Origin of the sequence: Paraeggerthella sp. (genome assembly GCF_048427265.1) — a bacterium.
GTDB lineage: Bacteria > Actinomycetota > Coriobacteriia > Coriobacteriales > Eggerthellaceae > Paraeggerthella > Paraeggerthella hominis.
The window spans coordinates 1-48,179 of the sequence record NZ_DBFOSR010000105.1 but is presented as its reverse complement, the minus strand read 5'-3'; the positions used below and the strand labels follow the sequence as shown (position 1 = coordinate 48,179).

Genomic DNA, 48,179 nt, shown 5'->3' with positions numbered 1-48,179 from the left:
TGAAGAACAACGATGTTGAAACGCAGGACGAAAGAGGTCGCTATGACCAAGAAAAAACCTTTGAACAGCGCCGAGGACGCGGTTGCTGCTGCGGAAGCCGAGTTGAAGGCGGCCCAGGAAAAACTCGACGCGGCAAAAGCGCGGCTGGCTGCCGAAGGGAACGACGAGAAGAAGGCGGATGGGCTCGATGCCGCCGAGGCGTCTGTTGAAGAGCCTGTTGAACAGGAAGCCGAAGTTGACAAAGTCGTGGACGTGGTTGCAGTGGAGGCTTCGGCCTGCGTCCCAGATGATGCCTCGACCGCTTCGGCCGACGACGAATCCGCGGTCTTAGTTGAGGAAGTCGAGACGATCCAGGAAGCCGAGCCGGTCGAGCCGATGGGGACGGCCGAGCAGGAGAGCGCCCCGTCTGCTCCGGAGCCTCCCGCGTCCCCGGCGTCCGAGAATCCCCAGTGGGTTCCGTATTCGAGTGCGCAGGTCCCCCCGTACGGGGTCCCCGCACAGCAGCCTTCTTACGGCGCGCCGCAAACCGCACCGCAGGTGCCTGCGAGCGGTTCTTATGGCGGGTCCTCATCTCAGCAGCCTGGTTACGCTGCGCCCCAGACGCCGCATGCCGGTCCTGGCGCCGTGCCGCCGCAGCAGCCCTATTACGGGTATCAGCAGCCGTACTACCAGCAGCCGTACGCGCAGCCTGTTGTGGCTACGAAGGATCATGTGGCTGCCGGTTTGCTGGCCATCTTCTTGGGATGGTTGGGCATTCACAAGTTCTACTTGGGGTACAACACTTCCGGTTTCGTCATGCTGGGAGTTTCTATCTTGGGCGGAATCCTTACGCTGTCGCTTGCGTGCTGGGTGATCTGGGTCATCGCTATCATCGAGGGCATCATTTACTTGACGAAGTCGCAATCTCAGTTCGAGCAGATCTACGTCCTCAATAAGAAGGAATGGTTTTAGCGCATCGACGGTCCGCCGTTTGCCCGCGGTTGCATTGCTTCGCCGCTCGTCCAAATGTTCAGGGGTTTTTCCATGAATAGGGGCGGGCGGCTTTTCTTTTTCGCTAGAATGGCGGTATCGATAAGGCCTAAGCGCAGGAATTCGCGCACCGCCTTCCCGAATAAGGATCCTATAAGGAGGAAATCATGCCCAAAATCACTCGTGACCAGGTGAGAGTTCCGGCTGACGTCATGCCGGAATCCCGTGACGAGTACATTGAGAACTACATGAAGGCTACCCGTGGCACGGGTCGTCTCATGCTGTTCGCGTGCGATCAGAAGGTCGAGCATCTGAATGCCGACTTCTACGGCGAGGGCATCGACATCGCCGACGCTCAGCCGGAGCACCTCTTCGAGATCGGTCGTCAGGGCGTGTGCGGCGTGCTGGCTGGCCAGCGCGGCCTGATCGCGCAGTATGCTGCCGATTATCCGGAGATCAACTACCTGGTGAAGATGAACTCCAAGACCAACCTCGTTGGCGTGAAGCAGGACGATCCCTATTCGCCGCAGCTGCATGATCTGGATGCTGTGCTGGCTATGCGCGAAGCTGGCGTGAACATCGTGGGTCTGGGTTACACGCTGTACCTGGGCAGCGAGTACGAGTCCACCATGATGGCCGAGGCTGGCGAGCTGATCGCCCAGGCTCACGCAAACGGCATGTTGGTAGTGCTGTGGATCTATCCGCGCGGCAAGGCCGTCGCGGCAGAGAAGGACCCGGATCTGATCGCCGGTGCTGCTGGCGTGGCGCTGTGCCTGGGTGCCGATTTCGTCAAGGTGAACCCGCCGAAGCCCGAAGACGGCCGCACTCCGGCCGAGGCTCTGAAGGTTGCCGCCATGGCTGCCGGCCGCACGGGCCTTGTGTGCGCGGGCGGTTCGACGGTTGACGCCGAGACGTTCCTGACCCAGCTGCACGACCAGATTCACATCGGCGGTGCCTGCGGCAACGCGACCGGCCGCAACATCCACCAGCGCTCGCTGGCGGAGGCCGTGCGTTTGACGAAGGCTATCAGCGCCATTACGCTGGCCGACTACTCCGTGGAGGACGCGCTCGACGTCTTCAACGGCGACGAGGATTTCTCGCTGTAAGTTTCGCCGCATAGAACATGCCGACGGGCCCCTTTCGAGGGGCCCGTTTTGCGTGCGCCGGGAATAGCGCTCTTGGCGTGCGGGGCGCGCGGGGGATGCGCGGGGCGTGTGGGGGGTGCGCGAGTTGCGTGCAGGTCGCGGGATGCACGGGGCGCGCGGGGCGCGGGGTTCGCGCAGGTTGCGGATCGTGCGTGGGGTTCGCGGCGGCGTCGCCCTCCCGCGTGGATCGCGCACCCCGTGGTGAGCCCCCCAAAAAAAATCTGGGCGCGAATCGGGACCTGTGACAATTTTAGACGTGGAAAAGCCGCGTTTTAACAGCGGACATACGCTTTTTGGCAGAGATTGGGGGGTTTGCGGCTCCTGAACGCGAGAAATTCCATCTATAGCGAACAAGTAATCGCATAATGCCTGGTCGCAGATTTTATCTTCCCTTTTTGTGCGCGCCGTCGCGCACGAAAAGCCACAAACCTCGGAATCTCTGCCATTTTCGAGCCTTCCGCGGGCAGGTTGCGGCAGCGTCTCGATTTTTTGGGCGCGAATCGGGACCCGTGACAGAGAACAGGTTGCCGAATGCAGGTTTCAGCAGCGCCTTGTCGGCAAAAGGCATGGTCGCGTTTTGGGATGCGGCCGATCGGCGGCTTCGCGCGCTCGCGAAAGTGTCGCAGGCCCCGATTCGCGCCCAAAAAAACCCTCGCTCGGCCTCTTTCGACGCTCTCCGAGATTCCTCGAGATTCCCGAGATTCCACGAGATTCCTCGTCGCTGCGAGTTTATGAAGTTTTCCCTCTTGGGGCGGGCGGGCCGAGTGCTTGCGGTAGACTGATCAGCATTATGTCTATATCGCTGCCTTACCTTATATGTTCCATCTTGAGCTTCGTGCCCGCCATCGTTTGCCACGAGGCGTGCCACGGTTTTGCCGCCTACAAGTTGGGCGATCCTACCGCCAAGCGAGCCGGACGGCTTTCGTTCAACCCGCTCAAGCACGTGGATCCTTTCGGCACGGTCATCATGCCGCTCATGCTCATGGCCATGAACATGCCGGTGTTCGGCTACGCGAAGCCGGTGCCGTACAACCCGGCGTACTTCAAAGATCCTCGCAAGGGCGACCTCATCGTGGGCTTGGCTGGCCCTGCGGCAAACTTGGCGCTGGCTGTTCTGGGTGCGGCGGTGTACGCGGTTATCCTGTTCGTCCTGCCGGTTGCCCAGTTGGCTCAAAGCATGGTGTTCTACTACTTCTTCACCTTGTTCTTGCCCATGTTCTCGCTGATCAATCTGTATCTTATGTTCTTCAACTTGCTGCCCATTCCGCCGCTGGACGGATCGTCCATCTTCGCGTTCCTGCTTCCGGCCAAGTATTTGCCGCGGTACTACAAGGTGCAGCAGTACGCGTTCCCCATCTTCATGATCGCCGTTATCCTGGTGCCGTACATTCTGCATTTCAATCCCATCGGCATCTATCTGGACGCGACGGCTGGAAACGTGTTCAACCTGCTGTATCCGTTCAGGTAGGCGGGGCCGCGCATGGCGTACAAGGTTCGCATAGACAGCTTCGAGGGGCCGTTCGACTTGCTGCTGCATTTGGTCAGCCGCCAGAAAGTGGACATCGGAGCCATCTCCATCACCCAGATCGCCGACCAGTATCTGGCCGAAGTGTCCCGGATGGACAACCTTGACCTGGACGTTGCGAGCGACTTTCTGCTGGTGGCGTCTACGCTTTTGGAAATCAAAGCCGAAAGCCTGCTGCCGCGCGAGCGCGATGCGGTGCAAGAGGAGCTGGAGGAGCTTGCGCCCAGCGAGGCTCGCGACATTCTGGTCGAGCGGCTTCTGGCGTACAAGCAGTACAAGAACGCCGCGAGCGCGCTGCACATGCGGTTCGTGGCGGAAGGCCGCATGCATGCGCGTCCCTTAGGTCCCGACGCGTGCTTCTTGAACCTCATGCCCGACTACCTGAAGGACGTCACGCTCGACGGGCTGGCGCTTTTGGCGGCGCGCGCGCTTGCTCGGCGCGACGTGTTTCTGCTGGAATCGGAGCATATCGCAGCAAAGCCCATTCCCGTCGAGGTGCACGTGCGCGCCATTCATCAGCGCATCCGCAACAAGAAGGAGATCCGCTTTTCGGAGCTGGTCAACGCGCAAACGCCCACGCCCGTGGTGGTGGTCACGTTCTTGGCGGTGCTCGAGCTGTACAAGCGCGCCATGGTGAAGATCGAGCAGGCCGAGCTGTTCGGCGACATCGACATCCGCTACATCGAAGGGTCCGGCGATCTTTCGCTGGAAGGCGAGGACGTCCTTACGTCGGTCGAGGAAGGTTGACATGTTCCAAGGTTTGCAGGAAGGCCAGATCAAAGGCGCTATCGAAGCCATGCTCTTCGTAACCGACGAGCCGGTGGGCACGCTTGCCCTGGCCGACATGCTGGAGGTTGCACCGGGCGAGGTCGAGCGTGCGCTCGTGGAGCTGCGCGATCAGCTGGAGCGGGAGGACCGCGGCATCCAGCTGCGCGAGGTCGCCGGCGGATGGCGTTTGTACACGCACCCCGCGTACCACGAGCTGATCGAGAGGTACGTGCTGTCGTGGGATACCCGCAAGCTTTCCCAGGCTGCCATGGAAACGCTTTCCATCGTGGCGTACCTGCAGCCGGTAACGCGCAGCGGGGTTGCCAGCGTGCGCGGCGTCAACTCGGACAGCTCCATCAACTCGCTGGTGGAGAAGGGCTTGGTGCGCGAGGCGGGCGTGGCCGACGCGCCCGGGAACCCCACGCTGTACGCGACCACGCGCGCCTTCCTGGAGAAGTTCGGGCTGCGCTCGGTAGCCGACCTGCCCGATCTGGACCAGTTCGCGCCCGACGACGATACGCGCGCGTTCATTCGCGAGCGATTGTCCGCTACGCGCGACGACGTGCGCATCGCGCAAGCTGCGGAAGCGGCCGCGGGGGAGGGGCCGGACGAAGTCGACCCCTTGGCGGGCGTGCAGTTCGACCTCGACGACGAAGACGGCGTCATCGTGGCCGAGAGCCCGCGCGAGGAGGCTGCGTCGGACGCCGCCCAGCGCATGCTGGCCGAGGCTATGGCTTCCGGCTTCGGCCTGGTGGAGAAAATAGACTTTGACGAGCTGACGTTTGAAACCGATGACGAGTAAGCGGGTCCGCCGTTCTGTCGAACGGCGGAAGCCCTCGTCGACCCTGGAGGATCTGTGACCGAAGAAACCAACGAAGCACCCCGCGTCGTCCCCATGCGCTTGCAGAAGTTCCTTGCGCGAGCGGGGGCTGCAAGCCGCCGTGGATCTGAGAACCTTATGACGGCCGGTCGTGTGACGGTGAACGGCCAGGTGGTGACCGAGTTGGGCAGCAAGGTGGATCCGCTTGTGGACCAGGTTGCCGTGGACGGGGTGGCGGTTCGGCTGGCCGACGGCCCCGTGACCGTCATGTTGCACAAGCCGGCGGGATTCGTGACGACCATGTCCGATCCGCAGGGGCGTCCCACCGTGGCGCAGCTCGTCCCCGTCGATCGGTATCCGGGGCTGTTCCCCATCGGGCGGCTCGACGCCGACACCACGGGCTTGCTACTGTTCTCGACCGACGGCGACCTGGGCAACGGCCTGTTGCATCCCAAGCATCATGTGGCGAAGCGCTACCTGGCATGCGTCGAGGGCCGGCCCGCCGAACGCGACCTTGCGCGCTTGCGCCGCGGGGTGGAACTTGACGACGGGCTTACGGCCCCTGCCGACGCCCGCCTTGTGGAAGGTCCGGCGGCTCGCCGCGCCGAGCGCGTTCTCGAAGCGCCTCCGGCCGTGCCCGCCCGGGCGTCGCGCGAGTACGCCGTCGAGTGCAAGCAGCGCGCGGCGTGCCGCTCCATCGTTCGCGTGGTTCTTCGCGAGGGAAGAAAGCGCCAGGTGAAGCGTATGCTGGCTGCAATCGGCCATCCGGTGCTGGCGCTTCATCGCGATTCGTTCGGCCCGCTTGAGCTGGGCGACCTCGAACGCGGCTCGTGGCGGATTCTTTCGCCCGAAGAGGTTGCGGCTTTGAAGCGAGCCGTGGAGGACGGTTCGTAGCGACGCGCGGCGCGGGCGGCCGATCCTTCGGCCGATAATGCTAGAATACGCACGTCGGCATTGTCTGTCGGCGCACGTCAATATGTTTGCAACAGGGAGAGTGTTTCCGTTTCATGTCACATCAACAAGTTGACCATATCGCGGAGCCGGGATTCGATCGCGTTGCGGTCGTGGGCTTCGGCCTGGTGGGCGCGTCCTTCGCCGCGGCGTTTCGCTCCGCGCACCCCGATGCGCGGGTGCTCGCGGTCGACGTCGACCAGTGCACGCTTGCGCAGGCCCTCGAGCGCGGCTGGGCGACCGAGGGCGCGCTTCCGGCCGATCCTGCGTTTCGGCGGTTCGTGGACGAAGGTTGCGACCTGGTGGTTCTGGCTACGCCGGTAGGAGCGGTCGAAGCCTACCTGAAAGACCTGGCTGCATGGGATTTTCAAGGCATCGTCACCGACACCGCGTCCACGAAGAGCCGTATCGTGGAGCTTGCCTGCGCGCATCTTGCCCATCCTGAAAACTACGTTCCCGGCCATCCTATGGCGGGTTCGGAGAAAAACGGCATCGAAGGAGCGCGGGCGGACCTGTTCAAGGGCGCTCACTGGATTCTGTGCCCCGATGCGAACACGCCCGCCGAGCACTTTCCGCGTCTGCACGAGCTGATCACCTCGCTGGGCGCGCGCGTTATCGTGCTGCCGCGCGAAGATCATGACGAGGCGGTTGCAGTGGTGAGCCATGTTCCGCATATCGTCGCCTCGTCGCTCATGCAGCTGGCGAGTCGTCATGCGGACGACCAGCAGGCCCTTATGCGGCTGGCCGCGGGCGGGTTCAAGGACTCGACGCGCATCGCTGCCGGCTCGCCGGAGCTGTGGTGCGGCATCGCGTTCGACAACAAGGACGCGCTCGTCGACGGGCTGTCGGAGATGCAGGAGATCATCGCGTCGTTTTCCGGCGCGCTCGAATCGGGGAATCGCGCGCAGCTGACGGATCTTCTTGCCTCCGCAGCGGAAGCTCGCCGGGCCCTGCCCGTTGCCTGGGTGCCTTCGACCGAGCGTTTGCTCGAGGTTCGCATTCCCATGGAGAACCGCACGGGCGTGGTGGCCGAGGTGACCACCGTCACCAGCTCGGTCGGTTGCAACATCCAGTCCATCGAGATAGACCACGTCACCGAGGACAGCGCCGTGCTCAGCTTGGTGCTGACCGACGAAGGCGACGTCGGCCAGCTGTCCGCGCAGCTTATCAACGCGGGTTTTTCGGTTTCGTTCAGTCCTCTGGCGGCAAAGGAGCATATACATGTCGATTGAATCAGCGGCGACCATCATCGAGCCTCTGCGCGCGCCGTTGCGGGGCAAGGCCACCGTGCCGGGCGACAAGTCCATCTCGCATCGAGCGGTGCTGTTCGCGGCTATGGCCGAGGGCGTCTCGAAGCTGACCGGCGTTCTTGATTCCGAGGACGTGCGCTCGTCCATGGCGGCGGTGCGCCAGCTGGGCGCGCGGGTAGAGCTTGAGCTGCAGCCCGACAAAAGCCTGGCTGGCGTGGTGGAGGGCTGGGGAGCGAAGGGGCCGTCCCAACCCGAGGGTCCCATCGATTGCGGGAACTCCGGCACCACGGCGCGCCTGCTCATGGGCGTGCTCGCCCCGTGGGACGTGCGCGTGGAGCTGACCGGCGACGAGTCCCTGGTGAAGCGCCCCATGCGCCGCATCACCGCGCCGCTCATGAAGATGGGGGTTCGCTTTCAGCCCGAAGGCCGCGAAACGCTGCCGCTCGTCGTGTGCGGAACGCGCGGCCTGCATCCTCTTGTCTACGATGCCCCTATGGCGTCGGCCCAGCTGAAGACCGCAGTGCTGCTTGCCGGCGTGTACGCGCGCGGCACCACCACCGTGAACGAGCCCGCTCCTTCGCGCAACCACACCGAGCTCATGCTCCCGGAGTTCGGCGTGGACACCACGGCTGCGGATCGAACGGCCAGCGTCACGGGCCCCGCCGCGCTCAAGGCTTGCGAAGTGCAGGTTCCGGGCGATCCTTCGTCCGCTGCGTTCCTCGCGTGCGCCGCGGCGCTCAAGCCCGGCAGCTCCGTGCAGATCGAGAACGTCAGCCTGAACCCGGCGCGCATCGGCTTCACCCGCACGCTCGAGCGCATGGGCGCGTGCGTGAACCTGCGTCGCACGGGATCTGCGGGCAAGGAGCCCTACGGGACCGTTTCCGTCGACTACACGCCGAACCTGCGAGGCTGCGAGGTTCCCGCCGACAAGATCGCGTCCATCGTCGACGAGATTCCCGTGTTGTCGCTCGTGGCGGCGCATGCGCGCGGCGTCACGGTGTTTCGCGAAGTGGGGGAGCTGCGCGTGAAGGAGACCGATCGCCTGGAGGCCGTGGTGGAAGGCCTGTCCTCTTTGGGCGTGGACACGTGGGTCGAAGGCAACGACCTGTTCATCGAGGGGCAGCCGGATCTGGTCGTGCCGGATGCGGCGTCCTTCGACTCGAAGGGCGACCATCGTCTGGCTATGACGTGGGCGCTCGTCGGCCTGACAGGCGGCTCGTCCGTGAGCGTGGCGAACTTCGATTCCGTGAAGATCAGCTATCCTCAATTTCTGTCCGATATCGAAAGGTTGGCACGATGATCATCGCCATTGACGGCCCGAGCGGGGCCGGTAAATCTACTGTTGCGAAAGCTGTTGCGCGCGAACTGGGCTTTTCCTGCCTGGACACCGGTGCGATGTACCGAGCCGTTGCATGGCGCGCCCTGCAAGACGGCGTGGCGCTCGACGACTGCGACGCGCTGGGAAGCCTTGCGCGCACCTACGACATCGCGTTTGCGCACGAGGCGGGCGAGCCGGTTCCGCGCCGCGTCTCCATCGGCGGCGTCGACGTGACCGACGCCATCCGAACCGCCGAGATCGACCGTGCCGTGAGCCCCGTCTCCGCTGCGCCGACCGTCCGTGCGGCTTTGGTGGAGCAGCAGCAGCGCATCGGCCGTGCGGGCGACTACGTGGTGGAGGGGCGCGACATAGGCACCACGGTGTTCCCGGAGGCCCCGGTCAAGGTGTTCCTGACCGCTTCGGCTGAAGAGCGGGCCCATCGTCGGGTTCGTCAAAACGTCGACCGTGCCGTAGGTTCCATCGACTTCGACGAGGTGCTTGCCGACATTCGCCGACGCGACGAGCTGGACTCCTCGCGCGCCACGTCGCCGTTGCGGCCTGCAGACGATGCCGTGCATTTGGATTCGACCGGGCACTACATCGAAGACGTGATCGACGAGATCTGCGCGCTTGCCCGTCAGAGGGGCGCGAACGGCGGCGAAGGCGAGCGCGCATGAGCCTGATTCTGCCTTACGAGAAGATCTGGGATATGCCCTACGGCGGCGCTTCCGACGAGAAGCAGGCTCCGCGCCTGGTCGGCAACGTCATCTACGGGTTCTTGGCCTTCGTGTTCAAGATCTGCTTCCGCTACCGCGTGGACAACCGGCAAAGCCTGCGGGGCTTCGACGGCGAAAGCGGCGTGGTGGTGGTGGCGAACCATACGTCGTTTCTGGACGTGGTGTTCATGTACCTGTCTTCGCGCCCTTCCCAGTGGATACGCTTCTTGGGGCGCGAGAACCTGTTCGGCAACGCGCACGGCCTGGCGGGCCATATCCTGTCGCGCGTGGGCGCGTTTCCCATCAAGCGCGATTCTGCCGATAGAACGGCTATCAAGCGCGCGACCCGCATGCTGAAAAACGACGAGATCGTGGGCATTCTTCCCGAGGGAACGCGCCGGGGCAAAAGCGATCGCACGCCCGAGATCCATTCGGGGGCGGCGTTCATCGCGAAGATGGGTCATGCGCCCATCCTGCCCATGACCGTGCGCAACGCCGAGCATATCAAGGAGAAGGGGAAGTTCTTCCGCTTCCCCAAGGTGACCATCGAGTACGGGGACCCCTTGCTGGTGAGCGATTTCGACTTTCTTCCGAAAGAAGACCGCTTGGACGGCTGCACCTGGTACGCGATGCGCGAGTGCTTCGCGCTGTCGCTGAACGTGCCGGCCGATCAGGTGGACATGCCGGCGCTGTTCCCGGAGGGCCGTGATTTCACGGCGGCGTTCGCCGAGCATCGCGTGGCGCGACACACGACCGAGGAGCTGGTGGCCGCCATCAGGGAGAAGAAGGCCGCCAAGGAACGCCGCGCTTCCAAGGAAGCACCTGCGGAAGGAGCATGCGCATGAGGGTGGTGAAGGCCAAGCACGCGGGCGCCTGCTACGGCGTGCAGCGGGCGCTCGACATGGCGCTCGAGGCGGCCGAGCGCACCGAGGGCGCCTCTACGCTCGGGCCGCTCATCCACAATCCGCAGGTGGTGGGCGAACTGGCCGAGCGCGGCATACGCGCGGTCGAGAGCGCTGACGCGGTGGATCACGGGTCGGTCATCATCCGCAGCCACGGCGTGACGCCGGGCGTGCGCCGCAGCGTGGAGGAGCGCGGGCTGCCCATCATCGACGCTACGTGCCCGCATGTGGCGCGCGCTCAAAAGGCGGCTGCGGAGCTTGCGCGGCAGTGCGGGCGCGTGGTGGTGGTGGGCGAGGCGGGGCATCCCGAGGTGGAAGGGCTGGTTGCCTGCGCGCGCGAGGCAGGCGGCCAGGTGGCCGTGGTCACCGAGCCCGCCGATCTGCCGGATGGTCTTCCGGCTCCCGTCGGCATCGTCGTGCAGACCACGCAGACGCGCGAGTCGCTTGACGCCGTGGTGGACGCGCTTGTTGCGCGCGGCATCGAGCCGCAGGTCAAGAACACTATCTGCTTCGCCACGCGTCAGCGGCAGGAAGCAGCCGCAGCGCTTGCGGACGAGGTGGACGCCATCGTGGTGATCGGCGGGCGCAACTCGTCGAACACGACGCGCCTGGCCGAGATCTGCGCGGCCGCGTGCCCGCGCACGCATCACGTGGAAGCGCCCGACGAGCTGGATCCCGCCTGGTTCGAGGGCTGCGAGAGCGTGGGCGTCACCGCGGGGGCGAGCACGCCCGAGGCCCAGATAGCCGCCGTCGTCGAGCGCCTGGAGGCTTGGTAGGCCAACGGCTGGATGGGGTTTTGGCGACGGGCCCGCGCATGGTCTTCTGCGAGGGTCTGCTTCTATATGCGGTATACTGAGTCGCAGGGTGGAATGCGGAGATTTATTCTATGCGACGGAGGCTTGTTATGGGCAATGCTTCGGGGGGCGTCGGACGTGGAGGATTTAGATGCACGGAGGTGCGGATCAACCCATTTTGCTCTGATGTATCCACAGGAACGCGGGAGATGCTTTGCTCGTCGGCGAGGCATGTTTCTATAACGAAGGGCTCAACCGTTTCTGCGGTTTCCTTTTCAAAGGAAGTGCTCGTGGTGAAGTCGGGGGTGCTTGCTGTTGCCCTATCGACTGAGAAAGGCGGTAGCCAGGGGCTCTTCGTTGCGGATTCCGGATGTCTGATAAACGCGATGAAGATCGCTGGAGCGACGAGACATTTCGATGAAGGGTTCAACGATAGTCACCTTGGGTATGCGCTAACCGATCTTCGAGGATGTGCGATCCCCTTGTCTCTCATGAGGCGGGCGTTTGAAGATGATCCGGCGTTTGCGCGTGTCGTTCTATCCGAGATTACGGATCGGTATCGAGGTGCGCTTCAGAATATGGCTTTGATGGCCGAATCGTCAGGGGTCGATCGTATTGTCTGGCTACTTGACGAGTTGGAACGCACGGGGGTTGGAATAAACGGCATAACCCATGATCTTATCGGGCGTCTTTTATGCATGAATCGAGTTAGCGTGACGCGCTTGATGAGCAAAGCGCTTGAAAGGTACGGAAGTGCAGCAAGGTGAGATCCAGGTATGGCTGAAAAGTGCGAGTCAAGGCTTGCGAGCCAGCAAGTTGTGCTTGCGAATGACCATGGAGCGCTCTACTGATCGTTCGAGCGAAACTGCATGGCGGCCATACGAAGAAAGGCCGGGCAAGGACACCGGCCTTTCTTCGTAATTACGTCGGAAAACCGAACGTTGCTTTCGACGCTAGACGAATCAGTTTAAAGCTGCATTTCACAGACGCCCATGATGGTCTCCAGCTTGGCTGCGTCTCCCTTGACGGTGATATCTCCGGCTTTGAGGCATTCGTCGAACGATTTCACACCGAGGACAATGTCGAGCATGACGGTGTAAGCGAGCACTATTTCAACACTGGGGTTTTCGATAGCACCCTGCTTGACTTGTCCAATGCAGTTGCGAACGATCATCGAAGTCGATGCGTTCTCGTCGGAGTAGGTGACTACCAGCGACTCATTCATTCCTTCGGCTTTTTCGGGAACGATGCTCACGCGCAGCATGTCGAGCACGAGCGTGCGAGGCGCGGCCATGAGCTTATCTTTAGTGATCACGGCTGGAACCATGCTCTTGTCGAGGTTTCCTTCCAGTTTCCAAGCTTCGGTGTGGTACCAGTGGCGCGTGTTGGAGGCCTGCGAAACCTGTCCCATCTTTCGGTACGCTTGAGCCTTGACGGTTTTTGCGGAGTTGTGTTCGGGGCTTGCGTTCAAGACGTGCGTGGCAAGCGTTGCTGCCCATGCGTACTGATTGTCGTCAAGTGCTTTTTGCGCTTCCGCAGTGAGCGCATCGGCGCCTCCTGCAAGTTGCACGAAGTATGCGGATTCGTATTCTTTGGATACCGGATGCAGTTCCAGAGGGTCGCCGCTAAACCAGCCGATGAGTCCGCTGTATACGCCGCGTACGTAGTGCTCGAACTCGCCGTAAAGCGGCTTGGTGATGTCGCCGCTTGCCATGAATTCGGGAATTCTAACGGCTGCAACAATTTGATCAGGCGTATATCCCTTGTTCAGGTAACGGATGGTTTGATCGTAGACGAACTGAATGGCATCGCGTTGCAAGGTGAGCTCTTCAGCGACTTTGTCAGAACCAAGGAGCGGCAGCGCGTGCACTGGCACCATGTTGTCGGCTTTGAGATCGCGCAGTACGTCTAATGCGGCAAGCATGGTCACGGGGTTGCGGTACTTCTCGCCCCGCAGCGTGTACATATTGTACATAACGCCCCATGCTTGGTTCGTGACGATGGTGTTTTCTTCTTCGATGAAAATGTTGATGTTGTCGGCGCTGTCGGAGGTCGTGGGATAGAAGTGGAAAGTAAGCCCGTCGATTTTCTCCACGACTTCCTTTTCGGCGGCCGGAATGAGTTTGTTGGGGGGAATGAAGCCCGGGGTGAAGGATTTGACGTAAGGATTGCTGTAGAAGGGTCCGATTCCGCAGCTCGTGCGTCCATCTTCCCCCTCGATGGGCAGGTAATCGCCGAACATCGTATGCGCTCGGTCGACATAGCTGGTTGCGGTCTCGGTGAACGGAGAAAGAAGCGCTTCCATGAATCTTTCTTGCGCGATGATGGGCACGTTGTCGGGGTTGTTTGCCGGCAGGTAGGCGGTGGTGCCTCCTGTGTAGTGGCAGTGCGTGTAGATGACGGCGACAACCGGCTTGTCGGTGACGGTGCGGAACATTTCGTAGTCGAGTTCAGCGGTCTCCCTGCACTCGCCCGTGTCTATGACGATGATTCCTGTGTCGCCGATTACCATGGTGGAGTTGGAGAGTGCGTTTCCGATGGCGCTGTACACGCGATCAGTGACCTTCACCATATGTGCGGGCGAATAATGGGCTTGTTGGTCGAGCAGGGCTTGGTTGGCGGCTTCGCCGTTTTCGCCGGTGCCGATCTTTATTTCCTGGCCGCAGAAGTTCGTCTTGCCTCCCATGTAGGATGGGTCAGGCGTTACTGCCGCGCGCTCTTCTTCAGTGAGTCCTGTTTTGATCGAGACGTTGGCTGCGCTGGCCCCCTGCGAAGAGCAACCGGTCATGATTCCAAGCGGAAGCGCTGCGGCGGCGGTGGCGGCGAGTGCTCCTCTGAGGAACGTACGACGTTCCAAGGTGATCTGATCTGGCATAAGTACCCCTCCTTTGCTTGTCCGCGCATTGGCGCGCGGCGTTGACGCGTGGAAGTATAGGCATCCGTGCAAGCAGGAATCGGTAACCCGAGTTACAAATACCTCCTCGCTGTAGCCCAGGTTACAGCGAGGAGGTATTTGTAACCTAGGCTACAGCGAGGGGAGTTCCCTGCATCCTATAGTGACGGCAGTGCTGTTCAGGACGAGTTGAAAAGGAAAGGGGGATCTTATGTCCGAGGAGAGTTTTGTCTATACCGCGTGCCCTGGGTGGGGTGACCATGAGTACTGCGCGTTGAAGACTATTGTCAAGGACGGGAAGATCATCCGTACGGAACCGGCCGAGTACACCGGCGCCGAAGTGGGAGAGGCCCATATATGCCAAAAGGGCGTCATGGCATGTCGACAGCCTTACAACAAGGATCGTCTGACAACGCCTCTTAAGCGTGCCGGCGAGCGCGGCGAAGGCAAATGGGAGGAAATCAGTTGGGACCAGGCGCTCGATGAGATTGCCGAAAAGCTAGCCGAACAGCGTGACAAGTACGGTCCGCAGTCGCTCGCCCTGTGGTATCTAACTGCAAGCTATCCGCCCTCGATGGGTCTTGCCGGTGTGCTGCACACGCGCTTTGGCGGTCTGTACGGCGCAACGTTCCCCATGGAGGCATACGGCCTCGACAACGGCCCTCTGTTTGCGGCGTACTATGACTTGGGTAACACGTATCGTTACTACAATACCGATCCTCGCAACATCGATCACTCCGATTACGTTATCGTATGGGGCGCGAACCCTGTTGAAAACCAGCACCGTTTCGCAAAGCATGTCGTTGAGGCTAAGAGCAACGGTGCCAAGATCGTCGACATCGGTCTGCTCTTCGACGGCACTGCTGGTTATGCGGACGAATTCGTTCCGGTAAAACCCGGCTCTGATGCTGCTCTTTCGCTGGCTATGGCAAACCACATTGTGAAGAACGATCTTTATAAAGTGGACTTCCTGCTTGATCATACGGTGGCACCGTTCCTGGTTCGTAGCGATACGGGCGAATTCATGCGCGACGGCGACGGCAACTGCATGGTAATCGACAAGACGCATGGCGTTATCGCCGTGGAGCCTGGCGTGAAGGAGATTGCGGGCGCTACGGAGCTCGAGCTCAAGGCGGAGCTCGACGTGTTCGGCGTTCCTTGCAAAACCGTGTTCTGCGTTCTCGAAGACCATCTTGCCAAGTACACGCCTGAGTACCAGGAGTCCATCACGGGCGTGCCTGCAGCTGACGCTGTGCGCATTGCCGAGGAATATGCAGCTGCTCCCGACGCTTACATCTTGGGCGCTTTGGGTATTCGCTACCAAAACCAGGGTGATATTTATCGCTCGTTCTATCTGCTCGGTTCGCTGACCGGTAATCTGGGTCGCCCCGGTGCCGGTGTCACTTCCGAGCTCCTAGGCGGTGCATGGCCCGTGCTCTTTAACGACGCCCCCATTGTCGCCCCTAACGGTATCGAGGGCTTCAAGGGCGTGCCTGCTCGTCAAGCCGACTTCTTCGAAGCTATCGAGAATTCCGAAAGCGTGGAAGAATGTCCCTACAAGGCGCTTATGGTCATCTCGGGCAATCCGGTGCATAACTGCCCGAACCGTTCCCGTTGGATTGAGCGCGTGTTCCCGAAGCTCGAGCTTATCGTTGACTTCGACATTTGGATTACCGACACGGGCGAGTATGCCGACTACATCCTGCCGGACTGCATGCCGTTCGAGCGCTATGACATCATCAATATGGCCGCTTACAACCATATCGTGTTGCAGGAGCCTGCAATCGAGCCGCCGGCGGAGGTTCATGATCCTACCGATCTGTTTACGGGTCTTGCCCAGCGCTTGGGACTGGGCGAGTACTTTGATAAGACTGCTGAAGAGTGGTGCGGCGTGCGCATCGACTCTGACTATCCGTTCATCGCGGGTATCGAGGGCGGTGTGAGCATGGAGCGGCTCAAGAAGGAGAAGATGGTTCGCTTGGCAACGCCGCCGTTCCATTGGGACCCGTTCTTGGGTTTGGATTTCAGCACGCCTTCCGGTCGCCTCGAATTTTATTGCGAGCGCCTGCTTCCTACGGGTCATCAGATTGCCATGTATACCGAGCCTATGGAGGTTCCCACCGAGGCGAGCAAGGCCGAAGGTAAGAACGAAGAGTATCCTTACCAGTTCTTCAGCGGCCGACAGCGCTTCTTCATGCAGTCGTTGTACACCGACGATCCCGTCATGGTGAAGCTTTCCGGCGGCAAGCCGAGCGCTCGCATCAACCCGGTTGATGCCGCGCGCGAGGGTATCAAGGATGGCGATAAGGTGGAAGTCTACAACCAGCGCGGTCACGTAATTGCTCCGTGCCGTCTTGATGAAGTGATTCCTCCGGGAACCATTCAGGTGTGGTTCGGTTGGCGCAAGCGCCAATTCGAGGAGGGCACCTATTCCGAGTTGCTGGTGCCGCTGGGTAGTCGCGAGACGCTCGACGATCTGTCTGAGCACTGGTGGAACGAGATGCTGGGCAAAAATCAGGTTAAGTGCGGCTTCTTTACTGGCTCCGAAGGCTGCATCGCCGGTGCTTGGGATACCATTTGGGACTGCGCTTGCAACATTCGCAAGATCGCTGACGCAGCCGATCTCGACGAAGACGGAAAGGAAGTGAAGTAGCCATGGCTCAAGACACTCGGATCCTGGTGAATTTGCAGCGCTGCACCGGCTGCTGGACCTGCTCGCTTGCCTGCAAAGTGGTCAACGAGCTTCCCGACGACGAGTACTGGGCAACCGTGCGTACGCTTGGCTCGGGCGAGGGCATCGATCGTCCGGCCGGCACGTGGCCGAACCTGAGCATGTCGTGGATGCCCGTGTGGTCCAAGAAGTGCATCAAGTGCGCGCCACGCTTGGCCGAGGGGCAGGAGCCCTTCTGCGTGAAGTGCTGCCCCAACAGCGCGCTGACCACCGGCGAAGCCGTCGATGCTGAGGTCGAGGCCCTGCGCGAGAAGGGATTCCGCATCTTCTCGCTGCCTGCATGGGAAAGCACTCGCGAAGGCATCGTTTACGCTTCTAAGGAATAACGATCCCCGACCCTTTTCCGGCTGGCCCTCGGACGTGCTGCAACGTTTGAGGGCCAGCGTTCCGATCTGAATTCGAAAGGAATGACCATGTGCTTCCGTCCCTCATCTGCTGTAATCGGCGGAGATATCGAGTGTCCTAAGTGTGGCACCAAGAACCCCGCTAGCGCTGATGTCTGCTCCGGTTGCGGTGCCACTGCTGCCGATTTTGCATCTGCGGCCCCGAAGGCCCCTGCGGCCCCCAAGCCTCCTGCAGCCCCGAAGCCCCCTGCGGCTCCGAAGCCTCCGGTGGCGTAAAGCGCAAAGATACTATGAACGGAAACGTAAGGGAAGCGCCGGATTATTGATTGATGGGGTGTGGGATGGCTATGGGATCGTTGATCACTTATCTTGAGACCGAACAGCGTTTGTTCTCGGAGTTCCCCTTCAATGAGGTTGACAGTCTCGTGCTGTCGACGCTGTGCTACTTCAGGTTCGAGAAGGCTGGTGTTGTGGTGCCCTGTGGCTCTGAACGCGTGTTGCTCCACGATGCGGTGGCCTTGAGCGATTGGTGCGACTTGTTTGCGGGATGTTGGCTTGAGGATCAAGGAGGGAGTTCTGATTTCGCGCATGCGATCATGGCGTCTCGAAGGTATCGATATGTGGAGATCGGCTTCTTCGTGGACGAATTCTCGTCGGCTGTTGAAAAGCAGTTTAGTGCGATCACCTTCTTTCTGGATTCTGGAGCATGCTACCTTGCCTTTCGCGGAACCGACGGAACGATAGTCGGATGGAAAGAGGATTTCAACATGAGTTTTCTTCCGGTGATTCCTTCCCAGCGTTCTGCGGCCTCGTATGTTTCGGGAGTTGCGTCCGGTACAACAGGCCCCCTGTTTCTCGGCGGCCACTCGAAGGGCGGGCACTTGGCTGAGTTTGCCGCGCTCGATGCCGACCAGCCAGTGTACGAACGCATCTTCTCCGTATACAACCATGATGGCCCTTCATTCGCCGAAGACCCTTCTCCTCGCATGCGAACCGATGAATACGCCTGCAAATTGCATAAAACCGTTCCGGTTGATTCTCTGTTTGGAATGGTATACGAGGATCGAGAGTCGTTTTGCGTCGTGGATGCAGAATCGTTTTCTGTGTTTCAGCACAATCCCTTTAGTTGGATCGTGGAAGAGGGGAGGTTCAAGCATCTCGAAGATCTCAGCACGGGCGCGATGTTGATTGATGATGTGTTCTCGAATTGGATTCGAACAAAGGACAAGGAGGAGTGCGAGCGGTTTGTGGAGGCGGCGTTCGTCATGCTTTGCGCGACCGAGGCTAGTACCTGGGCTGAGTTCCAATCGCAGCTTGTCGCGAATATCGCCACTATGGTGGGGGAGAGCGGCCGTCTCGATTCCGACACGAAGCGTTTCTTGCTGGGGACGCTTGCTTCCCTTGGGGATGCTGCGGGGCGAGAGTTGGCTGGCAGGTTGCAGTTTGCTCGAGAATTTTTGACGACGTCGCATCCGAAGAAGTCATGAATTGCTCGAAGCCGGGGTTCATGGGCAAGGAGTGCGGCTGCTGTTGAAAGTCGGAACGAGAACCATTGAATATATGTTGCGTAGTAGCTCGGATACGGTGGGGCTCCTTCCAGGACGTCGAGCGACGCCGCCGTCGAGAACGGCGCTCTGATCCCGATCCCTCTCGTTGCGATAACTCCCCGAGACTGGTGCCTGTTGCAAGTTCCTGGTCGTCTGCTTGGGGTCTGTTTAGCGGTCTCGCCCTCTCCTGTTGATTGCGATACGGATACCTAACGGGTAGAATGCTCAAGACGATAAGGGACGATATGTCGACCCTGGATTTTTCGAGATCCAAACAAAGGCCCATTCTGACAGAGAAGGCGGCAGGTGAGCACGTACCCATCGAAGGACATCGCGCGCGAGGCGGAAAGCTCCGCTTCGTCCGCTGCGCGCGGGTTCAGCGCTGCGGCGTCGCACGGGTGTCGCCGGAAGGGCGATCCTCCGCGCGCCCTGGTGGCGGCCGTCGCGCCCGAAAGCCCGGCCGACGACGCGGGGTTCGAGCCGGGCTGCTACGTGACCTCTGTGAACGGCGCTCCTGTGCGCGACGTGATCGACTGGCGCTGGCTCACGTCCGACGACGTCATCGAGCTGGGCTACGTCGACCTCGACGGCGAGGCGGGCGAGGTGGAACTCGAACGCGAACCGGGGGAGGACTGGGGCTTCGAGTTCGACGGCGTGGTGTTCGACGGCGTCAAGCAATGCCGCAACGCCTGCACGTTCTGCTTCATGCGCCAGCTTCCCGACGACATGCGCTCGTCGCTCACGCTGCGCGACGACGACTTCCGCCTGAGCTTCCTGGCGGGCACGTTCGTCACCTTCACGAACCTTTCGCCCGAAGACGAGGCGCGCATCGTGGAGCAGCATATCTCGCCGCTGCGCCTGTCCTTGCACGTGGCCGATCCGCAGGTGCGCCGCCGCATGATCGGCAAGCATGCGCAGCATGGCATCGACGTGCTCGAGCGTCTGCTCGCGGCCGGTATCGAGTTCCATGCGCAGATCGTGCTCGTGCCCGATCAGAACGACGGGGCCGTGCTGAAGGACACGCTTTCCTGGGCGTACGAGCGCCCGGGCATCCTGGACGTCTGCATCGTGCCGCTCGGGTTCACCAAGCATCAGACGTGCTTCGACCGCAGCTTCAACGACCCGGTGTCGTCGCGCGCGGTCATGGACCTGGTCGTGCCGTTCCAGGCGCGCGCGCTCGCCGAACGCGGAACCATGTGGGCGTTCGCCGCCGACGAGTTCTACCACAATGCGTACGGCTCCGAGCTGCTGCAGAACCTTCCTCCGTCGCAGCACTATGGCGATTTCGGCATGTTCGAGGACGGCGTGGGCATCATCCGGTCGTTCGTGGACGACTGGGAGCAGGCCGAGCGCGACGGGACGGTGGCTCGTGCTGCGGACGCGCTCGGGCGGGCCGGCCTGCGCGTGCGCTACGTCGCCGGTTTCGCAACCCGCCAGTTCCTCGGGCCGCTGGCTGCGCGCAGCGCCGTCGCGCCCTGGTTCGAGCCCCTGTTCGTGAAGAACGACTTCTTCGGGGGCAACGTGGACGTCACGGGCCTGCTGTGCGGGTGCGACATCGCTTCTGCGATCCAGGCGTGCGACGACGGCGATCTGTTCGTGGTTCCGAGCGTCGTGTTCAACGACGACGGGGTGACCCTCGATGACATGACTTTGGAGGATATGGGAAAGCGCGCGGGCGCGCCGCTTGCCGTGGTATCCTGTAACGCGTCGGGTTTTCTTTCCGAGATCATCGACCTTGTCGGGCAGAACGCGCCGACTTCAAGCTAACGAATCAATCTGAAAGGTTGCACCATGCCTTTGCCAATCGTGGCGGTGGTGGGACGGCCGAACGTCGGCAAGTCCACCTTCGTCAACCGCATAGCCCAGGCCAACGAGGCCATCGTACATGAAATGCGCGGCGTCACGCGCGACCGATCCTATCACGAAGCCGACTGGAACGGGTGCGACTTCAAGCTGATCGACACCGGCGGCATCGAGATGGGCGACGACGACGCCTTCCAGGGGTCCATTCGCTCCCAGGCCTTCGCCGGCGCGAACGAAGCCGACGTCATCGTGTTCTTGGTCGACGGCAAGACCGGCATCAACGCCGACGACGAAGAGGTGGCTCGCGTTCTGCGCAGAACCTCCAAGCCGGTGTTTCTGGCCGTGAACAAGATGGACACGCCCGGCAGCGAAGACGAGCTGTGGGAGTTCTACCAGCTGGGAGTGGGAGACCCGTGGCCCGTTTCGGCCACGCACGGCCACGGTACCGGCGATTTGCTGGACGCCATCGTGGAAGAGCTGCGCAAGGTCGAGGTGCCGGACGTCGAGGATGATCCGGGCATCAACGTGGCCATCATCGGGCGCCCCAACGCGGGCAAGAGCTCGCTGACGAACCGGATGACCAAGGGGGACCGATCCATCGTCTCCGACGTGGCGGGAACCACGCGCGACGCCATCGACACGCTGGTCGAGCACGAGGGCAAGCACTACACCATCGTGGACACGGCGGGCTTGCGCCGCAAGAGCCAGATCGACGAGGACGTGGAGTACTACGGGTTCGTGCGCGCCATGCGCGCTATCGATCGCGCCCAGGTGGCGCTTCTGGTCATCGACTCCACGCTGGGCTTGACTGACCAGGACCAGCGCGTCGCCGGATTCGCGGCGGATCGCGGTTGCGCCATGATCATCGTCCTGAACAAGTGGGACCTCGTCGAGGGCCCCGAGGCCAAGGCCGAGATCCGCGAGCGCATAGCCGACCGCCTGGGATTCGTGGGCTACGCTCCCGTCATCGCCATTTCCGCGCTTACGGGCAAGAAGGTCGACCGCATCTGGGACGCCATCGATTCCGCGTTCGAGAACTACAGCCAGACCATCCCCACGAACAAGCTCAACACCTGGCTTACGGGCATTCGCGAAACGGGCCATACGGTGAGCAACGGCAAGGCGGTGCTGCGCATGAAGTACGTGACGCAGACGTCTACCTGCCCGCCGCGCTTCACGTTCTTCGCGAACCGTCCGGATCTCGTGAACGACAACTACGAGCGGTTCCTCGAGAACCGCTTGCGCGAAAGCTTCGACCTGACGGGCACGCCGGTCGGTTTCAAATTCAAGAAGAAGGATTAAGCATACGATGCAGGATTTGCTGGTTGCAGGAGCGCTGTTCGTTGCGGCGTTTCTTCTGGGTTCCATTCCCTTCGGGCTGATCATCTCGAAGGTGTTCTACCATACCGACATCCGCGAGCACGGCAGCGGCAACATCGGGACCACGAACGCCATCCGCACGATGGGCAAGGTGGGCGGCTATTCGGTGTTCGTGCTGGATTTCGGCAAGGGCCTTTTGTCGGGTGTGCTGGCCTGGGCGTTCTCGTGGTACCTGCTGCCGGGCGGCGGCTTGGAGCCTGGTTCGCTCGTGTCGTACGACACCATGCTGACCGTGGCGTTCCTGGGTTGCGTGTGGGGGCATATCTTCAGCCCCTGGCTCAAGTTCAAGGGCGGCAAGGGCATCGCGGTGGCCGTGGGCTGCCTGTTCGTCGTGTTCGGCTGGGTGGGCGCATGGCTCGAGCTTGCCATCTTCATCGTGCTGGTGGTTGCCACGAAGTACGTGTCGGTCGGCTCGATCGCGGCGGCGGTGGCCTGCCCGTTCTTCTCCCTGTACTACTTCTGGGGCGATTGGGCCGCGGTCGCTTTGTGCACGATAGCCGGATTGACCGTGGTGTGGGCGCATCGCGAGAACATCGTGCGTCTGCGCGCGGGGACGGAAAGCCGCATCGGCGACAAGAAGAAGGCGTAAGGCTCCGCTGTTCCGTCGAGCAGCGGAACATGCCGACGCCTCTTGCTGGCTTTACGAACGACAGGAAAGCTCGAAGGGAGTCCTACGTGAAAATCGCGGTTATCGGGGCGGGGTCGTGGGGGACGGCGCTGGCGCAGGTTCTTGCCGAAAACGGCCACAACGTGGGCTTGTGGGCAAGAAAGCCCGAAGTGGTGCAGGCGATCAACGCCGAGCACCGCAATCCTCGCTACTTGAGCGACGTGGAGTTGTCCGAGAACATCGTGGCCACTGTGTCGTACCAAGACGCGCTTCTGCGCGCGAAAGCCGCGGTCATCGTAACGCCGTCGAACCTCATGCGCGGCGTGGCGCGTGCGCTCGCCGACGTGGTCGATGCCGACTTCCCCGTTATCATCTGCTCGAAAGGCGTGGAGGAGGGAAGCGGCCTGCTTCCCGTCGAGGTGTTCGAAGCCGAGATGGGAAACGCCGGTCGCCTGGCCGTTCTTTCGGGTCCGAACCATGCCGAAGAGGTTATCAAGGGCATTCCCTCCGGCACGGTCATCGCCAGCTCCGACGAGCATACCGCCTCGTTTTTCCAGGAGCTGTTCGCGGCGGAGAGTTTCCGCACGTACGTGAGCGACGACGTGTGCGGCGTGGAGCTGTGCGCTGCGTTCAAGAACGTCATCGCCATCGCGGTGGGCGTGTCCTACGGGCTGGGTTACGGCGACAACACCGCCGCCATGCTCATGACGCGCGGCCTGGCGGAGATGAGCCGCTTGACCGTGCGCTGCGGCGGGCAGGCCATCACGTGCATGGGGCTGGCGGGCACGGGCGACCTGATCGCCACGTGCACGTCCGAGCATTCGCGCAACCGCCGTTTCGGTAAGCTGCTGGCCGAAGGGTCCACGCTCGACGACTTCACCGCGCAGACGCACATGGTGGCCGAGGGCGCTCTGGCGTGCAAGACCCTCAAGACGCTCGGCGACGCGTACCGGGTGGAGCTGCCCATCACCGACGTGGTGCGCAGCATCGTGTGGGAAGGGGCCGACCCCCACGACGTGGCCCATACGCTTACGAACCGGCCTTTGACCACGGAATTCTACGGGTTGTAGCGCGCTGTAGTTTCGGTCGCATGATCAAAACTACAGTTGATTAACGAAGCGATGACCAAGGGTTCACCGAACGTCCAAGTTCGTTGCGCCCTTCTGGCATCGAGGGTAGTCTTTGCTGTGCGCCTTCGCGCAAGGCTTTGACAACCGATTCGAGACCCGCCGCTTCGTCACTCGCGTGAACCTCATCTCTCTCAACTTCGCGACGGGTCGCAGGACATGCGCACCTTCCCCTTCTCCTTGGTGCGCATTGCGCAGCCCCTCTTCGATTCCCCCGGTTGAAGAGGGGCTTTTTCATGCGCGCCGGGCTTTGGGAGGGCTTTCGGTATAATGGTCGAACGCTACATGCGAATCGAGCAGGGAAGGACGTGGCTGGTATGAGTGCATCGAGGCAGGGGCGGGGACGGCTTGCCGTCGCGTTGACGCTTGCGGCGGCGCTGCTTGCGTGCGTGCTGCTTACGGCATGTTCGCAGCCCGACGCGCAGGTTGAGAAGGGCCTGCCGTCATGGGCGACCGAGGAGGGCGTGACCGTCTGGGTCCATGAAGTGGTCGACGAGTTCAATGCGCGCGACTACGAGGCGCTTGCCGCGCGCTATCAGGACGCGGGCGTGACGGCCGAGCAGCTCTCCCAGAACCTGAGCGCCGCGCAAGACGAGTACGGCGCGTTCGTCGAGTACGGCGACAAGACGTTTCTGCATGGCGAGAGCAAGGGTCGCTCGTACGCAACCGTTATCGAGCAGGCGTCCTACGAGAACGGCTCCGCCGAGTTCCGCATCAGCTTCTTCGAGGACGGATCGCTGGCCGGTTTCTACTTCCTGAAAGCTAAAGAGTAGGGGGCGCAGGTTTCGGCTCTGCATCAAGGAGCCGAAGCTTCTCCAGGTAAGGACGCGTGTCCACAAGCTTCGCAAGGGCGACGATGCCGGTCCATCGCCGGGCTCCGGGCGCGATGAGTCCTGGCTTGTAAGCCAACATGGTCACGGTCATGTCGGCGGCGAAGCAGGGGGCGGCCGCGGCTCCCGTTTGGGCCGATAGGCCGCTTGGGGCGTCGATCGACACGGCGAAGGGCGCTCCTTTGGCCTTCGCGGGAAGGCTGTAGGGCAGCCGGGCGTGGTCGCCCTGCTCGTAGACGCGCTTACGATGCCGTCCGCGACCCCGTTCGCGCGGTCCCTCGAAGCGCTTGCGGTTGGCCGCCTTGATCCACGTCGCGTACGGCTCGCGCACTTCGGCTCCCGCGAACCCGGTTCCCAGAAGCGCGTCCACGACGACGTCCGCCCGCTCGATCGCATCGGTCAGGATGTCGGCATCGGGCGCGATGAGCACGTTAAGGGGAAGGCCCTGCTTGGCAGCCTGCGAGAACACGCTCATGGCAACCGTTCGCGTAGGTTCGGCATGCAGACGCTCTGCCAGGTCGGGCGCTATCAGCGTCACGGGGTACCCGGCTTCCGCAAGCGCTTGCGCCGCAACCCATCCGTCGCCGCCGTTGTTGCCCGATCCCGCCAAGACCGCAACGGGAACCGGATCGGGCGCCCAATCGCGCACCGCTTCCGCCACGGCGATCCCCGCTTGCTCCATGAGCGCGGAAAGGGGCGTGCCGTCTTCGGCTATCATCTGCTCGAGCCGCGCCACGTCGGCCACGTTCAGCGCGCGCCGCCGCTCGCGCTCGATCTCAACGCCCTGCTCGGTCATGACGCGCGTGTTGCTCATCAATCCGTTGAGCATGACGAAGGGGGTGCCTGCGCGCACGGCGTGCCTTGCCCTCATGACAAGCGAGATCGCCCATGCCAGCATGAGCGCGGCCCAGGCGCCCGTGAAGTACCCGCGCTGTGCGGCAACGAATCTGCCGACAGCTCCAGCCTCTCCGCCTTGCGACGCGCCCGCACCGATGACCAGCAGCAACGCGAACAGCGGGAGCGCTGCGAACAGGAACAGCAGGCCGTAGCGCGCTGCGTACTGGTACCAGCGGGCAGGGGAGGCGTCGGGCCGCACAACGCGCAGCCGCAGGAGCTTTTGGGCTGGCGTCTGGCCGTGGGCGAGCACGGGAATCGCGCCGAACACCACCAGGCAGGCGCACGTCAGGATGGCCGCCGCAACGCCGTCGTCTGCGCCGGGCGCGGCGACGGCGGCAAGGACGCCCGTGCTGCGCAGCGCGAACATGCAAGCCGAGGTCGATGCGAGTGCCAGCGCGAAGTCCATCGCGAACGAAAGCGCGCGCCGCAGGGCTCCGGCGTGCAACCCGGCTTGGCGCGCCTCCTCGTTGACAAGGCGGATATCGGGCAACGCGCGCATGAGCGGGCCGACCAGCCAAAACCCCGTCATAGCGCCCAGCGTGTTCGTGATCAGGTCGTCCACGTCGAACAGCCGGTACGGGTGCTCGTACAAACCCCAAAGGCCCGTGAGCTGCGAAAGCTCGAACGACAGCGTCACGGCGAAGCCGATGAGCAGGGTCTGCCACCACGTGCGGCGGAAATAGTAGCGCAGGTACATGCCAAGGGGCACCAGCAGCAACACGTTGAACAGCGCCTCGTAGATGTAAGGGCTGCGTATCGCGGCGATCCACGAGGCCGGGTCGGCGGGCGAGAACGCGGTATGCGCCAAGAACTGCCGCAGGAAGTTGAAGGGAGCCAGTTGGGGCGCGGCGGCGTAGGGGACCACGGCGGAGCGGTCGGCCGGCAGCGGGAGCAGTACAAGAACGTACGCGCACATCAAGTAGAAAACGAACGAGTACACGACAAGGGTCCTCAGCCAGGGAATCGAGCCGAATCGTCGGTACTGGTAGATAAGGTAAGGCAGCGTGATCAGGAAGGCGGCCAGCGGGAATGCGGTGGCCGCGAAGATGATGTTCGAAGCGTACGTGCTCACGTCAGGCGTTTCCGTTCCATGTCGAGCAGCGCCCTCTTGAGACGCGCGGATGCATCGGCGCCGACCGGGCGGCCGTCGCTTCCCACCACGCGGTGGTCGGGAACCAAGATGGCAAGCGGGTTCTTCTTGACCGCCGTCCCGACCGATCGGTAGGAGCCCGGCTTCCCCATGAGCGCGGCCACTTCGGCCGTCGTGCGCGATGCTCCGTAGGGGATGCGGGCAAGCTCGGACCATACGGCGCGCTGAAACGCGCTTCCCTCGGCGTCGATCGGGATGTCGAAGAAGGTGCGCTTTCCGGCGAAGTACTCCAAAAGCTCGTTGGCCGTGCGGGTGGCAAGCTGGCTGGGATGACGAACGCCGGGCAGGGCCACGTCGCCGAACGCCACGTGCGTGACGCCGCGGTCGCTCGTGCGTATGGTGATGGGTCCGTGCGGGGTGCGGTACGCGAAGTACATCCCGGTGCTTGAAGCCATCTTGCCTTCTTCCGGTCGGTTTCGCCTCATTATAATGCAGTCCCGCTCGGACGATCCTCGATGTTACGGTTCGGCAACCAAGGAATCGCGCAAGAGGTCGACGCAGCTTGCGGCTGCGTGTTGTTTTTCGCCTGCCGCGCGTCGGTTGCAAGCGTGCGCGCGTCGGTTGCGCTAGAATGACGGCAGCAAGCGACGAGGAAGGAACGCAGCCATGTTCGAACCGGTGAAGATCGCACCGTCCATCCTATCAGCCGATTTCATGAACTTGGGGCGCGATGTGGCGCTCTTGGAGAAAGCCGGTGCGGGATACGTGCACGTAGACGTCATGGACGGGCATTTCGTCCCGAACCTGACCATGGGAGTGCCCGTGCTCAAGCAGCTCAAGCGCGCGACCGAGCTGCCGTTGGACGTTCACCTCATGATCTCGAACCCGCTCGAGCAGCTGCCGTGGTTCCTCGACGCGGGCGCGGACATCGTGACCGTCCACGCCGAAGCGCTAGGGGCCGACGAGCTGTCGCGCGCCGTGGCAGCCATCCATGCGGGCGGCGCGAAGGCCGCGGTCAGCTTGAAGCCGAACACGCCCACCGGCGCGCTGGCGCCGGTTCTCGCCGATCTGGACATGGTCCTCATCATGAGCGTGGAGCCGGGCTTTTCAGGCCAAAGCTACATCGAAGGCAGCGAGAAGAAGGTCGAGCGCGTGGTGGAGATGGCGCGCGCGCTGGGCGTTTCCCCGCTTGTGCAGGTGGACGGCGGGATAGGCTTGAAAACGGCTCCGCTGGTGGCGGCGGCCGGCGCCGACGTCCTGGTGTGCGGCAACGCCGTGTGCGGGGCCGAGGACCCCGCGCAGGCCATCGCCGATATCACCGCCGTCGCCGAAGAGGCGCGCGCGGCCGCCCTTGCCGCGAAGGGGGCGTAGGTTCATGCGCTCGGTGCCCGAAGACTACGTGTACCTGGACTACGCGGCTACGGCGCCCCTGTGCGAAGAGGCTGCGGCGGCCATGGCACCCTACCAGGTTCCCGGACGCGCCAACCTTGCCGTGGGAGGCAACGCCAACTCGCTCCACGCCCCCGGACGCGCGGCGTTCAAAGCGCTCGAGGACGCGCGCAGGTCGCTCGCTGCCGATTTGGGCGCGCGCCGGCCTGACGAGATCGTGATCACCTCGGGCGCCACGGAAGCGGACAACGCCGCTCTCGTGGGGTTGGCGCATGCGGCCGCCGACGCGCGCAGGCGCGCGGGCAAGGGGTCGGCTGCGCTTCACGTGATCGTCACGGCAGTGGAGCACGACGCCGTGCTGGCTCCGGCGAAGCGCCTGGAGGCGGAGGGCTTTCGCGTTACCAAGCTCGCGCCGAACCGCCAAGGGTTCATCGAGGTCGAGGCGCTTGAGCGCGCGCTCGACCAGGACACGGTGCTCGTTTCCGTGCAGGCGGCGAACAGCGAGGTGGGCAGCATCCAGCCGATAGCCGACCTTGCGCGCATCGCGCATGCAGCAGGCGCGCTCTTCCATACCGACGCCGTGCAGGCGCTGGGCAAGACGTTCGTGAACCTGGAGGCGTGGGGCGTCGACGCCGCTTCGTTTTCCGCGCACAAGGTGGGCGGCCCTAAGGGGATCGGCGCTTTGTACCTGAAAACCCGCACGCCGTTCGAACCCTACCAGACGGGCGGCGGACAGGAAAGCGGTCGGCGCAGCGGCACGCAGAACGTCGCCGCTGCGGCAGGGTTCGCCGCGGCCGTGCGCGCGGTGCAGCCCGAATGGCAGACCGAGGCGGCGCGCTTGCGGGCGCTGCGCGACAAGCTGTACGCTTGCCTTGGGACTCTGGAGGGCGTGTGCGCTACGGTTCAGGTCGAGCCGAGCGACGACGCGTTTCTGCCCAACATCGTGCACGTGCTGGTAGACGGACTTGAGAGCGAAACCCTCATCCTGCGCTTGGACATACAGGGCTTCGGCGTGTCGGGCGGCTCGGCGTGCTCGTCGCATTCCCTCGAGCCGAGCCACGTGCTGCGCTCTTTGGGAATCGACGCCGATCGCGCTCATGGCGCGCTGCGCGTGTCGATGGGCCGCTACACCACCGAAGCGGACGTCGACGCGTTCGTCGAAGCGATGCGCAAAAGCCTGGATTGGAACTGATACGACCCTCCGGGTTTTCGAACCCGATCGCGTTAAGGAGCTTGTGAACAGCATGGAACTCGTTACCACGCATACGCATACGTGCTTTACGAACCACGGGGAGGGCACGGTGGAGGAGCTGGTGTCCGCGGCTGCGGCGGCAGGCATTTCCACCATCGCCGTGACGGAGCACTTTCCGCTGACCGATGCGTTCGATCCGCAGAGCTACCTGGCCATGCCCGCCGATCGGGTGGGCGAGTACCTGGCCGCCATCGAGGCCGCCCGCGCAGCCCATCCGGAGATGGAGATCATCGCGGGCTGCGAGCTGGACTGGTTGGGCGACGACGAGGACCGCGTGCTTTCCGAAGACGATTTCGCGCCGTTCGACCTGGTGCTGGGGTCGGTGCACTTCGTGGATCGCTGGCCGTTCGACGACCCCGCCCAGCGCGGTCGCTGGGACGAGGTGGGCGCGGACGCCATTTGGCGGCGCTACTTCGAGGTGTGGTGCGAGGCCGTGTCGTCGACCATGCCGTTCCACGTGATGTCCCATCCCGATCTGGCCAAGAAGTTCGGGTTCTATCCCAGCTTCGACCCGCAGCCGCTTTACGAGCAGGCTGCGCAGGCGTGCGCGGCAGCGGGCCGCATGATCGAGGTGAACACGTCGGGTTCGTACTACGCCTGCAAAGAGATGTTCCCCGCGCCTGCGTTGCTCGAGGCGTTCTGCCGCGCGGGCGTTCCGTGCACTGTGGGCACCGACGCGCACAAGCCCCAAAACGTTGCGCGCGATATCGAGCAGGCGTACCGCCTCATGGCCCGAGCCGGTTACAGAACGGTTACGGTGCCGACAGCCGACGGGGACCGTCGCGAAATACCCATCGAGTAATCTGGATGCAGTCGTTTCTTGCAATTCGAGCAAAGGAGCAGCGTCATGGTTGCAGCTAAGAAGAACCAAAAGGACGGTAAGAAGCAGAAGGGCCTCGCCTGCCGTGCGTCCGGCCCGCTTTCTAAGCCGGTGGCAACCCTTACGATCGGCGCGCTCGAGCGCGCCCTTCTTGCCGAGTTCCCGCCCGCGGACGCCGAGTCGTGGGACCGCACCGGCATGACGGTGGGGGATCCCGCGCGCGTGGTGACCGGGGTGGCCGTTGCCCTCGATCCCACGGTGGCGGCCATCGACGCTGCGGCCGACGCCGGAGCGAACGTGCTGGTGACGCACCATCCGGCGTTTCTTGCTCCGCCGGACTCCTTCAAGCCGGCATCGTCGGTGGCGGCGTGCTCGGGCGCGGGCGTGTGGCGCGCGGTGGAGCGCGGCGTGGCGATCATGTCCTACCATACGGCCCTCGACGTGAGCCCGCGTGCCCGCTGCGTGCTTCCGGGCATGTTGAGCCTGGTGTTCCATCGCGTCTTGCTGCCTATCCCCGGAGCTCAGGGCAAGGGATACGGGCAGGTGTGCGGGCTTGGCGAAGGCGATGCGCTCACCCTGGGCCAGCTGGCCGCGCGCTGTACTTCGGTGTTCGCGCGCGCTCCTCGCGTATGGGGCGATTTCTCGCGCGACTTGGATCGCGTGGTCACCTGCACCGGCGCAACCGGCGACGTGGGCCGCGCTGCCTTGCGCGCCCAGGCCGACTGCTTGGTGTGCGGCGAGATCAAGTACCACGAAGCGCTCGACCTTTCCCAGGCGGGCTTGGGCGTGATCGAGCTGGGGCACGACACCAGCGAGCTTCCGCTTGTGCCGGTGCTTGCGGCGGCCGTCAAAAGCGCGGGCATTCCCGATGAGCTTGTGATGATGGTCGATCAACGGGATAACTGGACGTACCCCGAAACGGTACGGGTATAATGGTCGCAACGTCGCGTGCGCGGCGCTGAGACGCAGACAAAGGAAACGCATGCATGTAGATACCGATGATCTTGCAACGCTGCTCCAAATGCAGCATATCGATTTGGAGGCCATGCGCGCGCGAAAGCAGCTTGAAGAGCTTCCCCAGCGTCGCATCATCCTTGACGCGCGAACCAAGCGCAAGGCGGTCGACCAGAAGCGCGCGCAGCTCGATGCGCTCCATGCCGAAGCCGACGCGAAACTCGCGCGCATCACCGACGAGGACGCGTCCTTGGCCGAGAAGCAGCGCAAGGTCCAAGGCGAGATCGACGGTGCGCGCGGAGACTACCGTGCCGTCGAGGCTCGGACGAAGGAGCTCAACGGCTTCGCGAAGCGCCGCAACTTCCTGGAAGGCGAACTGACCTCCGTAGGCGAAGAGCTGGCGAAGATAGAGGCCGTGCAAGCCCAGGTGGAGAAGGCGCTTGCCGACATCGATTCCCAGGAAGCAGCGGCTACCCAGGTGTTCGTGAAGGAAGGCGGCGCGCTCAAGGACGGCCTTGCCCGATTGGAGGCCGAGCGCGCATCGTTGGCGGCGGCGTTGCCGGAGGAGCTGTTCGAGGCGTACGCGAAAACGCTTTCCCGTACGGGTGGCGTTGCGGTCGCGCGCTTGCAGGGGTCCAACTGCGGGGCGTGCCGCATGGGAATCGAGCACGGCCGGCTCATCGACATGCGCGCGCAGGGAAACATGGCCGCATGCCCCCATTGCGGCCGTCTGCTCATCTTAGAGTAAATCGGTTCCGATTCGCATCCGAGCCAGGGCTTCCGCCGTCGAGCGTGCTGCCCAACGAGAAAAAGCCCGCAGCGATGCGGGCTTTTTTACTCGATGCATGCGCGACGAGCGGTCGCGCGAAGCGCGAACTTACGCGCGCTCGACCTTGCCGGCCTTCATGCACTTCGTGCACACGTTGGCCTTGCGGACACGGCCCTTGTTGTCCTTGATCGTGATCTTCTGCACGTTCGGACGGAACCAGCGATTGCTCACGCGGTGCGAGTGGCTAATGCTGCGACCCGCCACGGGAGCCTTACCGCAAACTTCACAAATCTTCGACATCGTTCATCACTCCATGTACGTTGGTTGCTCGTCGGCGCAAGCCGTTGATGACAAAAAAGCCTTCACACTATAGCACATAAACTCAAACGGCCACAAGAATTTTTCGTGTAATATACTTTCAGTTGCAATTGGGCACGTCGCACGGGCGCAAGGCCTTGCGCTATACTGCTGAAGCAGGTTTTGCAGCGCGCGGTCCGTCCGCGCTCGGAAAGGAACGCCATGAACGATACGATACCTGGCAACCTCCATGTTGCCAACGATGTCTTGGCCGATATGGTCGGCAATGCCGCGCTCGAATGCTACGGCGTGGTCGGCATGGCTGCGCCCTCCGCTGCCGACGGCATCGCGAAGATACTCCCGGCCTCCCGGCTTCGTCGCGGCGTGGTGGTGACCGCGACCGACGGCGGCGTGCACGTCGAACTGTACGTGGTCATCGAATACGGCACGAACATCAACACGGTGTCGCAGAACCTCATCGACCAGGTAACGTTCGCCTTGACCGAGTACGCTCGCGTCCCGCTCGACGGGGTAGAGGTGCACGTGCAGGGCGTGAAGGTGCGCAAGTAGCACCGCCGCCTGTCTTTGACGAACCGCTGCGCACCGCGCGAGGACGACGCGCGCGGCGGGCTAATTTGAAGGAGAATAGAACCACCATGTCAGAATCCTATACCGCGAACGACCTGCTCAACGCCATTGCGGCGGCGAGCAAGACCTTGAGCGAGCGCAAAGACGAGATCAACCGTCTCAACGTCTTTCCCGTGCCCGACGGAGACACCGGCACGAACATGTCGCTGACGCTCGAGACGGTTGTCGAGAACCTTGCCGCGCTTCCCATCGGGGCCAGCGGCGCGGAAATTCGCAAGGCGATCACGACCGGCGCGCTCATGGGCGCTCGCGGTAACTCCGGTGTCATCACCTCGCAAATTTTGCGCGGTCTGTGCGAGGGCAGCGTTGGTCACGACGAGCTGAACGCCGACAGCATCGAAGCAGCGTTCTCCAAGTCCCAGGAAGTGGCCTTCCAGGCTGTGCGCAAGCCGGTCGAGGGAACCATCCTCACGGTGCTGAAGGACTCGGCCTCCGCCGCCAAGCGCGCGCGCAAGAAGAAGCTCTCGTGCGACGAAGCGCTGGCCGCCGTGGTGGAGGAAGCCTACGCTTCCGTGCAGCGAACGCCCGACCTGCTTCCCGTTCTCAAGGAGAACGGCGTGGTGGACGCCGGCGGTTTCGGCCTGGCCATCTTCTTCGACGCGTTCGTGGCCGCGCTGACCGGCAAGGAGGGTCCGCTGCGCGACGAGCTGGCCTTCGCCCGCAACGCCGCGCCGAAGGTCGAGATCGAGCAGGTCAACGACTGGGAGGGCTCGGCGTTTCGCTACTGCACCGAGTTCTTGGTGCATTCGGATACGGTCGACGTGGACGCCGCGCGCGAGTTTCTGCCCACGATGGGCGACTGCGACCTGATGGTGGGCATGCACCCCAACTTCAAGGTGCACGTGCACTCCAACCGTCCCGACGAGGTGCTCGGCTGGTTCTTGACGCACGATTCCCAGATCTCCGAGGTGCATATCCACAACATGCAGCTTCAGAGCGCGGCGCGCACCGACGCGCTGGCTGCCGAGGAAGCCGCCGTTTCCAAGCCGCTCGGCTTCGTGGCGGTTGCCGCGGGCGAGGGCAACGCGAAGATACTCAAGAGCTTGGGCGTCGACGTGGTTGTTTCCGGCGGGCAGACCATGAACCCGTCCACGAAGGACCTTTTGGACGCTGCGGGCGAGGTCAACGCCGACGCCGTGATCTTCTTGCCGAACAACAAGAACATCATCATGGCGGCCCAGAGTGCCTGCGAGCTGGCTGACAAGCCGTGCGCCGTGGTTCCGACGCGCAGCGTGCCCGAAGCGTTTGCGGCTCTGTTCGGCTTCGACGAGGACGCCAGCTTGGACGACAACGTCGAGTCCATGACCGAGGCGTACGCCGACGTGAAGACCGGCGAGGTCACTACCGCCATCAAGGATTCCAAGGATGCACACGACAATCCCATCAAGGAAGGCGACGTCATCGGCATCGCCGACGGCTCCATCGAGTCCGTCGGTTCTTCGACCGAGGAAGTTGTCATGGCGCTTTTGTCCGTCATGGACGCCGACGACGCAGACACGCTGACCATCCTGGCGGGCGAGGACATCGACGACGATGCGTTCGACGCTTTGGTGGCGCGCATCGAAGAGGCCCACGAGGATCTTGAGATCGACGCCCATCGCGGCGACCAGCCCCTGTATCCCATCGTGATGTCCGTTGAGTAACGGCCAGCCCGACAGACTTGCAGCCACTCTCGCGCTCGACGAATCCGTCGAGCGCGTCCGTTTGGTGAGCCCCGGTCGCGCCAAGGCGCTGGCGGGGCTCGGCATTCGCACGGTGCGGGACCTGGTGACCCATTTCCCGCGCAGGTACGTCGACCTGTCCGCCAAAGAGACGGTGGCCTCGGCGGTCATCGGCAGCTCCTGCACCATCGAGGGATCGGTCCACGAGATCAAGCTCAAGCGTCCCAAGCCCCGGCTTTCCTTGGTGGAGATCTCGCTCGTGGATTCCACGGGGCTGCTCATGGTGACGTGCTTTCGGCAACCGTGGCTCATGGACCAGGTCAAGCCCGGCATGAGGATTGCGGTGGCGGGGAAGCTGGAGTTCAACTACGGCTTCAAACGCATGACCAATCCCTATCTTGAAGTGCTCGAGGGCCCCAATGCGGCGGAGGGCATGATCATTCCCGTGCATCCGGCGTGCGAGAAGGTGTCGGCTGCATGGATGCGTCGGCTCGTCGGCAACGCGCTTGACGCGTGTGCGGGCCTGTACGATCCGCTTCCTCTTGAGATTCGAGCGAAATACCGCTTGATGAGCAGGGGCGTTGCATTATCGAGCATCCATGCCCCCCATTCGATGGAGGAGGTTGCCGAGGCGCGGCGCCGCTTGGTCTACGAGGAGCTGCTGTTCCTGGAGCTCATGCTCATGAGCCAGGGCCGTGAGCGCAGCGCCGGTCGCCAGGCCGTGCGCCATCGGACGGACGGTCCTCGGATGGACGCGCTTGCCGCCGCACTGCCCTTCGAGCTGACGGCAGAGCAGAAGCGGGCGAAGGCGGACATCTTGGGGCAGCTGGCCGCGCCGACGGTCGCCAACCACATGCTGTTGGGCGACGTGGGCACCGGCAAGACCGTCGTGGCCGCGTTCGCGCTGGCGGCGGCGGCCGACACCCAAGCGCAAGCGCTGCTCATGGCACCTACCGAGGTGCTTGCCCGCCAGCATGGGAAAAGCCTTGGCCCTTTGCTTGACGCCGCGGGCGTGTCGTGGGACGTCTTGACCGGATCGACGTCCGCTGCGGAGCGCGAGGCGATCCTGCAACGGCTCGCGGAGGGCTCGTTGGACGTGCTCATCGGAACGCATGCCCTTTCGGAGGACGACGTGGCTCCGAAGCGCCTGAGCCTTGTGGTGATCGACGAGCAGCAGCGCTTCGGCGTGGAGCAGCGCGCGAAGCTGCTGTCGAAAGGCGATGCGCCCGACGCCTTGTTCCTTACGGCCACGCCCATCCCGCGCACCCTTGCGCTGGCGCTGTTCGGCGGGTTGACGCTGTCCTATATCAAGCAGCGGCCGAACGACACGGCGCAGCGGACCACGTTCGTGCATCAAAAGGCCGATCGCGGCCACGCTTACGATGCCGCGCGCGAAGCGCTTTCGCGCGGCGAGCAGGTGTACGTGGTGTGTCCGCTTATCGGGCAGAGCGGCAAGGAACGGGACGCGAAGGCATCCGACGGGGGATCGGGCGGGCGTCGCCGCGAGGCCGACGAAGAGGCGTACGAGTACGCCGCCATCAGCATCGAAAGCGACGACGACCTGGCCGGAGACGACGTGGCCGCCGCTGCGAAGGAGGCAACCTACTTGCAAGCGACCGTGTTCGCCGACTGGAACGTGGAGCTTCTGCATGGGCGCATGCGCTCTGCGGAGAAGCAGGCCGTCATGGACCGCTTCCGGTCAGGGGAGACGCAGGTTCTCGTGGCTACTACGGTCATAGAGGTGGGCGTGGACGTTCCCAACGCCACGATCATGATCGTGGAGGACGCCGATCGCTTCGGCCTTTCGCAGCTGCATCAGCTGCGCGGACGCGTGGGGCGCGGCCGCCTTGCGGCGCAGGTTCACTTGATCTCGGCTTCCAAATCGGACGCAGCGCTCACGCGCCTGGCGGCCATGGAGCGCACCGACGACGGCTTCGAGCTTGCCAGCTACGACTTGTCGCTTCGTCGCGAAGGCGATATCCTGGGCAACCGTCAGCACGGCGCGAGCGGCCTCAAGCTGGTGAACGTGGTGCGGGACGGCAAGATCATCGAGGCGGCGCATGCCGATGCGGCCGCGATCATAGACGAGGACCCGGCGCTCGAGGATGCGGCGCATCGCCCGCTCGCGCGCGAGATGAGGCGCATGTTCGCGGGCGAGCATGCCGTGCAGGGAGGATAGCATGAGAATCATTGCAGGCGAGTACCGCGGGCGCACGCTCAAGGCGCCGAAAGGGGAGGGCACCCGCCCCACCACCGACCGGGTTCGGGAATCCATGATGAGCGTGGTGAACAGCGCACGCGGAGGTTTCGAGGGAGCGGTCGTGCTCGACGCGTTCGCGGGGTCGGGTGCGCTGGGGTTCGAGGCGCTGTCGCGCGGCGCGCGATGCGCCCATTTCTACGAGTGCGGCGGCGAGGCCATGCGCGCGCTGTGCGCGAACGCCAAAACGCTGGGGCTTGAGCCGCGCGACGCGCGCATTCATCGTGCGGACGTGCTCAAGGAGCCCCCGACGTATGCGCGTCCCCCGTTCGATCTCGTGTTCCTGGATCCTCCGTACGCCTACCAGGCGGAGGCTGTCCTGGATTTGGTGGCGGCGCTCAGGCTGCGCGGCGCGCTTGCGCAGGACGCCCTGGTGGTGTACGAGCACGACGCCGCTTCGGTTTCGTTGGTGGACGAAGCGGCAAAAGCGCGCGATTTGTCCCTTGCGCAGCGAAAGAAGTACGGCGATACTGTCGTGGACGTGCTGCTGCTTGACGAGTCCAGCCGCACTGTGTGACCAAACGAGAGGAAACGTGACCCATTCATGAAACGTGCATTGACGCCCGGAACCTTCGACCCTATCACGAGCGGGCATCTTGACGTCATAACCCGCGCAGCCCAGCTGGTGGACGAGATCATCGTGGCCGTGGCGGCGTCGCCGAAAAAGCAGCCCCTGTTCACGCTGGAGGAACGCGTCGAGCTGGTGCGCAAGGCCACCAGCCATCTGCCCAACGTGCGCGTGGAGCCCTTCGACGATCTGCTGGTCGAGTTCGCTGCCAAGATGGATGCGACCGTGGTCGTGAAAGGCTTGCGCGCTATTACCGACTTCGAGTACGAGTTCCAGATGACGGCCCTCAACTACCAGTTGAACCAAGAGCTTGAAACGCTGTTCATCATGTCGCCTCCGCAGTACATGTATCTCTCGTCGTCCATCGTTCGCGAGATAGCCAGCCTGCACGGCAAGGTGGAGCAGTTCGTTCCCCCCTGCGTGCACGAGGCGTTGCTGAAGAAGTTCGGCGACGCGTAAGGGAACTGTAACGTACGTTCCGACCGGGTGAAATGTGCTTGCTTTGTGCATTGGAAGTCGGTTTCCCGACCATACGTGCTAGAATATTGCGACGCATGCGCGCGATGGTGCCCGTGCGCGCCAACGCAGATGAAACGCAGCACGCCAGGGTGGAAGGACAATCATGGACGAAACAGGAGTCTTGGGGCTGTTAGAAGAGCTCTCGATTCTGCTTGAGGACTCTAAGCCGGTTTTCGGCAAAGGCAACATGCGCCAGGTTGACATCGCCGCGGCGTTCGAGATCATGGATGAAATTCGCGACACGTTCCCGAGCGAGTTCGCTCAGGCTCGTCAGATCGTACGCGAGCGGCAAAGCCTGCTCGATGACGCAGAGGCCGAGGCCAACCGCATGATCGAGGATGCACGCAGCCAGGCTATGACCATCGCCAGCGAGCAGGAGATCGTTCGCATCTCCCAGCAGCAGGCCGATCAGGTGCTCGCCGATGCGCGCGAGCTGGAGCGTCAGACCCGCGCCGGTGCGGAAGATTACGCCGACGAGGTGTTCGGCCACGTCGAGCAGAGCCTCGATACGCTGTTGGGCAACGTGCGCCGTTGCCGCGATCGCTTGAACGCCAACTCTCTTGCTTCGGGGCGCTAATGGACGCGACGCGCATCCACGTACCCCTTGAGCTTTTCACGCCTGCCGAAAGCGCTCATTTCGAAGGCGAGCTTACGGTGCCCGTCGTCAAGTCGGGCCCTGATCTGTACGACTTCTCGGCTCCTTTGAGCTGGCAGATCGATATATCCAACACAGGTGACGCCCTGCTGGTGACCGGCACGGTGGAGGGCGAGGCCAAAACGGCGTGCGCCCGCTGCCTCGAGACCATCGCGTTTCCCGTTACGGGCGAGATAGAGGGCTATTTCCTGCTGAATTCCGAGGAAGCCGCGCCCGAGGATATGGACGAGGACGAATTCGACGTGCTGTCCGAAGACAAGGTCATCGACGTCGAACCGCTTGCCACGGCTGCGCTGTTGCTGGAGTTTCCGCTGGTGCCGTTGTGCGACGACGAGTGCAAGGGCCTGTGCTCAACCTGCGGAGCGAACCTCAACGAAGGTCCCTGCGGTTGCGAGCCGGCATCCGACGAAGACGACGTGCCTCCGAACCCCTTCGCCGTCCTGAAAGATTTCCCCTTCGAGGAGAAGTAAATTCCCCCTTTGGTTTCGATGGGACGATGCAACGGGGTCAGTGATCCGTTTTCCGGCTTGTTGCCGAACACGAGACATTGACCCCGTTGTCTTATGCTGCGCGCTTCAGGAGCGCTACAATGGGCGGTATGGATACTACGACCAAACCTCAAAGCGACCCGAAGGTCTCTGCGCGCACGGTGTTCGCCCGATTCGCAAGCTACTACAAGCCGTATAAGTTCCTGTTCTTCTTCGACTTGGCGTGCGCCACTGTGCTCGCAGCGGTCGATCTGGCGTTTCCTCAGCTTTTGAACTTCTTTATCAGGGACTTTTTCACCAGATCGGCCGACGTCGTTTTGGCATCGCTCGGGTGGATCGCCCTTCTGTTTGCCACATTGTACTCGGTGCGCACGGCGTGCCAGTACTTCATCACCAGCTGGGGCCACATCATGGGCGTGCGCATGGAGGCGGACATGCGCATGGACCTGTTCAAGCAGTATCAACGCTTGAGCTTCGGCTATTACGACCGCAACAATACCGGCGAGATGATGAGCAAGCTGGTAACCGACCTGTTCGACGTGTCGGAGCTGGCTCATCACGGGCCGGAGAACCTGTTCATCTGCATCCTGAAGATCGTGGGATCGTTCGCGCTACTGTTCTTCATCAACGTGCCGCTGACCGCCATCATGCTGGGAGCGACCGTCTTGCTGGCTGCCTACGCCGCATGGCGCAACTACCGCAAACGCCTCATCTTCACCGAGAACCGCAAGAAAATGGCCGACATCAATGCTCGATTGCAGGATTCCCTCGGCGGCATTCGCGTGGTGAAGTCGTTTGGAAACGAGTCCGTGGAGATCGGCAAGTTCAGCCGCGTGAACGATCGGTTCGTGGGGACCAAGGAAAGCTCGTACCGGTTCATGGGGTCGTTCCATGCCGTGAACTCGCTGTTCATCGGCGTGTTGTACGCGGTTACCGTAGTGGGCGGCGGGTACTTCGTGGCTCAGGGCGAACTGGCGGTGACGGATCTGGCCATCTACGCTTTGTACATCGGCATCTTCATTTCCCCTATCGAGCAGCTGATCAACTTCGTGGAGACGTTCCAGAAGGGCTACGCCGGCTTTCGCCGGTTCATGGAGGTTCTGGCCGTGCGGCCCGACATCCAGGATGCGCCGGGGGCCTTGGACCTGCGCGTTGCCCGGACGGCGCACGGTTTCGATGCGGCCGCTTGCGGCGAGGCGGGAACGTGCGGCGCGCGTGCGCGGGGAGCGGTTCGCTATCGCGACGTGCGGTTCAGCTACGATGGTAGGCGCGACGTTCTGCGGGGGTTCGACCTGGCCGTGCCTGCAGGCGCCACCGTGGCGTTGGTAGGGCCTTCGGGCGGCGGGAAGACCACCGCATGCTCGCTGCTCCCTCGGTTCTACGATCCCCAGTCGGGCTCGGTCGAAGTCGACGGCATCGACATCCGTGCGATTACGGCATCGTCGCTTCGCGAGGCGATCGGCATCGTGCAGCAGGACGTGTACCTGTTCGGCGGCAGCATTTCCGAGAACATTGCGTACGGACGGCCCGATGCGACGGCGTCGGAGATAGAGGAGGCCGCACGGCGCGCGAACATCCACGAGTTCGTTGAGAGCCTGCCTGACGGCTACGATACGTTCGTGGGCGAGCGCGGAGCTCGCTTGTCCGGCGGCCAAAAACAGCGCATCGCCATCGCGCGGGTGTTTCTGCGCAACCCGAGCATTCTCATCTTGGACGAAGCCACGAGCGCCCTTGACAACGAGAGCGAGCGCGCCGTGCAGCGCTCGCTCGACGAGCTGTCGGCCGGACGCACCACGCTCATCATCGCGCATCGCCTGTCCACCATTCGCGGGGCGGACTTCATCGCCGTGGTGGACGACGGGCGCGTGGCGGAGCTGGGCACCCATGAGGACTTGCTGGCTTTGGGCGGCACGTACGCCGCTTACTACCGCATGCAGTTCGGAGCCTCCTAGGTTCAGCTTCCTGCACGCGTGCTCTTCTCTCGCATCTTGGCGCTTTTCGAGCACGTAGGGCTGGTTTTGCGCTATGATCGACGATGCGTTTGTCGTGAAAGTGCCAGTGGTTTATGAATCCTGCATGCCGTTTGCAAAAATGACCTCGCAGGACCCTTGCGGGACCCACAAACCTTTGGTACCATACCACTTCGCGTGTTTACTAAGCGAAAGCGAGCGAGCGTACCGCTCGGCAAAAAGCAAGGAGATAGAGATCATGGCAGTACCTAAGCGCAAAATGGGCCGTGCCCGCACTCATGCCCGTCGCAGCACCAACGACAAGATCGCGGCGCCTTCCCGCTCCGTGTGCCCCCAGTGCGGCGAAGCCAAGCTTCCGCACCGCGTGTGCCCGAACTGCGGCTTCTACAAGAACCGCGAGGTCATCGAGACGGACTAACCGTCTCCTGCGCGCGAGCGCTTACGTCCGCGCCTTGACAAGCCTCCCCGCACATCACGCTTTTTGCGTGACGAGCCGGGAGGCTTTTTTGCATGTTCGTCTATACTGTTGAAGGAAGTTATGCGCTGCGCGCATGCGCCCGCTCGCGCGATTGCGGTCGGACGCATGCGTCCACGCGACTCCACCGAGGAATGCGAGGACACCATGCCCGATAAAGTTACCATCACCGTCGACGCCATGGGGGGCGACAACGCTCCGGCCGTCGTGCTCGAAGGCGTTGCCGATGCGCTATCGACCGATTCCGACCTGACCGTTATCCTGTGCGGTCCGGCCGAGGTGGTCGAGCCCTTCGCCTCTCAGCACGAGCGTTGCGTAGCTCAGCCTACCACCGAGGTTATCGGCATGGCCGAGCATCCGGCAAACGCCGTGCGAAAGAAGAAGGACTCGTCTATCGTGGTGGGTTGCCGCCTGGTGAAAGAGGGCGCGGCGCAAGGGTTTTTCTCTGCGGGCTCTACGGGGGCCTGCCTGGCGGCCGGGACGTTGGTCATGGGCCGCATCAAAGGCGTAGCGCGCCCTGCGCTTGCGACGGTCATCCCGTCGCCGGTTCGTCCCGTGGTCATGTGCGACGTGGGGGCGAATGCGGACTGCAAGCCGGAATACCTGGTGCAGTTCGGTCGCATGGCGTCGGTGTACGCCGAGAAGATCCTCGGGATCGAGAACCCTCGCGCCGCCCTGCTGAACATCGGCGAGGAGGACACGAAGGGGTCCCAGTTCGCCCAGGAGGCTCACGAGCTGCTGAAAGAGCAGCTTTCCAACTTCGCGGGCAACGCTGAAGGCGGCGACATCCTGGCCGCCACCTACGACGTGATCGTCACCGACGGCTTCACGGGCAACGTGTGCCTGAAGACCATCGAGGGCACGTCCAAGGTGCTGTTCAAAACGCTCAAGGACGTCATGATGGCGACGCCGGTTACCAAGCTGGGCGCCTTGACCATCAAGGGCGGCTTGAAGCAGCTTATGGCGCAGGTCAGTCCCGATACGTACGGCGGCGCGCCGCTTCTTGGCGTGAAGGGCGCATGCATCGTGGGGCATGGCTCGTCGAACGCCTATGCGATAAAGAGCGGCGTTCTGACCACGGCGAACTTCGTACGTGCGGGCATTACGGATATAATCGCGCAGACGGCTACGGGCGTCCAGGCGGGCGCTCCGGGAAACGGCGGTCAAGAATGACGCTTGAGAACCTGTTCGATTCCAACGAGCCTTCGGTTTCGAATCTTGACAAGAGGTTCGAAACTCCCATGATGCTGACCGACGAGCAGCGCGGCAAGCTCGATCGGGCTCAGAGCATCCTGGGATACCGGTTCAATCAAGAGCAACTGCTCCTTTCGGCTATAACCCACCCTTCGGCTACCGAAGGCAAGGCCGTCAAGTACTCCTACGAGCGGCTCGAGTTTTTGGGCGACAGCATTTTGGGCGCCATCGTGGCCACCATCGCGTTCGATCGCTTTCACGACCTGGACGAAGGCGGCTTGACGCGCATCAAGGTGGCTCTCGTCTCGGGCGCGAGCTTGTCGGAGGTAGCTGAGCGCCTGGGGTTCACGGACGTGATCGTGTTCGGGTCTTCCGAGACGGGAACGGGTCGGCGCGGACTGCATTCTGCGCTCGAGAACGTGTACGAGGCCGTGGTGGCTGCGCTGTTTCTGGACGGCGGCATGGGCGCTGCCGTGAGCTTCGTGCGCGAAACGCTTATTCCGCGCATGTCGGTGGACATGGCGAAAGAGCCGGAGAACCCGAAGAGCGCGCTGCAGGAAAAGCTGCAAGAAGACGGCATCACGCCTACGTACAAGCTGGTGGAAACGCAGGGGCCGCCGCATGACCGCACGTTCGTGGCGCAGGTGTTCGCCGGGTCGCAGGGGCTTGCCCGCGGCACCGGGCGCACGAAGAAGGAAGCCGAGAGCCAGGCTGCCAAAAGCACGCTCGCTCGTTTGGGCGAGTTCTTCGGCCTGGGCGTCGACGAGGGCGTGCGCGCGGAGAAAGCCGCCGCAGCCAAGCAGGCCAAGGAAGAGAAGGCTGCCGCACGCGCCGAGCAGAAGGCCCGCAAGAAGTCCGAACGAGAGCGCGCGAAGCAGCGCAAGCAAGGGTAGCCTCACATGCACTTGAAGTCACTGGTCCTCAAAGGGTTCAAGTCGTTCGCCGACCGCAGCGTCCTGGCCATGGAGCCGGGCATCACTGCCGTGGTCGGCCCGAACGGATCGGGAAAGTCCAACATTTCCGATGCCGTGCTGTGGGTGCTGGGCGAGCGCAATGCCAAGCACCTGCGCGGACAGGCCATGGAGGACGTGATCTTCGCGGGGTCCTCGGCGCGCAAGAGCGTGGGCGTTGCGGAAGTGGACCTGGTGCTGGACAATTCGGACGGCACGCTTCCGGTCGATTACAGCGAGGTGGCCATCACGCGGCGCATGTACCGCTCCGGCGAGAGCGAGTACCTGATCAACGGCACGGTCGCGCGGCGCATGGACGTGCTCGACATCCTGCACGATTCGGGGTTGGGCACGGGCACGCATTCCATCATTTCCCAGGGAAGCCTGGATTCCATTCTGCAATCGAAGCCGGAGGACCGTCGCGCGCTCATCGAAGAGGCGGCTGGCGTTCTCAAGCACAAGCAGCGCAAGGCGAAAAGCGAGCGCAAGCTGGCGGCCATGGACGCCCACCTGGCGCGCGTAAAGGACGTTGCAGCCGAGGTGGAGCGTCAGCTGGGTCCGCTCGAGCGCAAGGCGAAACGCGCCCGCACCTATCAGGGGCTGGCAGCCGAGCTGTCCGATTTGAGCTTGTCGCTGGCCGTTGACGACCTGCGCACGCTGCGCCGAGCATGGGACGGCGCGCAAACCCGCGAGCAGGCCCTTCAGGCCGAGCTTGAAGAGAAGCGGGCTGCCATCGGCAAGGCCGAGGCACATGCGGAAGAGCTGCAGGAGAAGATTCGGCGCGAAAGTGTGGACGCGGGAGACCTGGCCCGTCGGCATCGGCGCGCGTCTTCGGCTGTCGAGCGGTTCGACGGCGCGGTGCTTTTGCTGCACGAGAAGCGCCGCGCTGCGCAAAGCTACGAAGCCGACCTGCGCGTTACGCTGGAATCGAACAAGGTCAAGCGCGCTCAGGCGGAAGCGGACCGTGCGCAGGCGGCGGCGCAGTTGGCCGAGGTTCGCGCAAGTCGCGAGGCTGCCGATGCGGCCGTTGCCCGGTTGACCGAGGAGCAGGCTCAAAACGCCAAACGCAGGCGAGACCTCGAGCGCGAGCTCGAGGATATCGAGAAGGCCAAGCGCTCTGACGAGCGCGCGCAAGAGCAGGCGCGCCGTGAGCTTTCCGAGACGCAGGAGGCTTTGGCAAGCGGGCTTGCCCATGTGAAGTTGATTGAAGGCCACGGCAAGGAGCTGGAACTTCAGTTGGGCCGTGCGCAGGCCGAAGCCGCCGCGCAGGCCGAAGCCGAACTGGCTGCGTTGACCGAGCGGGAAGCTGCTGCGCGCGCGAAGGTTGGCGAGGCTTTGGTTGCACGCGAATCGGCGCGCGCGGAGCTTGATCAGGCGCGAGAGGCCGCAACCCTGCTGTCTTCGGAGATCAAGGGTCTTGAGGAGCTTGACCGCGCCGCAGCGGCCTCGGGACCGGCGCTCGCATGGCTGCTGGACCATGCCGACGAACTGGAGGCGGGGATCGAGCCGATCGCCCGCGCGGTGCGCGCGCCCGCCGGTGCCGAGGCGCTGGTGGAGCGCTTGCTGGGCGCGGACGTGTCGGCGCTGTTGGTGGACGACGAGGTTCGCGCGAGCGCGGTTGCGGCTGCTCTTCTGTCTTGCGACGAGCAGGGCGAGGTCGTGCTCGTTTCCCGCGCGGGGAAGCAGACGACGTCGGCGCCTGCGCGCACTGCCGCGCAAGCGGGGCTCGGCCGTGCCTTGGTGGACGATCTCTCGTATCCCGAGGAGGCGTCTCGCGCGGTCGAGGCGCTTCTGGGCGATGTGGTGGTGTGCGATAGCCGGGAAGATGCGTTCGCGGCTCATGCGCGCGACCTCTCTGGTGCTCGTTTCGTCACGACGGACGGGTGCGTCGTATGGCCGAACGGGAAGGTGACGGTTGGTTCGGCGACGGTCGAGGATGCCGAGGGCGTTCTCGCGCGCGCTCGACGCGCCGATGAGCTGCGCGCTCGGTTGTCGGCTGCCGAGGAGACGCGCGCCGCTTCGGAAAAGCGCACTCAGGCTGCCGAGGAAACGCTGCGCAGCGCGCAGGCCGACAGCTTGAAGCTGTCGCAGCAGTTGGCCGAGCTGCGAGGCAAGACCGACGCGGCGCGCGCAGACGCCCGACGAGCCGAGGAGAAGCTGGCTTCGGTGCGCCGTGAGTTCTCCGATATCGAGGGCCAGCGCGCGCAGGCCGAGCGCACCGTTGCCGAGGCTCGCCCTTCGGTGGAGGCGCTCGAGCAGCGTCTGGCTCAGTTGAAGAAAAGCCTGGACGAGGGCGCGGCGAAGCTCCAGGAGGCGCAGGACACGGTGGTCCCCCTGCGCAAGCTTGCGGCTCAGCTGCGCGATTCGCTTTCGGAAGCGAAGCTCAAGGCGGCAACGCTGTCCGAACGCGAAACGTACACGTCACGCATGGTGGATGCGAGAACGCGCGATCTGGAAACCGTCGATGCAAGCGATGCGGAAGCGCGCGATTCCCTTGCGCGCAAAACGGTGGCTCAAAAGCGCATCGAGCCTTTGCTCGCGCTGTTCGAGGAGCTTACCGCGAGCGCTCGCCGCTGGACGCGCGATCTGGAGGAAGCGGCGACGGCTGCACAGGATTCGTCGGCTGGCCTGCACGCTGCGGTCAACGAGGCTCGCGCAGCGGCGCGAGCTGCGCATGATGCCTTCGATGCCGCGAACGCCCGCCTGTCCGAGGCTCGCGTGGAGAAGGGCCGCCTGGAGGTTCAGGTGGAAGGCGCGGTCAACGCCATCGTCCACGATTGCGGCGTGCCGCTCGATCGCGCGCTCGAGACCCCCGAGCTCGAGGACCGGGGGGCAACCGAGGATGCCGCTTTCAAGCTGCGTCGTCGCATCGCCAACATGGGTACCATCAACCCGGATGCCGCCGAAGAGTACGAGCAGCTCAAGAGCCGCTACGACTACCTGGCTGCGCAGCTGGCCGACCTGGACGGCGCCCGCCGGTCGCTTTCCAAAATCGTCCGCGTTATCGATGCGCGCATGAAAGAGGACTTCATTCGCACCTACGAAGCGGTCGACAAGAACTTCCAGGAGATATTCGCCGTGCTCTTCCCGGGCGGTTCGGCTCATTTGACCTTGGTTGATCCGGATGATCTGGAGGCCACGGGCGTGGAGGTGACCGCGCAGCCGCGCGGAAAGCGCATTACGAAGATGATGCTCATGAGCGGCGGGGAGAAATCGCTCACGGCGCTTGCGCTCCTGTTCGCGGTGTACCGCATCCGCACGACGCCGTTCTACATCCTGGACGAGGTGGAGGCCGCGCTGGACGATTCGAACCTGCGTCGCTTGACGGCGTACCTGGAATCGCTGCGCGACTCCACGCAGCTCATCATGATCACGCACCAGCGTCGCACTATGGAGATGGCCGACGTGCTGTTCGGCGTGTCCATGCAGGCCGACGGCGTGACGAAGGTGGTCAGCCAGAAGTTGGATCGCGCGCTCCAGTACGCGGAATAGCCTTCGGGCGCTGGGCGGCGGTGCCCAGTCGCTTGAACAGTCCTGAGCTCGCGTGAACAGCCCGCTGAGCGGTTCGACTCGTGCGGAACTCGCTGGGTGGGCACCGCCGCCCGGCTCCTTTGCAGGCGTTGTGCGTGGCGCAGGGCGGTTCGCTTCCGTCTGCGAGTGAGCCAGGGGATGGGACGGGCGCGATGTTTGCGGGGTGCGGGCTTCAGGGGAGTCTGCGTCGCTGACGGGGGGCTTTTTTTGAGCTACACTGTTCAAGTTGCTGAGAAAGGAGCCCGACATGGGATTTTTCAATAGGATCAGCGAAGGGCTGAGCCGTTCGCGCGACAAGTTCAAGGAGCAGATGAACGTTCTGCTCGACCGCGGCCCGGATTTGGACGAAGAGTTTTGGGACGGCCTGGAGGAAACGCTCATCCTGGCCGACATCGGCGGCGCTGCCGCGTCCGAGATCGTGGAGAACCTGCGCGACCAGGCCACCCGCAAGGCGCTGCCCGACGCGTACGCCGTGCTCGACCTGCTGAACGACCAGATTGCCAGCACGTTTGCGGAAGGCGGCCAGGACGTGTTCGGCGGCGGCGAAGCCATCGTCTTGTTCGTGGGCATCAACGGCACTGGCAAGACCACCACGGTGGGCAAGATCGCCAAAGCGGCCACCGACGAGGGGCGCAAGGTTCTTCTAGGCAGCGCCGACACGTTTCGCGCGGCGGCTATCGAGCAGCTGGAGGTGTGGGCGCGCCGCGCGGACGTGCCCGTGTGCACGCGCGAGCGCGGCAGCGATCCTGCCAGCGTGTGCTACGACACCATCGAGCGCGCCGAGCAGGAGGGTGCCGACCTGGTGCTGGTCGATACCGCCGGGCGCCTGCATACGTCGGCCGACCTCATGCGCGAGCTCGAGAAAGTGGTGAACGTGGTGCGCAAGCGCGCGAACATGCCCGTGTACACGGTGCTCGTGACCGATGCGACCACCGGGCAGAACGGCTTGCAGCAGGCGCGCGAGTTCGATCGCGCGCTCGATCTGGACGGCGTGATCGTCACGAAGCTGGACGGCACGGCCAAGGGCGGCATCGCGCTCGCAGTGTCTCATGAGCTGAATCTTCCCGTGCTCAAGATCGGCGTAGGGGAGGGGCTTGACGACCTCAAGGAGTTCGATGCCCACGATTTCGCGCGCGCCCTCGTCGGCGAGTTCGACGAACGAAGCTAGCAGAGCGGCCGGGCGGGAGGGTTCGCAAGTTTGGGCATGAATCGGCACCTGCGACGAAAGAATCAGGTGCCGAGCGTGCGCTTGCGGTCGCTTCGTTGGTAAAGCCTTGGTCGCGTTTTCGGATGCGGCCAAGATACGGCCTTCCGCGCGCTCGGAATTGCTGCAGTTCCCCCATGCGCGCCCTAATTCTTCCAGGCTCTATACTGA

At 63.2% G+C, this 48,179-nt stretch carries 41 protein-coding genes; 37 read left to right on the top strand and 4 right to left on the bottom strand.

Annotated elements, in window-relative coordinates; translation table 11 throughout:
• The first annotated feature begins 42 nt into the window (after nucleotides 1–42).
• The 11 genes from ACMNI9_RS09465 (at nucleotide 43) to ispH (ending at nucleotide 11,140) form a co-directional block, all read left to right on the top strand.
• The gene (locus ACMNI9_RS09465; protein WP_418831776.1) at nucleotides 43–951 is read left to right on the top strand and encodes a TM2 domain-containing protein; all 909 of its coding nucleotides are present in this window, start codon (nucleotides 43–45) and stop codon (nucleotides 949–951) included.
• Nucleotides 952–1,136: 185 nt separating this feature from the next.
• Nucleotides 1,137–2,075 (top strand): aldolase, encoded by a 939-nt coding sequence (locus ACMNI9_RS09460; protein ID WP_114566431.1) that lies wholly within the window; start codon nucleotides 1,137–1,139, stop codon nucleotides 2,073–2,075.
• An 829-nt stretch (nucleotides 2,076–2,904) separates the two neighbouring features.
• The gene (locus ACMNI9_RS09455; RefSeq protein ID WP_114565850.1) at nucleotides 2,905–3,582 is read left to right on the top strand and encodes a site-2 protease family protein; all 678 of its coding nucleotides are present in this window, start codon (nucleotides 2,905–2,907) and stop codon (nucleotides 3,580–3,582) included.
• Nucleotides 3,583–3,594: 12 nt separating this feature from the next.
• On the top strand, nucleotides 3,595–4,386 hold the full coding sequence (locus tag ACMNI9_RS09450) for a segregation and condensation protein A (protein ID WP_114565849.1): 792 nt from the start codon (nucleotides 3,595–3,597) through the stop codon (nucleotides 4,384–4,386).
• Between the two features lies 1 nt (nucleotide 4,387).
• Entirely contained in the window at nucleotides 4,388–5,209 is an 822-nt protein-coding gene (scpB, locus tag ACMNI9_RS09445) for an SMC-Scp complex subunit ScpB (RefSeq protein WP_418831774.1), read from the top strand.
• Between the two features lie 93 nt (nucleotides 5,210–5,302).
• On the top strand, nucleotides 5,303–6,121 hold the full coding sequence (locus ACMNI9_RS09440; RefSeq protein WP_418831780.1) for a pseudouridine synthase: 819 nt from the start codon (nucleotides 5,303–5,305) through the stop codon (nucleotides 6,119–6,121).
• Between the two features lie 113 nt (nucleotides 6,122–6,234).
• Nucleotides 6,235–7,410: a prephenate dehydrogenase/arogenate dehydrogenase family protein gene (locus tag ACMNI9_RS09435; RefSeq protein ID WP_418831772.1), complete on the top strand. Its 1,176-nt coding sequence runs from the start codon at nucleotides 6,235–6,237 to the stop codon at nucleotides 7,408–7,410.
• Entirely contained in the window at nucleotides 7,400–8,728 is a 1,329-nt protein-coding gene (gene aroA / locus ACMNI9_RS09430) for a 3-phosphoshikimate 1-carboxyvinyltransferase (RefSeq protein WP_418831770.1), read from the top strand. The genes ACMNI9_RS09435 and aroA overlap by 11 nt, the downstream gene beginning before the upstream one ends.
• A complete protein-coding gene (gene cmk, locus ACMNI9_RS09425; RefSeq protein ID WP_114565845.1) occupies nucleotides 8,725–9,423 on the top strand; it encodes a (d)CMP kinase in 699 nt (232 codons plus the stop codon). The genes aroA and cmk overlap by 4 nt, the downstream gene beginning before the upstream one ends.
• Nucleotides 9,420–10,307 carry a lysophospholipid acyltransferase family protein gene (locus tag ACMNI9_RS09420; protein WP_225749294.1) on the top strand — a complete coding sequence of 296 codons (888 nt, stop codon included), beginning with the start codon at nucleotides 9,420–9,422 and terminating at the stop codon, nucleotides 10,305–10,307. The genes cmk and ACMNI9_RS09420 overlap by 4 nt, the downstream gene beginning before the upstream one ends.
• Nucleotides 10,304–11,140, top strand: coding sequence for a 4-hydroxy-3-methylbut-2-enyl diphosphate reductase (gene ispH / locus ACMNI9_RS09415; RefSeq protein ID WP_418831768.1), 837 nt, complete (start codon nucleotides 10,304–10,306; stop codon nucleotides 11,138–11,140). Before ACMNI9_RS09420 ends, ispH begins: the two co-directional genes overlap by 4 nt.
• A gap of 985 nt (nucleotides 11,141–12,125) precedes the next feature.
• Here ispH and ACMNI9_RS09410 read toward each other — a convergent pair.
• Nucleotides 12,126–14,033 (bottom strand): alkyl sulfatase dimerization domain-containing protein, encoded by a 1,908-nt coding sequence (locus tag ACMNI9_RS09410; RefSeq protein ID WP_418831766.1) that lies wholly within the window; start codon nucleotides 14,031–14,033, stop codon nucleotides 12,126–12,128.
• A 229-nt stretch (nucleotides 14,034–14,262) separates the two neighbouring features.
• Here ACMNI9_RS09410 and ACMNI9_RS09405 point away from each other — a divergent pair, with 229 nt between their 5' ends.
• The 8 genes from ACMNI9_RS09405 (at nucleotide 14,263) to ACMNI9_RS09370 (ending at nucleotide 24,363) form a co-directional block, all read left to right on the top strand.
• On the top strand, nucleotides 14,263–16,704 hold the full coding sequence (locus ACMNI9_RS09405) for a molybdopterin-containing oxidoreductase family protein (RefSeq protein ID WP_225749291.1): 2,442 nt from the start codon (nucleotides 14,263–14,265) through the stop codon (nucleotides 16,702–16,704).
• A 2-nt stretch (nucleotides 16,705–16,706) separates the two neighbouring features.
• Complete coding sequence (locus ACMNI9_RS09400; RefSeq protein ID WP_225749290.1) at nucleotides 16,707–17,108, top strand: hypothetical protein; 402 nt, start codon at nucleotides 16,707–16,709, stop codon at nucleotides 17,106–17,108.
• 365 nt (nucleotides 17,109–17,473) lie between these two features.
• Nucleotides 17,474–18,613, top strand: coding sequence for an Mbeg1-like protein (locus ACMNI9_RS09395; RefSeq protein ID WP_418831764.1), 1,140 nt, complete (start codon nucleotides 17,474–17,476; stop codon nucleotides 18,611–18,613).
• Nucleotides 18,614–19,102: 489 nt separating this feature from the next.
• Nucleotides 19,103–20,440 carry a DUF512 domain-containing protein gene (locus ACMNI9_RS09390; protein WP_418831778.1) on the top strand — a complete coding sequence of 446 codons (1,338 nt, stop codon included), beginning with the start codon at nucleotides 19,103–19,105 and terminating at the stop codon, nucleotides 20,438–20,440.
• Nucleotides 20,441–20,464: 24 nt separating this feature from the next.
• The gene (gene der, locus ACMNI9_RS09385) at nucleotides 20,465–21,778 is read left to right on the top strand and encodes a ribosome biogenesis GTPase Der (RefSeq protein ID WP_114565842.1); all 1,314 of its coding nucleotides are present in this window, start codon (nucleotides 20,465–20,467) and stop codon (nucleotides 21,776–21,778) included.
• A 7-nt stretch (nucleotides 21,779–21,785) separates the two neighbouring features.
• On the top strand, nucleotides 21,786–22,445 hold the full coding sequence (plsY, locus tag ACMNI9_RS09380) for a glycerol-3-phosphate 1-O-acyltransferase PlsY (RefSeq protein ID WP_216528608.1): 660 nt from the start codon (nucleotides 21,786–21,788) through the stop codon (nucleotides 22,443–22,445).
• Nucleotides 22,446–22,531: 86 nt separating this feature from the next.
• Nucleotides 22,532–23,533: an NAD(P)H-dependent glycerol-3-phosphate dehydrogenase gene (locus tag ACMNI9_RS09375; protein WP_114565840.1), complete on the top strand. Its 1,002-nt coding sequence runs from the start codon at nucleotides 22,532–22,534 to the stop codon at nucleotides 23,531–23,533.
• 374 nt (nucleotides 23,534–23,907) lie between these two features.
• Nucleotides 23,908–24,363 carry a DUF3887 domain-containing protein gene (locus ACMNI9_RS09370; RefSeq protein WP_418831762.1) on the top strand — a complete coding sequence of 152 codons (456 nt, stop codon included), beginning with the start codon at nucleotides 23,908–23,910 and terminating at the stop codon, nucleotides 24,361–24,363.
• Here the strand turns inward: ACMNI9_RS09370 and ACMNI9_RS09365 are convergent.
• Both ACMNI9_RS09365 and ACMNI9_RS09360 read right to left on the bottom strand, forming a co-directional pair.
• Entirely contained in the window at nucleotides 24,353–26,389 is a 2,037-nt protein-coding gene (locus ACMNI9_RS09365) for an NAD(P)H-hydrate epimerase (protein WP_418831760.1), read from the bottom strand. The genes ACMNI9_RS09370 and ACMNI9_RS09365 overlap by 11 nt on opposite strands.
• On the bottom strand, nucleotides 26,386–26,862 hold the full coding sequence (locus tag ACMNI9_RS09360) for a methylated-DNA--[protein]-cysteine S-methyltransferase (RefSeq protein ID WP_114565837.1): 477 nt from the start codon (nucleotides 26,860–26,862) through the stop codon (nucleotides 26,386–26,388). The genes ACMNI9_RS09365 and ACMNI9_RS09360 overlap by 4 nt, the downstream gene beginning before the upstream one ends.
• Before the next feature lie 211 nt (nucleotides 26,863–27,073).
• On the opposite strand from ACMNI9_RS09360, the gene rpe reads away from it, so the two are divergent.
• Genes rpe through ACMNI9_RS09335 form a run of 5 tightly spaced genes read left to right on the top strand, consistent with a single transcriptional unit; the run spans nucleotide 27,074 to nucleotide 31,570 of the window.
• The gene (rpe, locus tag ACMNI9_RS09355; RefSeq protein WP_114565836.1) at nucleotides 27,074–27,778 is read left to right on the top strand and encodes a ribulose-phosphate 3-epimerase; all 705 of its coding nucleotides are present in this window, start codon (nucleotides 27,074–27,076) and stop codon (nucleotides 27,776–27,778) included.
• A gap of 4 nt (nucleotides 27,779–27,782) precedes the next feature.
• A complete protein-coding gene (locus ACMNI9_RS09350; protein WP_418831759.1) occupies nucleotides 27,783–28,988 on the top strand; it encodes a cysteine desulfurase family protein in 1,206 nt (401 codons plus the stop codon).
• A 52-nt stretch (nucleotides 28,989–29,040) separates the two neighbouring features.
• Nucleotides 29,041–29,850, top strand: coding sequence for a histidinol-phosphatase HisJ family protein (locus ACMNI9_RS09345; protein WP_114565834.1), 810 nt, complete (start codon nucleotides 29,041–29,043; stop codon nucleotides 29,848–29,850).
• Nucleotides 29,851–29,895: 45 nt separating this feature from the next.
• Nucleotides 29,896–30,801, top strand: a complete 906-nt coding sequence (locus ACMNI9_RS09340) for a Nif3-like dinuclear metal center hexameric protein (protein WP_114565833.1) — start codon at nucleotides 29,896–29,898, stop codon at nucleotides 30,799–30,801.
• Between the two features lie 49 nt (nucleotides 30,802–30,850).
• Complete coding sequence (locus ACMNI9_RS09335; RefSeq protein ID WP_216528604.1) at nucleotides 30,851–31,570, top strand: zinc ribbon domain-containing protein; 720 nt, start codon at nucleotides 30,851–30,853, stop codon at nucleotides 31,568–31,570.
• A 129-nt stretch (nucleotides 31,571–31,699) separates the two neighbouring features.
• Here the strand turns inward: ACMNI9_RS09335 and rpmB are convergent, their stop codons facing one another.
• Nucleotides 31,700–31,891, bottom strand: a complete 192-nt coding sequence (gene rpmB, locus ACMNI9_RS09330; protein ID WP_114565831.1) for a 50S ribosomal protein L28 — start codon at nucleotides 31,889–31,891, stop codon at nucleotides 31,700–31,702.
• A 219-nt stretch (nucleotides 31,892–32,110) separates the two neighbouring features.
• Here rpmB and ACMNI9_RS09325 point away from each other — a divergent pair, with 219 nt between their 5' ends.
• From ACMNI9_RS09325 to ftsY, 13 genes are all read left to right on the top strand, one after another.
• A complete protein-coding gene (locus ACMNI9_RS09325; RefSeq protein WP_114565830.1) occupies nucleotides 32,111–32,458 on the top strand; it encodes an Asp23/Gls24 family envelope stress response protein in 348 nt (115 codons plus the stop codon).
• Between the two features lie 86 nt (nucleotides 32,459–32,544).
• Entirely contained in the window at nucleotides 32,545–34,179 is a 1,635-nt protein-coding gene (locus ACMNI9_RS09320) for a DAK2 domain-containing protein (protein WP_114565829.1), read from the top strand.
• Nucleotides 34,172–36,376, top strand: a complete 2,205-nt coding sequence (locus tag ACMNI9_RS09315; RefSeq protein WP_418831757.1) for an ATP-dependent DNA helicase RecG — start codon at nucleotides 34,172–34,174, stop codon at nucleotides 36,374–36,376. Before ACMNI9_RS09320 ends, ACMNI9_RS09315 begins: the two co-directional genes overlap by 8 nt.
• A gap of 1 nt (nucleotide 36,377) precedes the next feature.
• Complete coding sequence (gene rsmD, locus ACMNI9_RS09310) at nucleotides 36,378–36,971, top strand: 16S rRNA (guanine(966)-N(2))-methyltransferase RsmD (RefSeq protein ID WP_418831755.1); 594 nt, start codon at nucleotides 36,378–36,380, stop codon at nucleotides 36,969–36,971.
• Between the two features lie 27 nt (nucleotides 36,972–36,998).
• The gene (gene coaD, locus ACMNI9_RS09305; RefSeq protein WP_114565826.1) at nucleotides 36,999–37,481 is read left to right on the top strand and encodes a pantetheine-phosphate adenylyltransferase; all 483 of its coding nucleotides are present in this window, start codon (nucleotides 36,999–37,001) and stop codon (nucleotides 37,479–37,481) included.
• A 163-nt stretch (nucleotides 37,482–37,644) separates the two neighbouring features.
• Nucleotides 37,645–38,118, top strand: a complete 474-nt coding sequence (locus ACMNI9_RS09300; protein WP_103265837.1) for an ATPase — start codon at nucleotides 37,645–37,647, stop codon at nucleotides 38,116–38,118.
• Nucleotides 38,118–38,666: a YceD family protein gene (locus tag ACMNI9_RS09295; protein ID WP_225749280.1), complete on the top strand. Its 549-nt coding sequence runs from the start codon at nucleotides 38,118–38,120 to the stop codon at nucleotides 38,664–38,666. The genes ACMNI9_RS09300 and ACMNI9_RS09295 overlap by 1 nt, the downstream gene beginning before the upstream one ends.
• 119 nt (nucleotides 38,667–38,785) lie before the next feature.
• Complete coding sequence (locus tag ACMNI9_RS09290; protein ID WP_418831753.1) at nucleotides 38,786–40,636, top strand: ABC transporter ATP-binding protein; 1,851 nt, start codon at nucleotides 38,786–38,788, stop codon at nucleotides 40,634–40,636.
• A gap of 256 nt (nucleotides 40,637–40,892) precedes the next feature.
• The gene (rpmF, locus tag ACMNI9_RS09285; RefSeq protein WP_114565823.1) at nucleotides 40,893–41,072 is read left to right on the top strand and encodes a 50S ribosomal protein L32; all 180 of its coding nucleotides are present in this window, start codon (nucleotides 40,893–40,895) and stop codon (nucleotides 41,070–41,072) included.
• A gap of 204 nt (nucleotides 41,073–41,276) precedes the next feature.
• Entirely contained in the window at nucleotides 41,277–42,302 is a 1,026-nt protein-coding gene (gene plsX, locus ACMNI9_RS09280) for a phosphate acyltransferase PlsX (RefSeq protein ID WP_418831752.1), read from the top strand.
• A 68-nt stretch (nucleotides 42,303–42,370) separates the two neighbouring features.
• A complete protein-coding gene (gene rnc, locus ACMNI9_RS09275) occupies nucleotides 42,371–43,216 on the top strand; it encodes a ribonuclease III (protein WP_114565951.1) in 846 nt (281 codons plus the stop codon).
• A gap of 6 nt (nucleotides 43,217–43,222) precedes the next feature.
• Nucleotides 43,223–46,765 carry a chromosome segregation protein SMC gene (smc, locus tag ACMNI9_RS09270; RefSeq protein ID WP_418831750.1) on the top strand — a complete coding sequence of 1,181 codons (3,543 nt, stop codon included), beginning with the start codon at nucleotides 43,223–43,225 and terminating at the stop codon, nucleotides 46,763–46,765.
• Between the two features lie 286 nt (nucleotides 46,766–47,051).
• Nucleotides 47,052–47,972, top strand: coding sequence for a signal recognition particle-docking protein FtsY (gene ftsY / locus ACMNI9_RS09265; RefSeq protein WP_114565821.1), 921 nt, complete (start codon nucleotides 47,052–47,054; stop codon nucleotides 47,970–47,972).
• Nucleotides 47,973–48,179: the final 207 nt, after the last annotated feature.

Coding starts and splice junctions, on each gene's coding strand:
- ACMNI9_RS09300 (WP_103265837.1), top strand. CDS start 37,645: ATGGACGAAACAGGAGTCTTGGGGCTGTTAGAAGAGCTCTCGATTCTG.
- ACMNI9_RS09400 (WP_225749290.1), top strand. CDS start 16,707: ATGGCTCAAGACACTCGGATCCTGGTGAATTTGCAGCGCTGCACCGGC.
- smc (WP_418831750.1), top strand. CDS start 43,223: ATGCACTTGAAGTCACTGGTCCTCAAAGGGTTCAAGTCGTTCGCCGAC.
- rpmB (WP_114565831.1), bottom strand. CDS start 31,891: ATGTCGAAGATTTGTGAAGTTTGCGGTAAGGCTCCCGTGGCGGGTCGC.
- ACMNI9_RS09350 (WP_418831759.1), top strand. CDS start 27,783: ATGCGCTCGGTGCCCGAAGACTACGTGTACCTGGACTACGCGGCTACG.
- ACMNI9_RS09370 (WP_418831762.1), top strand. CDS start 23,908: ATGAGTGCATCGAGGCAGGGGCGGGGACGGCTTGCCGTCGCGTTGACG.
- ACMNI9_RS09340 (WP_114565833.1), top strand. CDS start 29,896: ATGGTTGCAGCTAAGAAGAACCAAAAGGACGGTAAGAAGCAGAAGGGC.
- cmk (WP_114565845.1), top strand. CDS start 8,725: ATGATCATCGCCATTGACGGCCCGAGCGGGGCCGGTAAATCTACTGTT.
- ACMNI9_RS09455 (WP_114565850.1), top strand. CDS start 2,905: ATGTCTATATCGCTGCCTTACCTTATATGTTCCATCTTGAGCTTCGTG.
- ACMNI9_RS09320 (WP_114565829.1), top strand. CDS start 32,545: ATGTCAGAATCCTATACCGCGAACGACCTGCTCAACGCCATTGCGGCG.
- coaD (WP_114565826.1), top strand. CDS start 36,999: ATGAAACGTGCATTGACGCCCGGAACCTTCGACCCTATCACGAGCGGG.
- plsX (WP_418831752.1), top strand. CDS start 41,277: ATGCCCGATAAAGTTACCATCACCGTCGACGCCATGGGGGGCGACAAC.
- ACMNI9_RS09290 (WP_418831753.1), top strand. CDS start 38,786: ATGGGCGGTATGGATACTACGACCAAACCTCAAAGCGACCCGAAGGTC.
- ACMNI9_RS09405 (WP_225749291.1), top strand. CDS start 14,263: ATGTCCGAGGAGAGTTTTGTCTATACCGCGTGCCCTGGGTGGGGTGAC.
- ACMNI9_RS09440 (WP_418831780.1), top strand. CDS start 5,303: ATGCGCTTGCAGAAGTTCCTTGCGCGAGCGGGGGCTGCAAGCCGCCGT.
- ACMNI9_RS09345 (WP_114565834.1), top strand. CDS start 29,041: ATGGAACTCGTTACCACGCATACGCATACGTGCTTTACGAACCACGGG.
- rpmF (WP_114565823.1), top strand. CDS start 40,893: ATGGCAGTACCTAAGCGCAAAATGGGCCGTGCCCGCACTCATGCCCGT.
- der (WP_114565842.1), top strand. CDS start 20,465: ATGCCTTTGCCAATCGTGGCGGTGGTGGGACGGCCGAACGTCGGCAAG.
- ACMNI9_RS09360 (WP_114565837.1), bottom strand. CDS start 26,862: ATGGCTTCAAGCACCGGGATGTACTTCGCGTACCGCACCCCGCACGGA.
- ACMNI9_RS09450 (WP_114565849.1), top strand. CDS start 3,595: ATGGCGTACAAGGTTCGCATAGACAGCTTCGAGGGGCCGTTCGACTTG.
- ACMNI9_RS09420 (WP_225749294.1), top strand. CDS start 9,420: ATGAGCCTGATTCTGCCTTACGAGAAGATCTGGGATATGCCCTACGGC.
- ACMNI9_RS09395 (WP_418831764.1), top strand. CDS start 17,474: ATGGGATCGTTGATCACTTATCTTGAGACCGAACAGCGTTTGTTCTCG.
- scpB (WP_418831774.1), top strand. CDS start 4,388: ATGTTCCAAGGTTTGCAGGAAGGCCAGATCAAAGGCGCTATCGAAGCC.
- rsmD (WP_418831755.1), top strand. CDS start 36,378: ATGAGAATCATTGCAGGCGAGTACCGCGGGCGCACGCTCAAGGCGCCG.
- aroA (WP_418831770.1), top strand. CDS start 7,400: ATGTCGATTGAATCAGCGGCGACCATCATCGAGCCTCTGCGCGCGCCG.
- ACMNI9_RS09325 (WP_114565830.1), top strand. CDS start 32,111: ATGAACGATACGATACCTGGCAACCTCCATGTTGCCAACGATGTCTTG.
- ispH (WP_418831768.1), top strand. CDS start 10,304: ATGAGGGTGGTGAAGGCCAAGCACGCGGGCGCCTGCTACGGCGTGCAG.
- ACMNI9_RS09435 (WP_418831772.1), top strand. CDS start 6,235: ATGTCACATCAACAAGTTGACCATATCGCGGAGCCGGGATTCGATCGC.
- ACMNI9_RS09410 (WP_418831766.1), bottom strand. CDS start 14,033: ATGCCAGATCAGATCACCTTGGAACGTCGTACGTTCCTCAGAGGAGCA.
- rnc (WP_114565951.1), top strand. CDS start 42,371: ATGATGCTGACCGACGAGCAGCGCGGCAAGCTCGATCGGGCTCAGAGC.
- ACMNI9_RS09460 (WP_114566431.1), top strand. CDS start 1,137: ATGCCCAAAATCACTCGTGACCAGGTGAGAGTTCCGGCTGACGTCATG.
- ACMNI9_RS09465 (WP_418831776.1), top strand. CDS start 43: ATGACCAAGAAAAAACCTTTGAACAGCGCCGAGGACGCGGTTGCTGCT.
- ACMNI9_RS09335 (WP_216528604.1), top strand. CDS start 30,851: ATGCATGTAGATACCGATGATCTTGCAACGCTGCTCCAAATGCAGCAT.
- ftsY (WP_114565821.1), top strand. CDS start 47,052: ATGGGATTTTTCAATAGGATCAGCGAAGGGCTGAGCCGTTCGCGCGAC.
- rpe (WP_114565836.1), top strand. CDS start 27,074: ATGTTCGAACCGGTGAAGATCGCACCGTCCATCCTATCAGCCGATTTC.
- plsY (WP_216528608.1), top strand. CDS start 21,786: ATGCAGGATTTGCTGGTTGCAGGAGCGCTGTTCGTTGCGGCGTTTCTT.
- ACMNI9_RS09295 (WP_225749280.1), top strand. CDS start 38,118: ATGGACGCGACGCGCATCCACGTACCCCTTGAGCTTTTCACGCCTGCC.